A 57,671-nucleotide genomic window follows, 5' to 3' on the forward strand; every position below is an offset into this window, starting at 1 on the left:
TTTATCCCGAGTCATAATCTCTATGACTTTATCTTTAAAATCTTTTGAATATCCCATCACTCTATTGTTCTATATTTTTTCATATTTGGCTATATATCCCTTTTTTAGGGTAAACCATGAAAAAATTAATGGTATTAAAATAATCCCGATGATCAATAATGTAGATGGCTTTTTTGGTTCTTCTTTCATATTTCCCTTCATTTTAAAAGTCATTCTGGGTTTAGAAAAGAGTACTTATGCCCTGTTTTAATATTATCTAGGTTCAAATGACACAGAAAGTGCAGAGAGCTTAGGTAAAAAAGATGCTGAAATATTAAAATTACCATAAGACCCTGTTTTTGTATTTTCATATTTTATTGTTTTAGGATCATTTAACAGATTGTCATATACCTGTTGTACCGCATCATCTCTACTTTTATCAATCTTATTTGAATCCAGTACTCTTGCCATAATCAATGCAATGCCAGCCAATGTCTCAGCTTGAGATGCAAGTTTTCTACCTTTATTTTGGGGTAAAATAAGTAGTAATGCTGCAACATGAGTAAGCTTTTTATTTTTCATTTTCCCAACAAATGTAAAATCATCCCCTAAAAAAGCCATAAAAGTTCCATTACTTTCTTGGTATTTTATATCTTGTAGTTGTGGTGCGCCAATCTCTTTAGCATGTGCGTTAAAGTTGTCTCTAAATTTTTCTGCTGTAATGCTAAGTGTTTTTTCTGCTTGATTGGTTGATGATACCTGCTTTGCCTGCACATAGCTTGGAACTGCACTGACTAAAGTTGCTGCAAGTAAAAGTGTTTTTAATATAGATTTTTTCATTATATAACCAGTTTAATTAAAAAATGAGATATTAACATGAGATCAACCTACTTTTGCCACAGAGCCTTAATGAGTTAACTCTGCTTTTTTACCCGAATATAGCTTATAAATATCTTATAGTCTTAAGTAAGTGTCAGTTTACTTTTTTCAAAAAGTCAATTCTTTTTTACATCTATAATTGCATGAGTATTTGAGTATTTGAGTATTTGAGTATTTGAGTATTTGAGTATTTGAGTATTTGAGTATTTGAGTATTTGAGTATTTGAGTATTTGAGTATTAAAAAGGTAGCGTATAGCTACCCTAAAATATATGTGATTTTACTTAACTAACAACTCAATCTGCTCAACTAAAATTTGTTTAACACTTTTCTTATTTTTAAATGCATACATTTTCAGTTCAGCATGTAGGTCTTCGTCTAAGTCGAAATTTACACGCACTTTTTTAGTATGATCTTTAATATCTTGTAACTGTAGTTCTTTAGCACCTACAGATCTACTTGGACGACCAGCTTTTAAACTACTCATTTACTCAAACACTCCTATGAGTAAAAACTCATTTACTTAATTTACTAATTAATTCTAGAGCCAGGCTATTAATTTCTTTTGCTGCATCACTTGTTGGCTCTAGATCTAAAACCGTTGTTCCTGTTGCAGCACTTGTTGGATAAATTACACGTTGTGTAATACGAGTTTCTAATACTGGAAGCTCATAACCTAGAAGTACATCTGAAATTTCAGTACCAATTTTTGTACCTTTAATTGCTCTAGAAACAACGAAAGCTGCTTGCAACTTGCCATCTGTTACGTCTATACGTTGTTTGACTAAATCGACTAAATCAGATGTTGCCCAAATATCATAAGGAGAAGGTTGTACAGGAATAAGAATAAAGTCTGCTGCTTTAATTGCTGACAAAGCTAAATCTGAGGCTTGAGGTGCTCCATCAATTACAACAAAGTCTTTTTTTGCAACTGACTTTAGATCACGGTCTATCGTTGGTCTATCTATACCTATAACTGTTACAGGGTTTGATTCATCTACAGCAGACCAGTCTCTTGCAGAACCTTGTGGGTCTGAATCTACAAGCAATACACTGTAATCTAGCTTCTGTAATGCTCGTGCAAGGTGAGTTGCTATAGTCGTTTTCCCTGAGCCACCTTTCTGATTAAGTACAGCAATAACTTTCATGTTTTATTTATACCTTGAGTTAATACTTATTTACTCAATTAAGTATACACCCATTTAAGTAAATGAGTAAATGAGTAAATGAGTAAATGAGTAAATGAGTAAATGAGTAAATGAGTAAATTATAAGCTTAAACCTAATCGTTTCAAGTGGTGGGCATTGGTTTCTATAAAATCAAGATTCGTCAATCTAAGTAACAAACGTTTTTCTAGATCACTATAAGTTTCGCCAACTTCAGCATAGCTACTTGCAAATACATCATCATAAGCAAGTTTTTTAGCAAAAAAGCTGAGTTGCTTTTCTGTTAGCCCTGTAAACATATCTACAGTATTTTTATCTTTATTTACAGATAAACCTTGATGATTAAGTTTTTCCTTAAAAGTAAACTTTATACCAGAAATGATACGACCATCTTTAAATTGCTCATAATTTGCATCTATATCTGTATACGTATTAATTTGGGTAATCGCTGGCTCAAGCACCCTTTTTTTAAAATTATTCATAGCCGTATATTCTGTAGGCTCTAAACCTAGTTGCATTCTAAAGTCAGAAAGATTAATAACTGGTGTCTTTCCAACTTCACGCCAGGCAATTAATATTTCATAAAGGCGTATCGCATATTTACTTGTAAGTTGAGAAACTTGCTTTAATTGATATGACGTGAAATGTTTCTCAAGTCTAGTAATTAAGGGGACAACATCTGGAGAAAAAGTAACTTCTAATATTGCAAGTTCATCGATATATTTAATTCGACTTACCCAACGTGATTTTACAACACCGATTTTCCCTGTATTTTCGTGTTCTTCTTTAAATGAGAATTGTCTTTCGAATAAATTTAAAGCTGCTTCTTTTAATGCTTTGTATGCAGCATGTCGATCAACTTTATAATGATACATATAGTCACCAGCATGTATTTGTAACTTACTATCTGCTGTAATACCTTGCCCTGTATCCCTTGCTCGTACGATTGAAAGTAATATTAACCTTTGTTCTGTAAGCTCTAGGTTATATGATGCATTTATTAGTATATTGTCTTTTACTACCAGCTCGTTATTCATACTATTTTTATATTAAGATACATTAATGAAAAATGTATCATTAGATACATTAACAGTCAATGTACCTTTTTTGGTGACTAAACGTATCTTAATTGGTGACTAAACGTATCTTAATTGGTGACTAAACGTATCTTAATTGGTGACTAAACGTATCTTAATGTCAGCTGTAAGCCTTTAGTACCAATGCTTACAGCTCTCTTAAAAGAGTTAAAAGATTATTAAAAATATTAAAAGCCTATTTTTCTTTTTTTTAAATTTTATTTTTAAGAATATTTTTAGTATTTTTAGAACAAAGGTATTGGTGGTTAATACCATCTATCTTTTGAGTATACCTAAATCAAAATTTATCTAGGTTTCTATGATTTCTATCTTTTAGCTATATTTTTTATTAAATGATAGGTTATATGCTATATTTATCACTGATAACTAATTTTTAAGTCTAATTGATATGAATACAACACGAATCTATGTCAGAGCATCTACAAAAGACCAGGATGCAGAAAGAGCACTCTCTGATCTCATAGAGTTTAGTCAAAGTTATACATCAGATTATGTGTCATACATTGAAAACTTCTCAGGAACTAAACTGATTCGTCCAGAACTGAATAAACTTTTATCTGAAGCGCAAACTGGTGAACTGTTATTGGTTGAAAGCGTAGACCGTTTATCTCGTTTATCTCAAGATGACTTTGATATTTTAAAACAACAAATAAAAGCAAAAGGTCTAAGACTCATTGTTGCTGATTTACCAACGACACATCATTTAATTCAAGAAGGTATTACAGGTGATATTTTAGCTGTGATTAACGCGATGTTGATTGATTTGCTTGCAACGATGGCAAGACTGGACAATGAGAAGCGTAAAGAGCGTATTAGGCAGGGGTTAGAGCGTTCTGGATACAAACCTAAGGGTAAAGCACCAAACAGGCTAAAACATGCCCGTATTAAGCAATTATTGGCATTAGGTGGTATGACTAAGGAAGAGGTTGCGAAAGCAGTTGGGGTTGGGGTGGCTACAGTATACAGAGTTGCTAAAAGTTAATTCATTATATCTGTGAAAGTATCTAGTTTTACTTAATCATATAGATTATATGATTAAGTAAAAAAGTGGGTTAATAACTGAAAATAGTGGCCTAGACTCACATTTTTATGATTTAACATAAATAGTCAATATTCTGTTAATTTTAGAATTGCTTAACTAATGTTTAATGCGACAAAATTTTTTACTTATGCTTAAGCATAGAGCTATATATTTTTTTCTATAAGCATGTCGGTTAACTTTCTACTTTCCTCATAAGACATAAATCTACTATCACATATCCAATAAACTGCCCCATGATTAGGATAATAGTGACCATAACAAATAAATTCATTGCCGTCATAGCCTAACTTACAAAATTCTTTATACAAAAAATCAGTTTCATTCTCAAAAATAGTGGATCCTAGTGATGTACTTTCATCATTAATGTATCCATGGGTTTTAAAATCCTGATATGCTGTTCTGATAGCATCTAATAAATCATTTGTTATTTCTAGCTGAAACGCTTTAGACACTTTCTTTCTCACTCAATTAAATATAAGTTCTAATATTTATGGCTGTCGGGGCTGTCCCTTGATCAGGTGGTTTATCACTGCCTAAATTTATTTAGTGGTGGTACAAACCCTATCCTTTATCTAGTAAATCGACATCAAATAACCGTCAAAATATACTCCAGGAACCTAAGTTAATTATTCAGATTATAAATAATATGTAAATATTATTTGTTGATCAGTGAATATTTTTCATCGTTAACTAAACCTTTTAAAGTCTGAAATATTAAAAAGATTTATGCCTGACTTATAGTAGATGTTACACGAAATAGGAGCTAATAGCTCCCTTTTAGGCATTTCAGATAATCAGTATTATGTTAATTTTAGAGAGAATATATAGTGAAACCGTCTAACTGTTCATACAGCTAATAATACCAAATCCTTGTGTAGCCGTATTTGGTAATTTTTAGCATATAATATATAAAATCAATTTCTTAGCTTATCAAATAAGTCTAATAAATCCAAAGCATGAAAGTCATTATCTGTACGTGGAGAAACATCTTTTTGCACAGAGATACCAAATTCAAGAGGTCTTTCAATATAAGCTGTCATTAATCCGCATGAACGAGCACCTACTAAATCACTATGATGAGCAGCTACCATCAGAACTTGATTAGGATATACATTTAACAATTCAGCAACACCAAGATAGGTCTTGGGTGAGGGCTTATAGGCATGGAAATTTTCAGCAGAAAAAATATAATCCCATGGTAGGTTAGAGAATTTGGCCATATCCACTAATAATCTAATATTACCATTAGATAGTGTACAAATAATAAATTTGTCTTTTAGTTTATTTAACCCCTCAACAGTATCATTCCAAGGATTTAAACGATGCCAAACTAAATTTAAATGAATTTTTTGTTCTTCCGATAAATAAAAAATATTATATTTGATTAATAAATCATCCAAAATTAAACGATGGATATCATCAATAGAACTCCAATGTCCTTCGCCAGAAATAACTTTATCCATAACAGGTCGATAACCAGCTCTCCAATCTAAAGCAAACTGATTAGCATCAACTGACAATCTCATGTTATTTAATTCTTTAACAATAGATGAATGCCAATCCACTATAGTTCCAAAAACATCAAAAGCTAATACTTTAATATTATTAAAATTTTTCATAAAATTCCTTTTAATTATACCTATCATCACATAAATTTTTGTTTATCAATGATAAGGGGTTAGTATATTCAATACTTGTTTATTATTTTAAATAAGTAAATCTTTATTTTTCCAAGAATCCTAATCCTAATTCTAATTTTTTAGCCTATATTTATCAGGAATAAAATTATAATTATGATCACTTATACAAAAATCATTTTAATAAAATAAAATGATGACTTAATTGCCTATAATCTATTCATATTGATAAAAGTAAAGAGTAATAAATGGAACATCAAACTATCGAAAATTTAAGAGTGACAGATGATAAAAATGAAATAGATTTAGACACTGTTCATCATTTTCTAAAAACTACGTATTGGTCTAAAGATATTCCAAAAGAAGTCGTTCAGAAAGCTATTGAAAACTCCTTATCAATTGGTTTGTTGTTAGAAAATCAACTTATAGGCTTTGGCAGGTCCATTACAGATTATTCAACGTTCGCATATATTGCAGATATCTATGTTAAACCTGAATTTCGTGGTAAAGGCTATTCTAAAATAATTGTAAAAGCACTCTTAGATAGAAGTGGAGCAGAATATCTAAGACGAATTCTTTTAGCAACCTCTGATGCTCATGGTTTATACCGTAAATTTGATTTTGAAAACTTGGGTAAACCTGAAGATTTTTTAGAAATAAACAAACCTAAAATTTATCAGCAAATAATTAAGTAAATATTATATAAATTAAATATTTAACATAGTATACGTTAAATGAAACGGGAGCTGTTAGCTCTCATGTTCTACTTTTAGATTCAGTTATTTATGGAAGCATTATCTACATGAAAATTATTAATAGTAAGAAATTTACGGGAAATAAAGCATGGGATGCTCTTGATATTACAAAATTTAATACAACAACTATTCGTTTACATTGGACTGATCAACCTTATATTTGGCATGTTAACGATGGTGAAGAAGTATTTGCTGTCGTTGATGGAATAGTCAATATGTACTACAAAGAAGATGGTTTAACAAAAAACGTACTACTTAATGTAGGAGATATCTTTTTTGCAAGTATAGGTACTGAACATGTTGCTCATCCTCAAGGTGAGGCAAGAATACTTGTTATCGAACAAGAAGGGTCTATCTAGAAAACCTTAGAATAGTTATATAAACCCTCTATTTAACGTAATGGAAAGTTAAAAGAAGTGGGAGTGTTTGCTCCCATTTTCTAGTATTTCGGATAATCAGTATTATTTTAATTGTAGGAGGGCTTAGTGCTCATAGTGTTTAGTGGGTTACCTGGCACAGGAAAAACAACTTTATGTCAGGCTCTAATAAAAAAGAAAGGGTTCACTTATATAAGAATTGATGAAATAGAATTTGCGATTCAACAATATAATAACTCTTCTAAAAAAATTGGAGCTATCGGTTATGAAGTTGCATTTTCTATAGCGCTGTCTAATCTAAAACTTGGCAATACAGTTGTATCTGACAATGTTAATCCTGTTATAGAAAGCAGGCTTAAATGGAAAGAAATAGCTCAAAAATCTCATGTTAAGATTATTGAAATTGAAGTTGTTTGTAGTGATAAGGCAGAGCATAAGAGGCGTATTGAAACGAGGTCATCTGATATAGAAAATTTTAAACTACCAGATTGGCATTCTGTTCAAATACATGATTATCAATTGAGAACAGATAAAAGATTAATAATAGATACAGCTAAACTTACTCCAGAAAATGCTCTAACTGAAATAGAAAAATATATTAGCTCCCCTGATTTAACATAATGGCACTTATGCGAAATTTTGATGTTAAAGCTAAAAAATGGGAGATGCTAGCTCCCATTTTTTAATGTTTGAGATAAGCAGTGTTATGTTAATTTTAGATAGAAATTTAAATTAAAGAAAATCCTTACGAATTTGTTGAATTGATTTAATCTGTAAATTTTTTTCATCAAAATTCTTTTCATCTAACCATGATTCAAGAACCTTTTTATTAAAAAACCATTCATCATTAAGTAATGAAAACCATGATGTATCTCTACTTCTACCCTTATAGATTATTAATTTCCGTAATGTTCCTTCATAAGTAAAACCAAGTCTGAGCGCTGCCTTTTCAGATGGCTCATTTAAGCTATCACACTTCCACTCATACCTTCGATAACCTAAGTCATCGAATACATATTTCATTAGTAAGTATTGTGCTTCAGTAGCTATTCTAGTTCTTTTTAATAATGGAGAATACAAAACAAACCCCATTTCTAAACTACCATTCTGTGGGTCAATTCTAATCAGTGCTATAGAGCCAATAGCTTGACTTGTGACATTATCGATAATTGTATAATGGATTTGATCTTTAGATAATTCAAAACTTTCTGCAATTCTAAAATAATGATCAAAATCTTTAAATGGACCTACTGGTAGCCATGTCCAATCACTATCATCTTTTGCTTGCGAATAAGCATTGTATAATTCGTTTGCATGTTTATTTGCTTCTAGTGGTTCAAGTGTACAGTAACTACCATTAAAGCATTTCTTTTCAGGAGTTTTTCTTATAGTCCAGTGTGGTAATGGCTCACCGATAGGTTGATTATATTCGTTAAAATGCATTTTTTATTCCTTAAATTAACTCAGTTTACATGAGTAAAAATTACTGCTAAAACTAGCAAAAAATGGCCTATTTTAATAGGTATAGCTAAAACCTTAATAAAATAAACAAAGTGAGAAGAATCCTGATTTAACATAATGACCAATTATACGAAGTTCTTGAATTTATTAGATCATTAGGAAATAAATTACTTGCGTTTTGTATTCGATCGAATACAATTAATCGAGAGCAAGGGGAAGCTTAATGATTGAAATTAAACGTCTGCCTGAATTTGATGAATGGCTAGATGGAATTAAAGACAATATGACTCGGATTCGCTTAAACCGTAGATTGGATAAGGTTCAGCGTGGTAATTGGGGAGATACCAAATATCTTCAAGATGGTGTTTGGGAAATGAGAGAGTTCTTTGGTTCAGGTTGGAGAATGTACTATATTAAACACGGTGATGTTGTGATTGTTATGCTTGGTGGTGGAGATAAATCTACGCAACAACAAGATATTGATCGTGCAGTCAAATTATCAAAGATATTGGAGAATTAAAATGGTTAAAGTCGCTGATTTGCCAAGTTTTGATATGGCTGAGTCTCTCAAAACTGAAGAAGACATTGTAATGTATTTAAATATAGTTCTTGAAGAAAATGATCCAGCTGAATTGGCTCATGCTCTTGGCATAATTGCTAAAGCTCGTGGTATGACTCAAATCGCTAAAGAAGCAGGTATTGGGCGTGAAGCACTCTACAAAGCCCTACGTCAGGATTCAGCACCACGTTTTGATACGATTAATCGTGTCGTAAATGCTCTTGGCCTAAAACTAACAGTACAACATCTCTAAGAATTTCAAATATAAAAATGGGAGCTAAAGGCTCCCATTTTTATATTTCGTATAAGTCGTATTATGTTAATTTTAGAAATACTCACTAATTATTAAATTAAAATATAAGAGAGCCTTATGGACACATATCTTAGTTCAGGAACTGGTTTTCCAGCAGGAACCTTGGTACATACTGAACAAGGGTGGACACCTATTCAGGACATTGAAGTGGGTGATTTAGTATTGTCCAAACCTGAAAATGGTGTGGGTGAGTCAATATATAAACCTGTAATCAACACCTTTGTTTATGAAAATAAAGAGTTATGGTTAGTGGAAGTGAAAAAACATTGGAATGATGAAGATATCAACGGAAATATAATTGATAGTAGTACATATCGTTATACTCATAGTTTATCTGAATTTATAGCTACATCGAACCATCCTGTTTTTGTCATGGGAATGGGGATTTGGGATGGGCAACAGAGTTTAGAAAGTATTAATCCTTATATACAACCACAGTGGAAACGCGTAGATCAGTTACAACAATATGAAATTGTTATGAATAAAGATGGTGTTTTATTCTATATAAAACGGGCACAACCTTTATACCAATATCAAGATAAAAATTTAGAAAATTTAGATTCTACAATTGCTTGGTATCAAAAAAATTATTATGTTTCACAGGAGCCAATGGAAACTGAAGACATTGAGTTTTATAATTTTGAAGAAGGTACAGCAATAGATATTGATTATTGTAAGAATGAAAACATTATTAAAGGAAGTAGCCTCACTGATAAGCCAGGAGTAGGGATTAATAAAGATAATGTTTTAAAAGACCAAAACAAGCAATATATTCCATTTACTGATAACGTCTATAATCTTGAAGTGGCAGATGATCATACTTATTTTGTGACAATGTCTGGTGTATTTGTACATAACACCAGTAGCCCTGAACAGACGGTTCTGTCGCATTAAGACGAATTTGAGCTACTATTTAACATAATGGGGGATTATGCGAAGTGCTTGAGACTTAATTATTGTTTATCAGTGGGTTAAGCATTTTACATAAAGTGAAAAAGCACAGAAAAGCCGAGGTTGAAACATGTCGGCTTTTTTTTGTATGAAAATGGAACTTTTAGCCAGTAAAATTGGATAAAAAAACATATTTTTTAAAGTTTTTTTGGGTTTTTCAAACCCCTATTTTTAGAAATTATCCAAAATTTCTGAGGACAAATATTGGGATAAATTAAGGCCAAAAGAATGTACGAAATTGCTTAAATAGCTAGATATCATTGCGTTTGCTTCAGCATAATTACCTAACATTCCTATACAAAATGGTACATCACCTTTATTATTAATAATTTAGTCAATCAGACTAACTGTATTTTCATTAAACTCTGCATGCTGAATTACATGTGCTAAAGCTTTTTGATGGGCTTCATTATTTTTTAGATCCGACATAATTTTTTTCTCACTTATCTTTTGTTACTGGTTCAATACGAACTAACATTAACTTTTCCTTACTTTTATCCACATATGCTGCATCTTTAACTAATGTACCATTTTTTGGTACTGAAAACGGCTTTATATGCCCCGCTATTTTGGTTTAATTTAGCAAGAACAGCGCTATCCCATTCACTAGACATCTGCATGTTACTATCAGCAGCCCTTGGACTCTTTTTGGCCTAACTGTTTACTATCAAATCATCATAAGTCAGACACTAGAATAGTGAAGCAAGACAGGATTTATGCCGAAGCACTAAATACGAAAAACCCTGACAGGATGTCAGGGGTTTTTTAATTCATTATTCTTTTTTATCGTCAGGAAAGTATTCAAAAAGATCATGCATATTACAATTAAAATATGTACATAGCTTATCAGCAACAGGTAGCTCAATACGTACTGCTCGATCATAGTACATACTTGTCAGAGTATTGCGATTGACCCCAGTCTCTCGAACAACATCACTTAACTTTAAAATATGGCGCTCACCCATGAGTGTTGATAACCTGCATCTAATCATAATTGTACCTAAATTTAAAAAATAACCTATTGTGGGTTATTTTTGGGTTGGCAAGTGACTCTTAATATTTAAAAATAACCCACAGTAGGTTATTAATTCACTCTAAGATGAATTTTGTGCCGCTAGAATTATACCGATTTTATTTATAAGGAAAAGTAGCAATGAATCATTTTGTCACACCACAGCTTTTTATTTCTAAACAAGCAAAGCAATTAGGTCTTGAATTAATTCATGACTTTTGTATTCAACGAACTGCTCGCCTAGCATTCTTTTTAGATGTAAACCCAACATTTAATGGACACCAAGCAATCTTTATTTGGGTTGAGCACCATCTTCAAGCAAATCCACATGCCGAACTATGTGACCTTCATCGAGCATTTACCCGTTGTGTCCCAGAATATTAATCTACTGAATAAGCTATGTGTAATGAGCTTATGATGAATGTTATGTGCATCGATGACTCATTCAAACTTTCTTTGTTTATCATGCTGATAAACTTTTTGAGTCATCGATGTTGTCATCGTACGTGCAATTGAACGTTCTATGGACTGACGTAGGCCAGGCATTAATTGCACTTCATTCGATTGTTTTAGATAATCTAAAATATTTTCACTGAAACGATGTACGATTTCTTTGGCATGTCGGATCCTAAAACTATCGCTAGTAGCTAATTTTATTAACTCGGATAGATTTGGAAAAAATTTACTCTTTCGAAGCTTGAGTGCCATATTTTGATCGATGGTTGGATAAATTAAAGTATGCGTAATATCAAATGGTGGAGATACAAAAACTGTTTTCATATCTTGAAAATATTGCAAAGCAAAATTTTTCAAATGTGCATCACCATTGCCAATCAAGCAATTAAATACAATGTACTTATACATTTTTTCGACTTCAATTAAACTTCCTGTATAGAGGTGAGTTGCTTTTAGCAAGGTTTCATAGCTACCTGTATATTTTGCATCGGCGTCATTTGGTTTTTTCATTAATGTTGTAAAGTCTTCATAGCCTAGGCGAATACCGGTTGCCGTTTTATCAAAACGTTCCACTACATATGTTTCTAAATTATTAGATAAATACGTAGGCGGTGGTTGCAGACCACATGCTTTCGCAGCTTGCATACAGACAAACTCATTGACCGTGAGTAACGGAAACTCATGGTCAAATGACTTTACAATAAAATCCTTTTGTTGAATGGTTCGATCTGTCTGTAAAGTTTCTACATTTGCAATACTGACTTTGGGTTGCATGCCTGCAAGAGAGTTTCGTAGATAGTATTTTTCTAATAACTGTGGGAACAGTGGCTCTTTAGCATTATAAGATAAAATATCAGACAGGTTTAAAGCATCGGTGTCTGGTAGATTCAAATCACTTTGATAATCTAGTATACCAATGCCCTGGTTCCCTTGTAATGCCAATAAATACATGTCATTGACTTTGGCATAACGCGCTAGCTTCTGCGCGATAAAACGACGATTAAAACCTTCAGGAAGGTTTTGAGAGAAAATAGGATGTAAGGCACCACTAGAGTAACCATCAATCCCTTGCTGAGTCATCGTCAATGACACATGTTGCTGATCTTGTACCGGTTGATAATGGTGTGCAGCCCCTTGAGTTAATACGCCTAAATGACGACCCTCGACACAGACTTGAATCTGATTAATTTTTTTAGGTAAATCCTTCATAGCTACTCATCCTCTGTAAACAAGTGATCAACCTCTTGCCAATGAGGAAGTCTGGTTGTTTTCAAGGTAACTTCTAGTTGTAAACCAACGCCATCTAACACCCGCTCAAAAAGATCTAACGACCCTGTAAAACGACCATTTTCCATTTCAGAGATGGTCGTTTTATTCACTCCGGTCAGGTCAAAAAGTTTTTGCTGCGTATAACCTAGATTTTTTCGTTCTTGGCGTATTTTCTGTCCTATTTTTACTCTAGCCAGCATAAACTACCTGGAAATATATCTATATAGCTAATATTATATAGATATAAATAAAAGATAGCTATATAGATAATAAAATAACTCATAGATGATTAACCAACAACTAGAGGTTGTTTTTTCAAAATTCAATGCATAAATATGTAAAAAAAACCTCATATGTAGAATTTATAGACCAAAAAAGTAAACCGTTTTTTTGATTTTTTCATTAAAAATTTCCAATTCAAAACAATAGCTCATAGTCTTAACTTAAGAGATTAGGTCGCTGTAGTTGTGCATTTTTGTCATGTCACGATCAGCATCAAATCAAATAAGCAAGCCTACCTGTATTACATTTTCTTCGAAAATGATACAGGGCTTGTTAGGGGTTTCACCCCTAAGACCCCAAAAGCACAACGCGCAGAATGTGCTATACAGGAACTTGAAATGCTACGTAAAAAAACAAAGTCATTTCGCATGACTGAGCTTCAATTAGAGCAACTCAAAAATCATTTACAAACAGAGAAAACAGAATTTTCTGATTTTCTTCACTCTCTTATTCAAAGAGAGATTATGCAAAATGCAATTACGGTTGTGCAAAATAATGCAGAAGAAATAAAACCTAGAATTAAAGTTAAAACCGTTTTTGAAGTCATCAAACGCTATCAAAAAACAGATCCAGAATTATTACTGGAAATTGGAAAAATTGGCAACAATCTCAATCAAATCGCACGTGCACTCAACATCATTAAAAATGCAGATCCACAGCAACAAAAACAGCTCGATATTCTTAATGTAATGCATGTTTTGAAAGGTATTCAAACTGATTTACAACAGCTCGCACCGGCTTTACCAAAAATCAGCAGACAGAGTCCGGAAAGACTCCAAAAGCAGTTGTTATCTATACAACTGGCGGAGGAAGACGAAAGTGCATATTAAGTTCCTGGCCCATGGCAAAGGTAGTCCGGAAAAAGCATCGGCTTATTTGCTCAGTAAACATGATCACTTAGGTAATGTTAGAGCCGGTGTTGATGTTCTTATGGGAGATGCCACGACGTTTAATGCAATCTGTAACTCAAGCCCTCATCTTTGGAAATATACAAGCGGAGTAATTGCTTGGTCTGAAAAAGATGCGCCTACAGATGAGCAAATTCGCGAAGTGCTGAACGACTTTGAACAACATGCCTTTGCAGGACTAGATCCTTCTCAGTATCACCTATTTGCCGTTCAACATACAGATGATGATGGCTCAAAACACCTGCATGTTTTAACACCACGCATTGATATACATACAGGAAAATCTCTGAATATTGCACCGCCAGGGCACGAAAAGCATTTCGACTCACTACGAGATTACTTCAACACAAGATATCAATGGTCACGCCCGGATGATCTTCTCTTGCTACAAACAACACAAGAACCGAATCACATTGCAAAACTGAATAAAAACGCAGAAAAGATACTATCAAGTGAAGAGCTTGAAAGTTTACCAAAAAAACAATTTTGTAAGCTGATAGATAATCATGTGAAAACTTTGCTCAGGACTCAAACAGTAGAAGACAGAGCAGATATCGTCAACTGCATTATGCAGTTAAAAGATGTTTCTGAAGTCAAAAAAAGTAAAGAATTTATAACGGTCACACTCAACACCGGCAAAAAGCATCGACTTAAAGGCGATTTTCATCATGAAAACTTCGAAATTAGATCTTATTCAGAGCATCTCAGAGCAGCAGCAAAAAACAGAACAACTGCAGGTGAGTCTAGAGCAACTCTCGGAAACGCTGACAAACTTAGAAAAGATTACCAAAAAAAGCGAAAGGCCTATCATCGAAAGAACCACGCTTTTGAAAGAAATACACAAGACAACGATCGCACTACAATCAACCATGAAAGCAACTTTGATAGAAGTCGGCAACTTGTCACCACAAGCACTCCAACAGATGACATCAAACTACAAAGCACAAATAGAAGCACTGCAAACTCAATTGTCGAATATAGATATATTAAACATCGAGACAGTCACAACAAACATCAATTCGTTTTCAATATCAATTCAAACACTACAGCTCGAAATCAACAAGCAGTTGCAAAGTATTTCGATCGATCAACCGAGCCTACAAACACATATTCAAGCACAGGTTCAACAAGTCATAGCGAACCAAGCACCACAGATCGAAGCCGAGATACAGACATGGATCGCAGCAAAGTTGAATGCACAGAGAATGATACACATGTTTTGGGCAATGATGGCAACGTTGATACTTTTAATCGTTTTATATCTGGGCTTTCAAGCCAATACAAACAGAAAAACCATCGAAGTACAGCAAGAAATCATTCAATACAACGCTCAAACGATTACCAACCAAGTCAACGATTTGAAGAATTTACGGAGATAACTCATGCAAACAGAAATCGATCACTTTTTGACACAGCAAAACGCTTTATTGAGTCAACAAAACAGCTTGTTAGCCGAATAAAACAACGTATTGAATCAACAAGTCGATTCATTAAAGAGCATTTTAAGCGATTACATCGAAGTCGAGCAGAATTTAAAGATGAGAATCAAAGATCTGAAGAACGAAAACGAAATACAGCAAGCAGTGATTTTAATGATGAAAGCCGAACTTTCAAAACTCGAATCCAGCAGCTCTTCAGCGCAAGTGCAGCACGATTTTCAAGAGGCATTGAAGAGCCAGTTACATATGCAATTGATGAGAGCATTCAATCAACTGGATTTAAACAGCGTTGTCAGCAAACTAGTCGAAGCCGAACTAGAACCTATTCAAACCAAAATTCACTTACAACAGATAGACCTAGAGAAAGCACTCTCGACCATCTTGCAATTGAAAGTACCGAACGAATTTTACAACGATTTGGAGATGCAAAACAAGCAGATCAGTACACTCGAAGACACAGTGAAAAGATTAGCAGGCTTAATCGAGAACTTAAACAACTAGAACGTACTGTTTATAGAATTCGAATTGAGCCAAAGCCTACGACTCATTTTAGAGGCTTAAGAAATGATGGCTACTATCCAGACTATGTTCATTTTCACAAGAACATATCTAAGCAACAACAGCAGGCCTATGAAAACAAAGATCCAATTCAACTGATTGAGTGTCTTAATCAAAAGTTTGAGAACATACAGAAGTATATTGATCGAGCAAGTAAAAGAATCTACCTCTATGGGATTATGAAAACTTTGAGAAGATCATCAAAAATGATCGAAAAATGATGAAATATCTGCAATGTGAACAAGTTTTAGCATATCGAAATGATCATTTCGAAGTAGAAAAACGAGCATATCAACGGTGTTTAGTATCTTATGAGCACTTAAAAAAGATCTGCCAAGAGCCAAATCCTTCAACTAAAATGCAGAGCAATAAAGAGGCCTCATTAATTTCTGAACCTGAAAACAAAGTGAAATCAGATCCTGGGCTAGATATGTAATAGCCTAGGCTTTAAGGATATAATTATCATAATCTCTAAGTTATGTTCTAGATTAAGAAAAGGAACGTGTACAACTTTAGGCTAAAAAAAATATAAAGCACTGAAGTAGATCCTAAAGCCCACAAGCAGGCTAATATCTGATTTGGCGGCACTGTCCCACTTAAATGGCTATTTTTTCCTTTAACCATCTTGTAAGTTGTTTAAGATTGTATTGAAATTATACTAAGTCGCTGTAACCATTCTATTTTATCTATTATTGGGGCTATACAACCTATGAAAGACATATTTATTAATAAATTATTTTTAAGGTCTTAACTAGAGAAACCAGCTATAAAATGAGTCTGTAAAAGTTAATATTACACCTGTTATAAGCAGCTATTTCATTTACATAATACTAATTTATTAGAAAATTGATTCTAGTTATTTAAGGTGGTTTAGGTGCTAAATAATCAACTTTTCATAGAATGTAATTTCTTATTTTAAGAAGTTTAATGAAATCAAACAGCTTTTTGAGTACTATATTTTTTAATTGTAATATTAGGTTAAATTATATATTTGTATAATATATCTATCATTTAGCCATTAATAAAGGATTTTAACTGTTGACTTTAAATAAATATATCATTGACCAGCAAGTTGGCTACCTATTACGTAAAGCCTACCAAAGACATCTCGCGATATTTCAGCAAAATATAGGTTACTCACAACTAACATCTGTCCAGTTTACAGTATTATATACTGTAAACTTTCTAGAGGGATGTTCACAAAAAGAGCTAGTGGAAAAAACTGCAATTGACCAGGCAACCATTCGAGGTATTGTTGATAGACTTATTAAACGTGAGTTATTAATACAAAGCCAAGATGTTATAGACAAACGAAAAGTAAAAATTCACATTACTAGCCTAGGTGTTGAATTACTAGAAGGCGCGACAGATCAAGCAAGATTAATTTCTGAAAAGACTCTAGATATTTTAAACCCGGCAGAACAACTAGCGCTTATACATGTATTAAAAAAATTATCTGAATAATAGTTGTTATGATGTATTTTTTATCAACGATATAATAATAGTCAATCATAAACATATCTAAAACCTATCAATAAGGTTGTTTTTTACATTAAATTTGCTAATTTAAGGAAAAATGACAATGCATAATATCTAACCTAATAACTTAAGTAATTAGTAGTAGTACATAAATTTTATAAGATAGTATTAGAGATATTTATGTACTAGTATTTTTTACACATTGTCAAACCATTAAGTAATTTATTATTTGATGGTTTTTCCTTTATTAACCATAATTTTATCATCAAGTTTTATAGTACAATTACGCAGTGGGATATCCATATGGCATGGTGTTTTGCGACTACCACCGACTTCAGTGTTTGGCCCTGTTGAGAATAAGAAATTTCCATCAAAAGCGCGCGCATCCATACACATGCCATCGTTTTTATCATGTAACCCCATTGCAGTCCATTGTGCACGTGGTTGTAATCCCCATCCAATATGAGAAATACCGTAAACTTCTGGATCATTAAAGTAGCTCATATAATCACGTAAATATTCTGCTTCGAAGCCGCCATGAATATTGGTAATCATACCTTTGTTAATTTCTAGCGTAATTTTGTCACGAACATACATTTTAAATGGTAGTAAGATATCCCCGACATCAATGGTTAAAATCCCTTCTGCTTGATTTTCATTTGGCCATGTAAATAAAAATCCACTAGGCCAATGATCCCAGCGTCCAGGTTCATCAGCAAAGCCATATTCAGTTACGGCAGGATATTGTCCTAATGGTGCATAAAAATCTGTACCTGCATCAGAAGTAACATGCATTTGCTTAGCTGTTTTTAAAATACTTTCTGCATTTTTTACCCGAACTTTATCCTCTATAGTTGGTAGCATCCGTGCTAGAACCTCAGGTGGTTCAACTGCCAATAAAATACGTGTTCCTGTTTTTAAAATTTTTTCTTGCTCTGGAGAGTGCAATAACATCATTGTATCGATAATTAAATCAGCAGTTTCTAAAGCACGTTGTGCAGCAATATTACCGGTAAGTGAAGTATCTCCACAGTAAGCTGTCATATCATTACCCATTGCCATAGGGTGATTAAATGCTGGCAATTCCAATACAAAAACTTTTGCCCCTAAACTGAGCACGGCATTCATTGCCGCTTTAATCGTGCGTTCATTGGAGTAATGGCTACTTAAAATAGCAACTGTTTGATTTTTATCAACCTTAGATAACCTTAAAACCTCTTCAAAATTTTTACTCAATTCATAATCATTGATTGGCATAGAAATAACTCCATTGATAAGTCATATTTTGGTGCAAAAATAGTTACATATGGTATTTTATAGTGCATAGGCTTTAATATATTAAAATGCCATCATTTAAAATATAACAATAAACCCTTTTTTGTCTACAAAATACTTTAAAAACAATGTTATTTTTTTATTTTATATATTTTGATATTTTTTTAATAAAGCGTATAGACTTTATTTTTATTTTGGCGTATTACTAATAAGGAGATTTAAAAGATAGCTCTTTTGGAGATAATTATGAAAAAAGCAAAAAAAATTGCAGTCATTGGTGCAGGTCTTGGTGGTGCAGCTGTTGCACGCTTGTTGCAACGTTCAGGTTTTGATGTTGATGTTTATGAGCAAGCATCTACATTTTCTCGGATTGGCGCAGGGATTCATGTTGGCCCTAATATCATGAAAATTTTTCGTGAAATGGGTTTGGAAAAAGAATTAACAGAACTTGGCGCAGAGCCAGATCAATGGATTAGTCGTCATGGTCAAACAGCAGATGTGCTTGCTGATGCAAATCTACAAAACTATGGTGCAACCTACATTACGGTGCACCGTGGTGACATGCATGCATTACAAATTGAAAGCCTCGATCAACAAAAACTACATTATGGCAAGCGTCTAGAAAAAGTTGAGCAAAATAGTAATGATGTGACCTTAACCTTTATTGATGGCACAGCAGTCACTGTAGATTTGGTAATTGGTGCTGATGGTATTAATTCTAAAATTCGTGAAATTTTATTAGGTGAAGAAGCACCAACATATAGTGGTTGGGTTGCCCATCGTGCCCTAATTAAAGGTGAAAAACTAAAAAAACTAGAAGCTGAACACCAATTAGATGACTGCGTAAAATGGTGGTATCAAGATCGTCATATGATGGCGTATTACACGACTAAAGAAAAAGATGAGTATTACTACGTTACAGGTGTGCCACACCCACCTCTAGATACACAAGGCCGCTCTTTCCTTCCAAGTAATCATCAAGAGATGCTTACCGCATTTGAAGGTGCTCACCCACGTATTCAAGCCATGATTGAAGCAAGCGAAGACATCACTATTTGGCCACTAAATAGCCGTAACCCATTACCTATTTGGAGTACAGGTCGCTTAGTTATTATTGGTGATGCCTGTCATCCAATGAAACCACATATGGCTCAAGGTGCAGGAATGGCAATTGAAGATGGTGCAATGCTGACACGCTGCTTACTTAAAACAGGTCTGGATGATTATGAAACTGCTTTTAAATTATATGAGCATCACCGCAAAGCACGTGCAACACGTGTACAAACTGTTTCAAATGCCAATACCTTTTTAAAACAACCAGAAAATCCAGCATGGGTCTATGGCTACGATATTTATGCTGAAGAAATTCAATCATTACAAGACATTCGAAACTCTTAAGGAGTCAATCCATGCGCTCAAATTTTCAATATGGTGCCAATGTTTTAGTTAACGGTATTCGTTTGCACTACTTACGCTTTGGTGGTAAAGGGCAACCTTTAGTTTTAATTCCTGGTATTACTAGCCCAGCAGTGACATGGAATTTTGTTGCCGAGCGTTTGGGTCAACATTTTGACACCTACGTACTCGATGTTCGTGGTCGTGGATTATCTTCTTCAGGTTCAGAACATGACTATGGTACAGATGCATGTGCTAGCGATATTCACGGTTTTGTCACCGCATTAGGATTAGAATCATATCACCTTGTTGGTCACTCAATGGGCGCACGCTTTGCAATTCGTAGTGCTGCAATGAATGATCAAGGCTTGAAAAAAATGGTATTGGTTGACCCTCCTGTTTCTGGACCAAATCGTCGTGCGTATCCAAGTAAATTACCATGGTATGTCGACTCAATTAAACAATCGATAAATGGCATGACTGCTGAAGATATGCTGAAATTTTGCCCAACATGGACATACGAACAACGCCAATTACGTGCTGAATGGCTACATACCTGCTATTTACCTGCAATTATTGAAACATTTGAAGAGTTTCATACTTACGACATTCATCAGTTTGTACCCGAAATTCGTGTACCAACACTATTAATAGTGGCAGGTAAAGGCGGGGTGATCTTACCTGAAGATGAAGAAGAGCTAAAACAACTGAACTCAAATATTGAAGTCACACATGTACCAAATGGAGGTCATATGATTCCTTGGGATGATTTCGATGGTTTTTTTGCAGCATTTAATGATTTCTTAGACACTCGATTAGTATAGGGGCTGTAGAATGACTCAAAATACATACAAAATTGGCCAGATTGTTCCGAGCTCAAACACAACAATGGAAACCGAAATTCCAGCGATGTTGCATGCACGGCAATTGATTTTGCCTGAGCGCTTTACCTTTCATTCAAGCCGTATGCGCATGAAGCATGTCAAAAAAGAAGAATTGGCATTGATGGATGCACAATCAGATCGTTGTGCGCTCGAACTGTCAGATGCCCGAGTTGATGTACTGGGTTATGCCTGTTTAGTTGCTATTATGTCGATGGGCTTAGGCTACCATAGAGCATCAGAAAAACGTTTACACCAAGCCACAATAGACAACGATGCCGAGGCTACTGTTATTACGAGTGCCGGCGCTTTAGTTGATGCATTAAAAACAATAAATGCCAAAAAAATTACTGTTGTTACGCCATATATGAAACCATTAACCGAATTAGTTGTGGACTATATTCGTAACGAAGGTTTTGAAATTATTGATTATATTGCACTAGAAATTCCAGATAACATTCAGGTTGCTGCCCATGATCCAGAAAATCTACCTGCGATCGTCGAGCAATTAAATTACCAAGATGCCGATGTTATTGTTTTATCTGCCTGTGTACAAATGCGCTCATTGCCTGCAATTGCAAAAGTGGAGGCAATGACTGGAAAACCTGTAATTTCAGCCGCAGTCGCAACTACATATAGCATGTTAAAAGCACTTGGGCTCAAACCAATTGTACCTGGTGCAGGTGCATTATTATCAGGTGCGTATTAAGGATAGCGCAAAGCATCAGATACCCAAAAGGAGGATACAAGCATGACACAAGACCATTCAGCAGTAGAAAACTATAAAGGTGTCTGGGGTAATCGTATTGGTTATGGTAAAAAACCTGCGCTCATCTTGATTGATTTTATGCAAGGCTATACCACTCAAGGCGAGCCACTATATGCCGAAGCTGTTGTTAAAGCTGTAAAAAAAACACAAGCCGTACTTGAAATGGCTCGTCAAAAAAACCTTTTAGTCATTCATACCAATATTCGCTATCACCAAAAAGATCAAGTAGATGGTGGTATATGGGTAAAAAAATCACCTGTGATGCGAGCAATGGTTGAGGGAAACCCTGCAGCAGAATTTTGTGAAGAAGTACAACCACTTAAAACAGAATTAGTGCTCACAAAAAACTATGCAAGCTCTTTTTTTGGCACAAGTTTAGCATCGACTTTATATAGTGCACAAGTTGATACCGTTATTCTTGTGGGGTGTTCAACCAGTGGCTGTGTACGCGCTACAGCAGTAGATGCGGTGCAACATGGTTTTAGAACAATTGTACTACGAGAATGTGTTGGTGATCGTCATGAAGCACCACATGAAGCTAATTTATTTGATATTGATAGTAAATATGGTGATGTTGTAAGTATAGATAACTTTTATGAATACCTTAATAAAATTTAAATAGGACAAATAAACTAATGTATTAAGTGGTCTTAGCAAAGCCATCAAAATGTTGACAAGCACTTTAATACTTTAAATCAATGGGGAGTCGTTTATGAGTGCGGTAATCATAGATAAAGATGAAAGTACTGTTGTCTCGGAACAGTCTAAAGCCACATATACAAAAATTATGTGGCGGTTAATTCCCTTTTTAGGTTTTTGCTATTTGGCGGCATATTTAGACCGTATTAATGTCGGCATTGCCAAATTACAAATGCTCAGCGACCTACAACTTAGTGAAACCGCATTTGGCTTAGGTGCGGGTATCTTTTTTATTGGTTACATTATTTTTGAGGTTCCTAGTAACCTTGTTTTGCAAAAAGTTGGTGCCAAAATTTGGATCGCCCGAATTATGATCACATGGGGTCTCTTGTCTGGCTTAACCATGTTTGTCACCAATACCACACAGTTTTATATTATCCGATTTTTATTGGGTGCCGCCGAAGCAGGTTTTTTACCTGGTGTTCTCTACTATTTAACACTATGGTTTCCAACCTATTATCGAGGGAAAATTATTGCCTTATTTATGATGGGCTTACCATTAGCTGTCATTATTGGTAGTCCATTATCAGGTTGGATCATTACTTCATTTGATGAAATCCATGGCTTACGTGGTTGGCAGTGGCTATTTTTTCTGGAAGCGATTCCAAGCGTATTGCTAGGTATCCTTACCTTTTGGGCTTTACCGAATAATCCAGATAAAGCCAAATGGCTTACTACGACAGAAAAACAAGATGTACAAACCAATTTAGATAACGACCTTAAAGGTAATGAAAGCGCACGTGAAAAAACTAGCTTTAAAGATGGCTTCTTTAACTTCAAAATTTTTATGCTCGGTTTAATCGATTTTTCTATGCTGCTGTGTACCTATTCTATGGGGTTTTGGCTACCAACATTTCTCAAAAATGCAGGCGTTAAAAGTACAGTTGAAATTGGCTTTTTAACAGCGATTCCCAGCCTTGTTGGTCTGGTTGCAATGATTCTCATTGGCCATAGCTCAGATAAACATCGAGAGCGTCGTTGGCATATGATTATTCCTTTTATTTTTGGCTCAATTGCATTGTTTTTTATTCCATTTTTTAATAGCAGTGTAACTATGATTATCACCCTTTTTTCCATTGCAGCCATCGCTACGTTGGGTGTACTTCCTGTTTTCTTTAGTATTCCTGCAACCTTTTTATCTGGTACTGCTGCCGCAGTCGCTTTTGCACTTGCATGTTCAGTAGCAAATATTGCAGGTCTTGTCAGCAACACTTTAGTTGGCTGGGCTATTGATATTACTGGCAAGCCAGAAGGTGCTTTATGGGTATTCGCAATCTGCCTTTTTCTAAGTTGCTTTTTGGTACTTTCTTTCCCTAAAAAGCTAGTTAACAAATAGTAATTTATTACTTTCTTGAAGGCATAGACATGCCTAAAGAAAATACTCTAAACAAAACGATAGGATTTATAACAATGTCAAAACAAATAACCCAAGATGATTTTAGAACTGCAGTTGCACGCTTAAGTGCAGCAGTTAACGTAGTAACGACTGATGGTATTGGTGGTCTCGCTGGTTTTACAGCTTCAGCCGTGTGTAGTCTAACTGACGCGCCTGCAATGTTATTGGTCTGTTTACAAAAAAAATCTTCTGCTTATCAATCTGTTAAATCCAATGGTGTAGTTTGTATCAATACCTTGGGTGCAACTAATATGGAGATATGTAAAAAATTTAGTGGTAGACATCCTATGCTGAGCCGTTTTGAAAATGTCGAATGGAGTGTGTCATCAACAGGATCTCCAGTATTAAATGAGGCTATTGTCTCATTCGACTGTACTGTTGTTGAGTTTAAGAGTGTTGAAACACATGACATCCTCTTGTGTAAAGTTGAAGACATACTATATGGCAAGGTGACACAAGCTGCGTTAGTTTACTACAACCGTGAATTTTGTGAAGTCTAACAACATACCTCAAATATTAATTTCAATTTAAATAGTTTAATAAAAAGGATAGTCTAAATGTCTAAAAAACAAATGAACCTTGCCATGTTTCTTTTCCCTGGATTTCACTTTGGTGCATGGCGCTTACCAGATGCAATTCCTGAAATTGACTTAGGAATTGAGCACTATGTTAAGTCAGCTCAACTGGCTGAGGAAGGTAAAATGGATGCCATTTTCTTTGAAGACCAAGCCGCAGTGCCACGTAGCAATAATATTTTAAAAGGTGATACATATGGTGGTGCATCACCACGTGCATTACATTTTGACCCATCAATGCTATTGCCTGCATTAGCTCGGGAAACGACGCATTTAGGTCTCGTTGCAACAGCAACCACTTCATTTAATGAACCGTATAATATCGCTCGTCGATTTTCCTCATTAGATTTTATTAGTAATGGTCGTGCAGGCTGGAATCTTGTAACCTCATTTAATGAAAATGAAGCACAAAATTTTGGTTTAGATGTCCACATGGATCATGGCGATCGTTATGAACGTGCTGGAGAATTTTTTGATGTGGTCTCTGGTTTGTGGGAAGGTTGGGAAAAAGGCGCATTAACCCGTGATAAAGAAAAGGGGGTTTATTTCGATGTCACAAAAATGAACTTTTTAAACCATGAAGGAAAGTACTTCAAAGTCCGTGGTCCTCTCACTATGGATCGTAGCCCACAAGTGCGCCCTGCTATTTTTCAAGCAGGATCATCTATCATTGGTCGTACATTAGCTGCACGTACTGCCGATGCTATCTTTACACATCAACCCAACTACTCAGCATGTCGTGAATTCCGTGAAGATGTGCGTAAACGTACTGCTGAATTTGGTCGAGATCCAGATAAAATCAAAATCTTACCAGGGATTATGCCAATCGTAGCAGAAACAGATGAAGAGGCACATGCATTACATGAGCAAATGAAAGCGCTAATTCCTGAAGATTTAGCGATTGGTTGGATGATGCAAAATTCGGGTGGTTTAGATGTTCGAGACTATGATTTAAATGGCCCTTTGCCAGAAATGCCAAAAACTAATGCAGGAACAACCATGCAAAAATTAATGGTTGAATATGCAAGCAAAGGTAATAAGTCGATTTTAGAAACAGCCCGTCATTTTGCTGAGTCAACAGGACAGCCTGTAATTGTTGGTTCTCCAACAACTATTGCTGATGTCATGCAAGAATGGTTCGAAAACGAGGCATGTGATGGCTTTCTAGTCTCACCACCTTATTTCCCAGCAGGTGTTGAAAATTTTGTTAGGCTAGTTATTCCTGAATTACAACGTCGTGGTCTATTCCGTACAGAATACACAGGTACGCACTTACGTGAGCACTTAGGAGTTACTAGTTATACCTAGTATTAACTAAATATTATTCAATGATGCTCAAATCAATAACAATTAATTTGGGTATCATTAGAAGATACTCTTATATATTTCGAGGATTAAAATATGAATAAAGTTATACTGATACATGGTGCATGGCATGGTCCTTGGTGTTGGTTTAAAACCACCCCAATCCTTACAGAATTAGGGATAACACCTATACTTTTTGACCTCAATTATAATAATTCAATCGAAATGTCTTTTGAACAAAGTATTGAAAAACTATGTCAACTTATTAAAGATATAGACGAACCTGTTACTATTGTTGCACATTCCATGGGAGGCGTTCATGCGAGTGCGGTAGCTTCGTTAGTTCCAGAGAAAATAAAAAGTATTATTTACCTTTCTGCCTTTATCCCAGAAAATAATGAATCTTGTTTAAGTATGGCCTTAAAGGATCATGGAGTTGTTCCATACGGTCTAGAAATTAAAGAAGATTTAAATGTTGCATTAGTAAATAGTTCTTTTATCAAGCCATCATTTTATAATGATTTAAATGATGAAGATTTTAATTACTGTATTCAAAGAATTACTCCTCAATCACTTGAACATTACACAGCTAAAGTTCATTTAAGCAATGATTTTTTCATAATTCCTAAATACTATATTAAATGTATGCGTGATCATGCAATTACACCAGGATTTCAAAATATTATGGCATCTGCCAACTGCCAAAATGTTGCTAGTTTGGACAGTGGACATTCACCATTTATAAATATGCCGAGGGAACTCGCTACATTAATTTATAAATTCACCACATAAATAAATATATTGATCAGGCACATAAAGGAATTTATCTATGAGGTTATAAAAAATTTGAGATAATCATCAAAATGATTGGAGAATGATGAAATATCTGCAATGTGAGCAAATTTTAGCATATCGAAATGATTATTTAGAAGTAAAGAAACAATCGTATCAACAGTATTTAATATCTTATGAGCACCTAAAAAATATCTGCCAAAAGCCAAATCTTTCAGCTAAAATGCAGAATAATAAAGAGGCCTCATTGATTTTTAAATCTAAAAACAAAGTGGAATTAGGGCCTAGGCTTTGCGGATATAGTTATTCTAATCGCTAAGTTTTGCTATAGACTAAGAAAATATTGACATGTATGACTTAAAAATAAGCAGAATTTTAACTCAAATTTAAACTATGCAAAATAAAGTGGTAATATCTTGCATGGTGATTAGATTTTAGGATTCTGTTTGAATTTCCCCAAATTGTTCTAACCACCTTGTTCTTTTAATTATATTTTCACCCATGACCTAGGTTAAATAATAAAATTATATTTATTTTAGCACTGAAAAAATATTTGATATGAAAAAGTTTTATTTACTTTATAAGTCTCTAGTAGAAGTTTTTTGCGCATGTCCTAAATATAATATTGGGATGTTCTCTGTTTTATTATTAATGGGTTTGATGCCTGCTTTAAATATTTATTCTACAGGAAAACTAGTAAGTTTATTTGAGAATAATATAGCTACTGAATCTTCAATTATTCTTATAATTGGTATATGGGGATTAAGTATGCTATTACCAACATTGCTAAGCCCTCTAGTTAACTACCTTCAATCACATATTAATCAACTTGTTACAAATAAAATCATCAAAAAAATAATCTATAAAAATTCAACTTTTAATGGATTGCAATCATTTGATGACGTTGATCTTCAAAATTCTATTAATATTTTAAAAAACCAGTCAAGATTTCGGCCAACTAACTTTTTAGTTAATTCTGTCATAGTTATCAGAGAACTAGTTACGATTACATCATTAGCAATAATCTTATTCCATATAAAATGGTGGATACCTATTGCTCTTTTAGTTTCATCAATTCCTTTAGCTTATATAAACTTTTCCGTAGCGTCTTTTAGCTGGAAAGCATTGATGAAATCTAGTCATAATTCTAGGTTGATGGAATACTTTACATCTTTATCTTTTTCAAGAGAAGCACAAAAAGATATTCATTTATTTAATGCTCATAGTCTTATTTATCAAAAATATAGTGTTGCTTTTGATAAAGTTTATCGGGAATTAAAGAATACACAATTAAAAACTTTTGCTAAGCCAATTCCATTCCAAATTATAACAGCTATATCTATATCGTTCATACTATATGCAGTTTATAAACAAAGTACTTCGGCTTTGATAACAATATCATCAGTAGTTGTTTTATTGCAATCAATCGTACTTCTTAATAATAGGCTAGAAGGGTTTATTGAACATAGCTCACTTTTATATGAAGTATTAGATTATTTCGAAAAATATTTTGATTTCTTAAATACTTCAGATACTATTAATGATGGCACAGATGAAATATATGTAATTGAATCTATTGAGTTTAAAAACGTTTATTTTAAATATCCTAATAGTGAAAAATATATAATTAACAAAGTATCTTTCTTGGCCAAATCAGGGGAATCAATAGCTATTGTTGGGCATAATGGAGCAGGAAAATCGACATTAATGCATTTAATATGTAGATTTTGGGATGTTACTGAAGGAGAAATTCTTATAAATAATAAAAATATAAAAAATTATAAAATAGCAAACTTAAGAAGTTGTATAGGTGCTGTTTTACAAGACTTTTTTAAATTCAACTTAACTATTCATGAAAATATCACTTTTAATACTAATGATAACTTAGGTTTCAATTACAGCCATAAAATTGGTTTACCTAATGATGTAAATGCGAATACGATGATAGGTAAATCATATGGAGGAATTGAATTATCAGGTGGGCAGTGGCAAAAACTAGCTATATTACGTTGCTTTCATACAAAAGGTTCTTTGGTTATTTTAGATGAACCAACATCAGCAATTGACCCTAAAGCAGAAGTTGAATTGTATAGCGAGTTTAAAAATATTTCAGAGAACAAACTAACTTTTATGGTTACACATCGTTTAGGCTCTGTTAATAATACAGATCGAGTTTTAGTCTTTGATCAGGGGAAATTAGTACAAGATGATACTCCTAACAAATTAAAAACTGTCGATGGTCTCTTTAAAGACTTGTGGAACTTACAAGCCAATATGTATACAAAATAAAAACTGAATGCGATTTGTGTACTATATCAAGGCCAATTGCTTACAGTCAGCTTGTTTTGACTGAAAAATTAATTAGATGGTTTCACTATACATACATCATAAAATAGATTCGAATTCTTTTAGGCGTTTTCTAATGGATAAAAGCTCAATAATTGTTTTCCATGAGTTAATCAAATATTGAAAAGCCGTCGTTACTTTATCAAAAACATTTCTAATTTGATTAATTAGTCCAAGAGTCATTGTGCCAGCTGCAATTGCAGGAAAAAGGATAATTAAATTGAAAATAATATCTAATTGAATATACCAAGAACTAACCAAATTGAAATAAGCATAGTGAAAGTAAAGTTTAAAGTAGTTAAACCTTAATCGACTAAATAATTCAGCCAAAGTTAATGGTTTTGCATAGCTTTCACTATCCTCTCCATACACTAATTCTTTACGATAAGCCGCTTCAACTTTTTGATTTTTGAATTCAAGCCCAGGTAGTTTTATTCCTGTTAACATTAAAAGTACTGTTCCAAAGATAGACCAAGAAACCGTTGCCCATACCAAGGAGTGAGAAATTTCACCAATTAAAGGAAGCGATGGTACACTTTTAGAGAGCTCAATCAGTAGAGGAAGAAATGCTATCAATGTCATGAGTGATTTAACTAAAGTTACGCCTAAATCTTCCATAATTGTCGCAAAACGCATGGTATCTTCTTGTACTCGCTGAGATGCCCCCTCTACAGACCTCAAATGATTCCAGTTTTCTGTATAGTATTCAGTCATCGCTGTTCTCCAGCGAAATATATAATGACTAACAAAAAATGAATTAATTACATTTACAGTTACGGCAACCATTGCTATATATAAAAATATACTAATCCCTTGGTACAATTCATAAATTTCTCCACCTTTGTTTGAAAGCATTTTTTGTATTAAGTTCCAAAATGGTCCATACCATTCATTGATGCTTATACTCACCTGTACACTAAACCAAATATTAAAGAGAATAAAAGCAGATCCACAAATAGACCAAGACTGCCATTTATGATTTTCTTTTATCTTCCAAAAAATAAAAAATATACTAAAAAATATACTGAACCAAATATATACCCATATGTAGGACAAACTAATAAACTTGCTTACTCCAATAGGTAAAGTTTGTTCTGTATAACTTTTCGGGAAACCAATAAATACCCCCCAATCTTTACCTCCCAAATACCAAAGTGCAGTACCACATGAAATCCAAGCAAATATTGAGAAAAAGAATAATACAGGTGAAGGAAAAAACGACTTAAACATATCCTAACTTCCTAACAGCTTTATCTTTTTATAGGAGATAAAGCTGTTACTAGATGACTTTTTAAAATTTATAATTTACTTCTAGCCATGCCTGACGACCATAAGCTGAATAATTACTAACCGGATAATATGGCCAACCTGCTGTGTCATCTCTCTTAATTTCATTGAAAAGATTATTTACAATAATAGATGCCGAAAGGTTGTCAGATACTTTATATCCTGCGCTCAAATTCACTGTAAATGTCGGTTTTAAATATGAGCTCCCATCACCATTTGGTATTTTCCCAAATCGATTGACTAAGACTGTAGAAGTAAACTTATCTTTACTCCAAGTTAAACTGGTATTAAAACGATCTCTCCAGTCTGTGTTTGTCATATCTTTAAGGGAGTTAGTAAAGTCATCACTACTAGATTGTTTATATTTATTACTTAAGACATAGCTATAATTAACGGCCCAAATAAATTGGCCGAAATCAGCATTTCCAAATCGCCATTTTGTGGTTAAATCAATACCACTCACTTGTGTACTGGCCGCATTAATAGGCTGTACATTAATATTATTAATTGCTCCTGGGTTAACAAGAGCATTCGATGGGTTTCTTTGAATTCTTGAAATAGCATCCTGACATTGTGCAGAGGAAATATCACTACGCCCCGCTTGACAATCTGCTTCATTTTTTAAGAGTTTATCTGCACTTAGGTTAGTGACTAGATTAGTTATTTTCACATTCCAATAGTCTAAAGACAGATCAACTGTTTTTTTAGGTGACCATACAATACCTGCGCCATAAGATGAACCATTTTCTGGCTTAAGTGTCGGATTTCCTGTTAAGGTATAATTTGCACCTGGAGAGGCATTCGCATAATCACACTTACTCAATGGTTGTCCACTTTGCTCACATCTTAAATAATCTGTCGTTGATGAATAATAGCCTCTTTGCTTTTGCAAAAAAACATAGTTCATATCTGGAGCTCTAAAGCTTGTAGCATAATTTGTTCTAAGTAATAGCGTAGATACTGGTCTAAACTCTAATCCTGAACCAAATGTAAACTTACTGATTGAATTATCAGCAACAGTATATCTATCATAGCGACCAGAAACTGTACCACTTAAACTTTTTAATAGTGGCAAATATAGCTCTCCCCCCAAAGCTTGCCTATCTCTAATTCCACCGTATTGGGTTTGTGCACTGGTATTATAGAAAGTGTTTGAATTCAATGTTGCATCAGGTTTTATAGTAAAGCCCTGTCTACCTAACTCAGCAATTAATGCAAGTTTTGCATTTCCTGCAGGCAATTTAAATATATCTCCTGTGGCACTAAAACTTAATGTCTGTGACCAAGATTTATCTTTTTCAGTTGTCGATCCTGATATACTCTCAAAATCACTTACTGTCAGGGGTGTGTTTAATTTAGAAGTATCAGGTGCATAAATTGGAATATTATTCGAATCTCTCCCTAACTCTGGACCCAAAAAATAAGTATCAACATTCCTCAATAAACGACCTTTTCTTTTGATCTCACTTGTATAAATAGAACCTGTATATCCTGCTTCATACTTCCAGCTAGTATCTTCTATTGTTCCTCTTAGCCCCAAATTAATATTTGCTGAGATATCATTCCATTTACTATTAATTGCATTTCGTCCACCTATTTCTTCAGGTGCTATTCTTCTACTCCATGTTTCATATAATCCTGAATTTTTATTATAGAAATAACTTTTTTCACTTGCTAAAGAAGTCCAAGCTGGCCCACGTGTATTATTTTCTAACTGACTCAGCCCAACCAAACCATCTGCATAAAATTCTAAATTTTGATTAAAATCATAATTATTTGCTACATATAAATTTTGACTTCGGTTCTTTGTTTGGATTGTCCAATAAGAGGGTTGTGCTAAACCTGTTGCACAGTTATCTATACTTTTACCGTAACTTGTAACACTACCATTAAACAAACCTGACAACCCATTGCACCCCCCCATAGAAATATATTTTCCTGTTGTGGCATTTTTTCTGCCAGCAATGTTTCGCTTATTCTCTCCCAAAGCCGAGGCATCTGCCATAAATGGTCTGTCACTTGCCCAAATAGGTTCTCTGCCACTAATTTCTACAGCATATACTGTATTAAATTTTTCATTCCAATCTTTACTCCCAGTGAGCTGGAATCGACCATTTTCTCCAGCACGAATTGTACTTCCTGCCTTAAAGTTTACTTGCGTTCCATCTGTCGTCTTTTTTAGAATAATATTGACAACCCCAGCAATTGCATCAGACCCATAAATTGCAGATGCACCACTACTTAATATTTCTATACGATCAATAATTGCTGAAGGAATATTGGCTAAATTGACAAAATTTACAGCACCATCATACGCAGTTGGATAATCTGCGATCCGATGTCCATTTACTAAAACAAGGGTATGATTTGGGCCAAGGCCTTTTAAGCTAATCGTATTTGCAGTTGGAGTATATGTATTACCTGCATCTGAACCTGTTGTCACGCCAGTATTTTGAGATAAATTATTCAGTGCTTCATATGCATTACTGAAGCCTTGGTTCTCAATATCAGAGGCCTTAATCACTGTTACAGGACTTACCCCATCTTTTTCGGCTTTTGAAATTCTTGAACCAGTAACAGTGACATAAGTGACATTTGTGTCTTTATTTTTGCTTTCTTCTGCGTAAGTATTTTGAGGAACTAAAGCGAATAAAAGTAAAACAGACGCAGTGTAACCGTATATATCAGTTCTTTTTTTTAACAAAAATATTTTCATTTCTATACATTAAGCTTTATAAAAAACACAATGTAGCAATAAAAAATAGAGTTATTTAATAAATAAAATCAAGATAGTTATAATATATAAATATAAATAGTCGTTCTATTTCAAGCTCTATACTAAGAATATGATCCAATAAGAAAAAATTGGAACATGATTGATGAACTTCAACAAAAAATTACTGCGAAGGATATTGTAGTTGCTCGGTAATCCTCCGGTAAATAACTGTGTACTACAAAAAATATAATTTCTTAAAAAGAATATCACTCACTAGTTAATAAATTATTTAAATCAATAATTTCATCTACCCATTCAATACAATATTTCGCATGAGTGACTAAAATTATAGAGCTAACATGTGAATTTATAAAATCTAACATCTTTTTAGCAGTTTGCTCATCCAATGCCGAAGTCGGTTCATCTAAAATTAAAAGAGTTGGTTTTCTAAGTAATGCTCTAATCATGTTCAATCTTTGACATTCTCCTCCGGAAAACTTTTTATAGATTTCATCAATTTGAGTATTTAGATCTATATTGTAGTTATTCAAAGTACTTTCTAAAAAAAGCTCTTTTATGTAGAAAATAAGATCTTCATCCGTATACACATAGTTTGTGTTATAGATTAAATTATCCCTTAAAGTACCATTAAATAATGTATTTTTTTGCCCTACAAAAGCAATTTCCTTAAAAATATTTTTGGAAAATTTCTCAGTTATCTCTATATTTTTATAGAAAAGCTTTCCTTGTTCTACTTTTTCTAGTCCTAGTAGGTGATTAATTAAAGTAGTTTTTCCTATACCACTTTCACCAATAATTGCATATTTTCTATTTTTTTTGTGTCTTTATATTGTTGGTTATAACTAAACTGTCTATTGAATAAGTTATTAACTGCACTTTTAAGTGAGTAATAAGATGCTTCTTTAGTAACATTAAACCGCTTTGCATAATCACTCGCATGGATCTCCAATTTACTCTCTGCTGTAATACCTTCGCCTGTTTCTCTTGCTCGAATAATTGAGAGTAATATTAACCGTTGCTCCGTTGTCTCTAGATTATAACTCACATTAATTAGCGCATTGTCTTTGACAACCATTTCATTTTTCATTATTAAAACACCATAATATATTATGGTGTATAAAGCAAAGGTATTGGTGGGGAATGCTTTCTGAAACGTATGCTATGTGGTCGTTTCAGCTCTCTTAAAAGCATTAAAAGATTATTAAAAACATTAAAAGCCTATTTTTCTTTTTTTTAAATTTTATTTTTAAGAATATTTTTAGTATTTTTAGAACAAAGGTATTGGTGGTTAATACAATCTATCTTTTGGGTATAGGAGAAAATATAATGTTTATTGTGTCTTTAACTTATAAAGTAACACTGTCTGAAGTTGACAAGCATTTAAAAGATCATCGCAAATATTTAGATCATAATTACAAAAAAGGAATATTTATTGTATCAGGTGGGAAGATTCCTCGCACAGGTGGAATTATTCTAGCAAATATAGATAATCGCAGTAAGTTGGATGAAATCTTACGTGATGATCCTTTTAAAATTCAAAACGTGGCAGATTATGAAATAACAGAATTTCTTCCAACTAAATCATCTGAAGAACTAAAATTTTTATGTAAATAGGAAATTTATGCAAAATAACATCGATAGTACTTTGCCAGTTTTTATTATTGGAGCAGGGATTGCTGGAGTGGCATGTGCTAGAAAACTACAAGAAAATGGTAGGAAAGTTATTATATTAGAGGCTAAATCTAGTATAGGTGGGCGCATAAATTCTAGAAAAATTGATTCGGATATTTTTGATTTAGGCGCATCTTGGATTCATGGGATTGATAATAATCCCATATGGTCCATTACTCAGGAAAACAATATCGAAACTACTACTCTTAATTATGGTAATTCACATTATTTCCATAAAAATGGAAAGTTATTTTCAGAAAAAGAAGTACAAGAGTTTGAATCATATGTAGAGAAAATAGAAAAACTACTGTATCAAACAAAAAAAACATCGGCTCTTGATGCCATTAAAGAAATAATATTTTCTTTATCTTATATGGGAAATACATTTTCAGAAGACTATCTTAAAAAATTATTATTGAGTTTTTTTGAGAGGATAGCAAATGATCCATTTGCTACAGAGCTAGATTTACTTTCTTCAAAGTATCAAAACTATGAAGGATACTTTCAAGGTGATGAGGTTATATTTCCAAAAGGGTACTATCAAGTTATTGAATGTATTTCAAAAGATATAAATATAAAATTAAATATAGATGTTAAAAAAATCATTTACGATGATGATTATATTAAAGTTATAGATTGCAGTGAGAATATCTATATGGGTTCTCATGTAGTAGTTACTGTACCACTTGGTGTTTTAAAGAGAAATAATATTGAGTTTTACCCACCATTACCTAATGAATATATTCATTCCATTCAATCAATTGGATTTGGATCTTTTAATAAAGTTTTTTTTGAATTAGACCAGTCGATTCAATTGGGTTTAAAAACTTTAGAAAAGAATATAAGCAGTTTTTACTGGGAAGATACCGACTGTTTTAACATTTTAGATTTATCTAAAATGTATCAAAAGCCAACTTATTTAATGTTATTTGGTGGAGATAAATCAAACTTTATAGACAGCTCGACAGATAGAGAAGTATCTGATTTTATTTTTAATGGCTTACAAAAACAATTTGATGGGATTTCTGATAAGCCAAAAAAAATAATAGTTACACGTTGGGGAGCAGATCCTTATAGCTACGGTTCTTTTAGTTTTCCATCACTAAATCATAATGATGATTTGATTAAGATATTACATAAACCAATTAAAGAAATTCTTTTCTTCGCTGGCGAACATTGTAGCTTTAAATATGCTGGTACTGTTCATGGCGCATACCTAAGTGGTTGTGAAGCAGCTGAAAAAATTAAGTCCACTTAACATAATACTGATATGTGAAATAAAAAATGGAGCACGAAGCTCTATTGTCAAATTGCTAAACGCAAGTTTAAAGCTTTAACTACTTTAATTACTGTATCGAAGCTTGGGGTTACATCGCCTGAAAGGGCCTTATAAAGACTCTCTCTACCTAGTCCTGTATCCTTTGATAATTGAGACATACCTTTAGCTTTTGCAATATTACCTAATGCTTTTGCAATAAATGCAGCATCTCCATTAGACTCTTCAATACAAGCTTGTAAATAAGCTTGCATATCATCTTCTGTTTTAAGGTGTTCAGCACTATCCCATTTACGAATTTTAAGAGCCATTTAGAACTCCTCCTCTAATTCTTTTGCTAATTGAAGAGCAAGTTTTATGTCTTTACTTTGAGTGGATTTATCTCCACCAGCCAATAAAACAATGATTTTTTGCCCTTGTTTGCAGTAATAAACTCTATAACCAGGTTCAAAAAAGAAACTTAACTCGGAAACACCTTCAACAACAGGTTCAGTATCTCCGAAATTTCCATCTTCAACTCGGTCAATCCTGATTTGTATTCGTCTTTTTGCTTGTTGGTCTTTTAATTTATCAAATGTGTCCTAGAAGATACAGATAAACAAGAGATTTACTTTTATTTTAAAAATAACGTCAAATTTCGTATAACAAGTCATTATGTTAAATGGATAGATAAATATCATGATTTTGTATTAATTAACACGAATCCTAGTTAAAAGCTAATATTATTATATCTGTCTAGGTAGTCTCGTAAATATTCAATTAGCGTTAACATAAAAAAACTAACTACTCATAGTGTAAATATATTTTAAATATTAAATTAAGTAAATTACCTAAGTAAATTTGAATACCATGATTTTTAAGAAACCTATTTTATTAACATTAGCTTCTTGCTGTATTTTTTTTCAATGAATGTAAGTGCGAAAGAAAGTTATACTCATGAGAAAGATGTTCATAAAGAAGACTTAAAACATCTAAAAATACATAAATAACCACTAGATATAGCTAATAAAATTAATTTTTTTTGGAGCTACTATCAATTAGCCACATGTAGGTATCTTGCTAAAACTCTTCTAAAAAAAAGTTTTAGCAAGTGCTTGTATAGATTCTTTTTTAAACTAAGAAATCTTATTTAGTGTAGTGAAATAATGTATTGTCCTATAATTAATTGGTCAACAAAATATAATAAAAGAAAAGCAACTATTTCATTTATTTTTCTCGTTACTGCATGTGGTTCAAAAGCTTCACTATATGAAGATAATGTTATTATAATTAATTCATCTAGTAACAATGCAAAACAACAACTACAACAAGCATTGTGTTCAGGGATGTCTAATACATCTCAAACTTGTACCGACAACACACCAAAAACTATTAAAATTAATGGTGTTATTGACTTTACCAATGCAGATGGGAAATCCTTTAAAAAAGGTTGTGTATATTCAAATAATCAATGTGCAGATACTCAAGGCCAGGAACAAATCCTAGATGTGCAGTATTACTGTAAGGGTAAATCATTATTTAATATAAATACTAATATCGCAGGACAAAAGCCTCTTTTGATTGGATCCAATAAAACTATTATTGGGATAGGTAAATATTCTGGTATAAAAGGAACAGGACTCTTATTGCGAGGTGTCAAGAATATCACTATTAAAAATATAAATATTACAGATATTAATGAACAAGTGATTTGGGGGGGGGATGCAATTACTGTTGATAATTCATCAAATATACTCATAGACCATAATTATATCGCAAGAATTGGTCGTCAATTTGTGGTGACAGGGTGGGGATCTGCACGAAATGTTGTGATTAGTAATAATAATTTTGATGGAAAAACAGGTTATGGACATTATTGTGATAATCGACATTACTGGAATTTCTTATTTTTAGGAGCTAATCAAACTATTACTTTAAAACAAAACTGGATACATAATACATCAGGTCGAGCACCAGAGTTAGGGCAATCAAATTCAGTTTCAGGACTTGGTTTGGTACATATTTTAAATAATCTGTATCAATCAAATTATTACATGGGCGTTAGAACAAATAATAAAGTTTTAGCCTTTGTTGAAGCAAATGATTTCGATAATATAAATAGCTTAAAGGGGAATTTTAAGCCAATTTTTAAAGAATCAGATAATGATTTAATTTTTGCACCATATGCAGATAATATTGCTCAAGCAAATACTTATTGTAATAGTAAAATTGGTCGAAGCTGTGTGGCGAATATTTACTCCAATTATAGTCCAAGTGATGCTTTTGAATTAAATAGCAATGCATTATCAATGAAATACGATATAGAGATTAAACAGTTTATTGGTAAGGCTAAACCAATAAGTGTAGATTCAGTTAAAAGCTTTGTACTTAAAAATGCAGGCCCCCAATAAGCCAAATCCTGTTTAAAAAATTACAATAAGCTACCCATTTTGTATGCTTTTATCCAAGAAAATATTTTAGTGATTTGAGTTAAATAGTGTTCGAATGTCTACTAATTCAAACCGTCAATATTCATTTCCTTGTTTAAAATCTTTTAAAAATTATTAACATAATACTGATTATGTGAAATACAAAAATGGGAGCTAATGCTCCCACTTTTGCTAATTTTTTAAGGAATTATGCACCTAAACGTATTAGTTTTTCTTGAATCGCTTCACTTACGAAAGCATTAAGCGAGTTACTTGATGCTAAAACTGCCTTACGATGCATTTCAGGGCTGATGCGAACGTTAAATGTACCTTTGAAAGGTTGGTCAGGGGCTTTGCCTAATTCAGTACATGACTCTAAATAGCAGTCTACAGACGCCTGAAAAGCTTGCTCAAGGGCTTTTAATGTTTCTGCTTCATAGGTAATAAGATCACGCATAAAGGCAAGTTTCCCAGATAGTTTACCTGTTTCAAGATCAGGTTCAATTGTACCGAGATAGCCCTTATATTTTAAATAACTCATAAAAATCCCTCCTGCTTGAGTGCTTGTTTTACAGCTTTCAATGCCCCACCTTTGATTTCATTTTCAGGGTGTGGACGGTGCAGTAAAATCATATGTTTAGTTTTATCATTGAAAAAACGAACACGAGAGCCTGCCATTTCAAACTTTTCATAGCCTAGCTGATTCAGTAAAACAACTAAATCCTTATACGAAAATGTATTTTTTGAATTTGTGAGTTTTTCAAGTAACTTTTCCGTTTTACCCGTATTCTAGTTTCTAGTCTTGCTACTACAGCAACTCATAATAGTTACTTTTTGGTGATATTGAAACTATTATTAGTTGCAATATCGTATAGTCAGTATTATGTTAATCTTGTTAAAATACTGTATGTAATGGTCAAGTAAAATCAGACACAACTATAGAGAGTTTACTTACTTTTCGCTCAAAGCTATTTGGCGATAAATACCCTAAGGTTGAATGTAGCCGAATTTGATTGTAAAACACCGTGATGTAATGGCTAATGTCTTGAATTGCTTCTTGATGATTTGCATAACTTTGTTGCCATACTCGCTCCATTTTTAGATTCAAGAAGAAACGTTTCATCACTGTATTGTCATAACATAGCCCTTTATGACTCATACTACAGAGAATACCATGCCGATCTAGTAAATCCTGATACGGCTGTGAACAGTATTGGCTTCCTCTATCCGTATTCATAATCAAACCCTTCGAAGGTTTGCATGTATGAATGGCAATTTGTAATGCTGTACATACCAAATCTACTGTCATACGATTCGACAAGCTGTAACCCACTATTTTACGTGAATAAAGATCCATGACCGCTGCAAGATATAACCAACCGCTTGCCGTCCAAATATAAGGTATATCAGCCACCCAAGCCTGATTTTCAGTCGTGGAATTAAATTCTTGATTCAATACATTTTCAACAACTGTCATGTTGTGTTTAGAGTGGTTGATTTTGATAAATCTACGTCGCCAAGTGGTTACTAAGCCTTGTTGTCGCATAATCTGACGGACTTTATATTAACCGACACAAATCCCCTCAACAAGCAACGCATGTTGTATCCGACGACTACCATAATTCTTACCACTCAGTTTGAAAAGGCGACAGATACGCTCAACCAAAGTCTGATGAGCATCTGATGCTTTCACAGGCTTTATTATTTGTTTGTGATGATAAAGACTTGAGCGATTGAGCTTTAAAAGCCTGCATACGCGCTGAAGTGAGTGTTTGTCACACTGTTACATTAACTTGGCTTCATCTATGCTGTTGGCTTGATGAAGCAAGTCATAGCCTTTTTTAGAATATCGACGTCACCCCCAGACGTTTATTTTCTAATTCAAGTTCACGAATACGTTTTTAGTCAGGCGTAATAGGCAATCCAATACCAGCCTTGCCTTGGAGTTCAGCATCATATTGGTTAAGCCAAAGATGGACCGTGCTTTGTCCTAAGCTGTTATCGATACAAACTTGGGTTATTGTGGGTCCTTGCTTTCGAATTAGCTCACAAATATGTAGTTTATAATTTGCATTAAATTTACGTTTGGTTTTGGTCACATTGAAATCCTCATTTCAGTGAAATTATATCTCTATCTCACTGTCTGATTTCATTAGACCATTACAGAAATATCAGACCTAATTGTAAAATATGAACAGGTTAAATATGGTAGACGCATATCTGGCCTCAACTTCTTTTTTAAGGAGCAAAAGACCCAAAAAATAAAAAATGTTTCTACAAATAGAGGTCCAGATACATTAGATTTATTTACTAAAATAACAGATAAGCAAATTAGTTTTTTTGCGAAAAAACTCGCATATACCCAGCATTTTCAAGTAAAATTCAAAGATTGGAGAGGAATATTATGAAATTGAATAGAGATTAATAAAAGAACCAAAGGATTATAATTTATATAAAAAATAACATTAAATAATTGGGTAATTTTGTATATAAATTATATTAAATTAATAATTTAACCTATAGTAAATATTATATAAATAATATGTATTACCATATGTGAGTATGTATTTTTACTTGTGTATTTGTTTAATTATACGAACTTGTATAGAATAAGGTTGTTATTTACTAATAAAGTGAAAAATATGATTATATTAATAGCAAATGCAAAAGGTGGTGTTGGAAAAACATCTATAGCAACATCACTTCTAGCAGAGTTAGCAAAGCAACATGCTGTCATAGGTGTTGACTTAGATAGTGCTAATAAATCTGCATCTGAAGTATGGAGTGAGAATAGAACCGAGATTCAAGGTAGATTCTATTATTTATCTGGAGACATACAAGAAGAACTTGAAAAGTCAGGACGAGAATATGATCACATGGTTATAGATGCAGGGGGATATGATAATTCAGAGTTAAGGGCATCTATGGCTGTAGCAGACGTTATTCTAGTTCCGCTTAGAGTGGGTGCGAATAGCAACGTTTCAGGGTTTTGGAAAACTGTAGATTTAATTGGTCTAATTAATCAAACAAGAAAGAAAAAAGCGCGAGTTTTAGGTGTTATAACTTGTACACCTCATGTTGGATCTAAACCTGAAATTGAACGTGCAATCCAAAGCATAGTTGATGAACCAAATATAGAGTCTGTTGGTGTAACAATTGGCGATCGTGCATGGTATGGACGAGCATTTGATGCTGGGCTTGGTCTGACAGAGTTCGAGCCTGAAAACCATCGAGAGAAAAAATACATAGATATTGCTAAAAATGAATTTATGCAACTATTTAATGAGGTAGTCAAATGAGAGGAACTTTGCCTAGCAGAAATAAAATTGTGCAAAATAATACTGATTTAGCAGATGCTGAAGATATACAGAAAAAAATAATTAATGATGCCCCATTGCATACAGTAGCTGAAGAACAAACAAATCCTAAAGCTAATATTGTTCAAAAGCCATGGAGAGAGGGTATTAATCTCACTGGAGATGAGTTAAAAACTCTAACAGAAAAAGTTTCTATGAATATGCCTTTAGAGCTATTGTTGAGACTAGACTATATTTTACAGCACGACAAAAAGAATCGTATTTTAGGCAAAAAAATCAACAAAACCACCATGTATATAGAGGCAATTGATAAATATACAGAAACAAAATTAAAAAAAATGGGTTTAGATGTTAAAGACTGAGTACAAACCAAAATGTGGACTGCTCCCAGTATTCTAGACACGAGATAGCCTCATTTTGAAGCTGCTTCTAAGGATTCTGGAGTTATTCCATCGATATGCTAATGACGCCTGATTCGATTGTAAAATATTTCGATATAATCAAACACATCTGTAAGTACTATTTCTCGAGTTTTATAGATTCTCTTTTTAACTCTTTCTTTCTAGGGCATTGTCCCAGCAGTTTCGCGACGACTCATACTTGTAACCAAATTATGCTTCTGACAGAGTTTCTGCCAGTCTCCGCTTCTGTATTGTGAGCTTTGGTCTGAGTGTATGATCACAGGCTCAGAGAGTCTGCGTCGCCATACCTCCATCAAAATTGCATCCAAAAATACCCTTGGCAAGAGTTGGTTTTATTGACCAGCCGATGATTATTTTTCTCGAATATAAATAAAGAACTACAGCCAAATATAACCAGCCTTGCCAAGTGAGGATGTAGATAATATCAGTTACCCACAAGATATCAGGTGTGTTTACAACAAACTCTCGATTTAAATTGTTAGGTGGCACAATCTGAGGACGACCACGACCATATTCTTATGCTTTTTATATCCTCGAACATCGGTAATGCTATTGTTTTCCATGATCTTCAGCACACGATTAGGTCCACAGCTTTTAAATCCTGTCGGGTAGCATATTTACGAAGATCTATTAAACCACCAATTAGGTTACTAAAGTTTTTATCAAGATCGAGTAACCAATTCTCAAATTCCTTAATTAAGGGGTATTGATATTGCATTAAGAACATTCTTTACCCTGTGCTTTAAAGAATAATATTGATATCTAAACCATATTATTTTCATAAACTTTAATACTTTGCCAGTAATCAGTTAATATGAATTCTTCATAACAACTCGATCCCACACCTTCTAAAATATTCTTCATTTCATGCCAAGGAATCCGATTTTCAACATATTTACCACCATAATTTGTTAAATATGCAGCTAAGCTATGTTGTTGACGAGTCATTTCTCCATTATTCCAAGAATAGTAGATATACAGCATGGCACCTGCAGAAGCAGCTCGTACTTCTGGATGAAGTTTTATATTAGTTACATAGCCAAATAAGCGCTCTAATAATCGTTTATTCTTTGTTCCCCCTTCATATCCACGACAATAACTAGAAATAACAACTGCTCTTAACTCATACGGCTGTTTATAACGCATCATTTTATGAAGGATTGGTTTTGCCTTTAAACTTCCAAATGCAGCAAGTGTACGAACAACCTGTGGTAAAGTTAGTTCAACAGGTAAATTACTTGGATAGTTCAGTAATAGTTGTACAAGAATATCTTCACATGGTAAAAAATCTTCTAATGAGCCATACTTACGAAGATCTATTAAATCACCTTGAATTTTACGATTACGGATATGAGAGTCTTCTATTTCTAAGTAAGATTTAAAATCATTCACTGATGGAATATCATTTTTCATTTGCCTGAAAATCCCTTTAATGACCAATCTACAAAAAGTGCCTGTTTTTTATAATCAGTACTCACTTACAGGTCCTTTTAATCCAAATTTCCATCAGTGTTTAGACTTTTCCCTAAATCAATCGATAAGAATTTCTCATAGGCATCTGATTTCACGCCTTCTAAAATGGGCTTAAGCTTTGGAATAAGATCTTTAATATCATGATTAGTACGAAAACCGCTCATACCTAAATGCATCGCATCTAATTTATCATCTCGTGTTATCTGATCTCCATAATAAATATGCATCATTCCTGCGACAGATGAAACTCGCATATACTTTTCTAATTTCTCATTAATCACATAACTAAATAGCTGGTCTAATAACGCTTTGTCTTGACTACCATCGGCATAATTACTGCAATAATGATAAATTGTATATGCACGAACATACTCCTCATCATCATAAAGCCGAGCACCAGAAATTATTTCATAAAGCTTCTCTTTGGCTTTAACACTTTCATAAAACGATAAAGTAAATACAGCCTGTTGAATAATATCCTCATCATTGCAATCCAATAATGTGATAATCGCATCTTCATACTGTAAGAAATCCTCATCACCACCATACTTTCTTAAATCTCTCAGATGATTAATAATCTCTAAATATTGATCCTCCACACGGTATTTCCGAAATTCTTCTGCACTAACAAATTGATTACCCATTATTTTTCCTCTCGTTTATCCTATTTAAAACTTCAGGTGCATATTCAATATAAATCAGTACTCACTTGGCTCACTTACAGGTCCTTTTAATCCAAATTTCCATCAGCATTTAGACTTTTCCCTAAATCAGACAATAAGAATTTCTCATAGGCATCTGATTTCACACCTTCTAAAATAGGCTTAAGCTTTGGAATAAGATCTTTAATATCTTCATGACTACGATATCTATTCATTCCTAAATACATCGCATCTAATTTGTCATCTCGTGTCATCCGATCTCCATAATAAATATGAATCATTCCCGCAACAGATGAAACTCGTAAATACTTTTCTAATTTCTCATTAATCACATAACTAAATAGCTGCTCTAATAATGCTTTGTCTTGACTATCATTGGCATAACTACTGCAATAAAAATAAATTGTATATGCAATAAGATGATCATAGTCATAGTCATCATAAAGCTGCTCACCACGCATTATTTCATAAAGCTGCTCACCACAGATGACCCCATAAAGTTTCTCTTTGGCTTTAACACTTTTATACACCGATAAAGTAAATACAGCCTGTTCAATAATATCCTCATCATTGCAATCCAATAATGGGATGATCGCGTCTTCATACTGTAAAAAATCATGATCATCACCATGTTTTCTTAAACTTGTCAGATGATTAACAATCTCTAAATATTGATCCTCCACACGGTATTGCCGAAATACGTCTGCACTAACAAATTGATTACTCATTATTTTTCCTCTGGTTTATCCTATTTAAAACTTCAGGTGCATATTCAACATACTTGTTTATTAATCCAGTCAGTTCAGCTTCTTTACTTTGTAAAAGTTGATACTCTGCACTGTCAGTTTGGTTTCTTTTTTCAAGTTCTCCCAAGCGTTTTTTAATATTTGAGCCTAACCATGGTCTTTCGGGTTTTACTCCTAGCAGAGCTTTAGAAATTGCAAGGTATGCACCTTCTCCCTCATTAATATGGTCATATATTTTTCCATTCTCATTAGTTATTTTTACAGGAGGGGTGCGTGATTCTTTAAGAATCGCGGCTAAATCATCAGCCGTTATGCTGTTTCGAATACTGTTCTCTGCTTTTGTAATTGCTTGGCGCAGAATAGGATCCTGAATCACAGAATAATCTTCTTTTTCAACTTTCTTGATATACTTAAATCGAAGTGCTGCCCATTTTTCAACCGTCTCGCGTTCCGCAGGCGTGAGTCTTACAGGTTCATTCAGCCCTTTTTTACTTAAGCTGTCCTTTGGATCATCCGAGAGCTTTGGTATTTCTTCATTTTCACTCCTACATGCACACTTCTTCCCTGCATTATGCACCCACACCTTATTCTGTCCAACAAAGAACGTATGGTCATCTAAAACCGTCAGGTTGTACGTGGTCACAGGGGTGCGATCAACTGTGATTGAGCGTATGGTTTGTTCGTGGTGCTGTGCATCAACCAGCTTCATGCCTGGTTGAAGCTGTAAAGTGTTCAGCCATCCACGATTTTGAATAAAGAAGGGGTGGTTATCACTGGCTTGAATATCACCCGAAGTTTGACCGTATCCATAGTGAATGCGGTACGTCACTTTCGGTGGGGTGATAATGGTATCAACCACTGCTTTGAGCTCAGGTTGGCCATGTTCTTGGCTTTGGTCTGACAGGCTGTAAACTTGTTCACCACGTTGAATATTCTCAATGGGTTTCAGTCCCGCAGGTGTCCAAACCAATGTCCCTGCAATGAAACAGCAATCACAGAGTTTTCTTGCACCTGCCGCATCACCACCGACACGTTTTTGTACAAACTCACGAGCCATGTCGTCATAGCGTTTTAAGGTTTGGCTACCAAATTTCTGTTGGTATTCGCCAAGGGTGCTACGGATTTTGTTAAATATGGAGTTAATTTTTGGACCAACTTCTGCAACTTTACCCGCAACTCCTGCGGCAAGTGCAATTGCCAATGCTCTTGTTGCTTCCGCAAATTTGTCTGCAATGGGGTCTAAATCTTTCCAACAGGTTGCTGTCATTAAGCCGTAAATGGCTTTTCCGAGCTCAAAACCAAAGTCATAAGCAGCTTTTCCTGCCATAAAGTAAAGAACGGCAGAGACAATAGCATATGGTCGTGAAAAGGACTTTTTTGCAAGCTCAAAGGCTTGTCTGTAAGACATTATTGTACAATGTCTTGACCATGCTAGCGTTCTCATAGCTGATTAGCATGTACATTAAAGGCCCTCGGTCTCGCCAAAGAATTCGGGCTTTTTTTGTGCCTGCAAATCGCTGATTAACAAAAGAATATACGACTTACCTAAATTACACGTGTTTTTAACCACATGCAATAAATGAGATTTTTAATCCCAATATCTATCTTTAATTTCTCTTTTTACTCTCAGATTAGTATGTATCTCATTCATCAGGCCATTCTAAACCATCTTTAAATTTTTTGTACCAAAACTTTCTTGAGAGAAGATCATCTCTATCTAAAAAATATTCGAAATCCAGCCATTTATTACTAAATGGAAACTCATATTTATACTTTAATCGAGAGATATATCTTTGGATAGAGTAAAGATCATCAAAAAAAATTATAGATTCTTCAAATGAAGTATGACTAATATTCTTAATTAATAATTCACATTCTTTTTCCAACTTATACAATGCATTGTTAATTCTTGTATTAGCATCTCTATATGAATCTATACTAGAATCTATCTCAAATTTTATTAACTCATTCATATTTCTATTTTCTCCTTGTTGGTTGAATATGACCAATTTGACCAGTGTCAGGGTTATAAATTAGCTCTAAATCATTGGCTTCGTATCTTAAATATCCTATAGCTCCTCTTGGATCTGGAGTTATTTTAGGTTTGCTAGCTAATATTTCTTTTGCCTGTAAAAAAGGAGCTTTACGTCCATTACTCCAAAGATAGTTATAATACTTTTCACTAATTTTTAACCCATCTACTGAATAGAAACCATCTTTTAAAACTATTTCTTTACTTATATTACACGCACACTTCTTCCCTGCATTATGTACCCACACCTTATTCTGTCCAACAAAGAACGTATGGTCATCTAAAACCGTCAGGTTGTACGTGGTCACAGGGGTGCGATCAACTGTGATTGAGCGTATAGTTTGTTCGTGGTGCTGTGCATCAACCAACTTCATGCCTGGTTGAAGCTGTAAGGTGTTCAGCCAACCACGATTTTGAATAAAGAATGGGTGGTTATCGCTGGCTTGAATATCACCCGAAGTTTGACCGTATCCATAGTGAATGCGGTACGTCACTTTCGGTGGGGTGATAATGGTATCAACCACTGCTTTGAGCTCAGGTTGTCCATGTCCTTTGCTTTGGTCTGACAGGCTGTAAACTTGTTCACCACGTTGAATATTCTCAATGGGTTTCAGTCCCGCAGGTGTCCAAACCAATGTCCCTGCAATGAAACAGCAATCACAGAGTTTTCTTGCACCTGCCGCATCACCACCGACACGTTTTTGTACAAACTCACGAGCCATGTCGTCATAGCGTTTTAAGGTTTGGCTACCAAATTTCTGTTGGTATTCGCCAAGGGTGCTACGGATTTTGTTAAATATGGAGTTAATTTTTGGACCAACTTCTGCAACTTTACCCGCAACTCCTGCGGCAAGTGCAATTGCCAATGCTCTTGTTGCTTCCGCAAATTTGTCTGCAATGGGGTCTAAATCTTTCCAACAGGTTGCTGTCATTAAGCCGTAAATGGCTTTTCCGAGCTCAAAACCAAAGTCATAAGCAGCTTTTCCTACCATAAAGTAAAGTACGGCAGAGACAATTGCATCTGCTGCAAAACCAACCCCGACCACATGAAGGGTCGCCCAAACACCAAAGATCCCTCCAAAGACAGCAATGTTTTCTTTTGAAACTAAATTACGAATGGTATCGACAATATAAGTAACATTCTTGCTTGGGTCGGATAGGTTACCTGCTGTTTTACCCATTAAATAACTGAGTTTATCGTTAAAGTCTGCATCTTTGAATTCTTTATCTGGTGGCTTAACAGCTGTTGGTGTTGGTGCAAGCCCCAATTCATCTTTAAATAAATGCGGTTGATTCAGTGCAAAGCTGTATAGGTCAGGCCCTGCTGCCAATCCTAATGGATCAGGGGTGAGGTAGCGATGGTTTTGTGCATCAAAGTAACGATGAGTGTTGTAGTGAAGATGGCTTTCTTCATCAAAGTATTGGTTGGAACCACGTAGGTTGAATTGCAGGAGCCCCAATCGGCCTTGGTTGGTTTCCAATGGGGTGGCATACAGGTCATCACTAATTTGTGCTTGCCAAACCACTTGCCGTTGGCTGTTGGTTACAGCAAGGGGTGCTTGGCGGTGGTCTACATGAATAAAGTATAGTTCACCCTGTTGTAGTAAACCAACAGGGGTGTCATTCATCCAAATGTAGTTGGTTTGAATATTTCCTGTTGCATCACTTTCAGCCACCAACTGGCTGCCATCGTAAAAAGCATAGGTGGTTTTTTGTTGTTTACCCTGTTGTGTTTGATGATGGTTTTACTTAAACGTTGACCAAAGAGGTTGTATTGGTATTTAGCCACTAAAACGGTGGCTTGATCATGATGTCGATCAATTTGAATCAATCAGTTTAAGCTGTCGTAGTGAAATTGAAGAATATCTCCATCTTGTGCTAACCAACGTTGCTGTCCAAGGGCATCATACATATCACCATAACGGGTCAAGTCTTTGAGTTGTTGTACCTGTTTTTGTTGTACAAGCATTGGAGCAGAGAGATGCTGCAATGGACGCAATAGGTTAGATGCACGTTGTGAAAGTGCAACAGGGGTTTGTTCTGGTGCGATTTGACCTAGAAATTGGCGCTGTTGTTGTTTATTTTGAATGTCTAGATCATCTAAATACGACAGTGATGTTTCTCCCGTATATGGGTTCCCCGATTGAATGATGCGTCCTTGTTGGTCTTTTATTTCTTCATGAATGAGGCCATTGCCATAGTTGTAATGGCTTTTTTTGTAGTGGTCTGTTGCACTGTTTAAGTCTGAAATAACACTTTGGTCAAGGCTATGAAATAATCCATCTTTAATGGAAATACCTTCAAGAAGCCCGGCTCGTGGATGGCTTGCTCCCCGGTATTGGTATTGAATCACTTGTCCATTCGGCAGTATTTTTTCAATCAATTGACCAAGGGTGTTGTAACGGTAGCGAATACGATAGTGGACACCAGCAATGAAAGTATCATGCTCTGTCAGTTTACTCATGTCGTTATATTTGAAGCGTTCTTCACCCGCACGGTAGCGAATTTGACTCGGTTTATTGTTGTTTCCCCATATGACTTCGCCATGTTCATCTTCTTGCCCTGAAGCATTGTAGGAACGAATGTGAGTAATTCGTCCGCCCAAATCACGGGTGTAATCTACATGGCTTTGATCGGCATGTTTTTCTTGAATCACAGCACCCAAAGTATCGTATTGGTATTGGGTAATCCCTGTTACAGGGCTATTGATTTGTACTAAGTCGCCAAAGTCATTGTAGTCGTAGCGGGTCGTTCGTCCTTGTCGATCAACAGCATATTCTGTCTTTGCTGGTGGCTGGGTCCATCTGAGATCGTTCAGTGGCTGTAAGATATGTTGGATGCGTTGTAAGCTTTGTGCCGAAAGATTGGGCCTAACAGGATCAGTGTTGGCAAGCGCTGATGTTTGAGTGGCCTTGTTTTCATCAAAAGTTGTCTGGTCTTCGATTGTACCCGTCGGTGAAATCAGGGTTGCGCCTGTAATTCGTCCTTCGCTGTTTTTAATCAGTTGAATCTGGTTATGTTGTTGGTCGCTCACTTGTTGCAGTTGATTGGCAGCATCGTAATCAAATGCCATTGTTTGCCCTAAAGCATTGGCAATCTCTTTGATTTTCCCCGCTTGGTTATAGTGAAGTGTTGTCGTACCTTCTTGGCTTTCAAGCGAAGTTAAATGCCCCGCAGTATTGTATTTGAGACGGTAAGTAATGCCATCTAAGCCACGATAGCGTGTCAGGTAGCCATACGAATCATAATCAATCTCAATGCTGAGGTGGTTCGGATAGATGACTTTTATAAGATTGTTTGTATTGTCTTGATACTGATAGTTCGTTCGATGCGCTTGGTCTTGACCTTCCCAGATCAATCGACCCAATGAATCATAGCCATATTCCATTCGACGAATTTGTTTTTCACCCCATGGGGTGTAGCCAGTTTCTTCAATCGCTGTGAGCTGATCTTCTTCATTATATTGGTAGCTTTTTTCGTAATGCTGACCAGTAAAGACACTATCTCGTTGTTCACGAATTAAATGGCGACCGTGATTTGTTTGGCCCAATAGGTTTTTTTGCTGATTATTCGCATATTCATAGGTCGTTCGTTGTGGCGCAAGGTCTTTACCTGACAAGGTGCGTGCAATCACTTCATGGTTAGCATTGTACTCAAGCTGGATTTTATGGACTAAATGTTGCTGTTCATCAAATTGTTCGCTTTGAATAATAAAGCCTTGGTTATTGTATTGATAGTGCTGTTGACCTTTTGCTGAACTCACTTTCAGTAATTGGTATTGCGTGCCAACGATTTGGTATTGGTATTCTGTTTTTTCGCCAACTTGGTTCACCACCGTATTTTTATAGATGGGACTGAACAGTTGGGCGGTGTTTTTAACTGTTGGGTCATAGCTGATTTCTACACGTCCGATGCCATTGGCATGTTCGCTGACAATGGCGCGGTTCCACTGATCATAACTCCATCGGGTTTCGAGTTGCCATTGCTGGCGATTTGAATCGAGTCGCCATTTTGAAGTCAGTTGGTGGGGTTGTTTACCTTGATAAGCATATTTGAGTCTTTCACCATTCGGATAGACCACTTGAACCAAGTTATTGTTTCGATCCAGAAAGTACTCATATGCACCCACCGGTGTGGGTCTTTTGCAACCGCTTCAAAATGATAGGTCGTGTGCGATTTATGCCAAATCCAACCCGATCCATCAATGCGTCTTTCTACCCAACCCTCTTTGGGGTCTTGGGATAAGCCACGAATCACATAGCTTTGGTCTTGCATCGGGATTTTTGTTTTTATAAAGTTGATTCGTTTGCCAGTTTCTAAACGAACTTGAATGATATCGGGTTGTTCATAGAGCTTGATATCAAAAGCGCTGTACCATCCATTGGTGGTGGAACGACAGGTAATGTAAACTTCAAAAGAAATACAGATGAAGTTAAAAATAGAATGAGGGATGCTCAAAAGAAGGGTCTAATTACTAAAGAGCAATTAGAGTCTGTAATGTATCAGATAGACCATCACTTATATGAAACTGAGTTGTACATATCATCCAGAACGATTGTGCCCCCTTCGGTCCTGAATGTCTTTAAAGACAATACAGGCAAACCACTGACTGAATTGGTGGTGATACCAGAAACTTTACCCCCTGCACTGAGGAGCAAATAAAATGTTTGGTTTATTTAAAAAGAAACAACCTCAAAAAATAGAGCCACCACAAAATTGGCAACAGGCTTATGAACGTTGCGTTGAGCGTGATTTAGAGTATATGAAGACGTCATTGGTAGAAAAACAAAGCAACTACATAAAAGATATGATGAGTACGTTTAAGCCTGATTCTACCGTCGAAAACTACATAAATGATGCATTAACTTTTGCTTTTACGCGCCATCATTTTGATTTACAGCAGGCTTATTTAGAATGTGCGATTCAACGTGCCGACCTTGTTTTAGATCGTCAACATCCCAATTGGCATAATCAACATTGGCCTCAGGATCTACAACCCCGCTATTATTCATCCATTGCAATTTTACATGCTTATAGTGTGGCTTGGTATCACAATAAGGAGATTGATACTGCTGTACTCAATCAGCATAGCAAAATTTTATTCGAGTATTGTCTTAACCCCGATTACACAGAGTGGGATGATTATACTCAAAGTTGGTATCTGATTGCGGTGTGGGATTTAATGATTACAGGTGATTTAGATGCAGCAGCACGAGCCATACAAGTAAAAAAGCGTTTTAAATGGGTCAAGAGGTTTTATGAATGGACAAAAGCCTTGATTGAGCATCTACAGCAACAAGATTTAAGCCAAGATGAATTAAAAACGTTTTTTGATGAGCCATTTGATGTCATTAAAGGATATCGTTGGATGTTAGATGATAAATATGACTATAAAAAAGGTTATGACCGTGCTGATTTATGGTTTGTTTCAACAGATAAAGCTCTGATTCGGTTACGTTTGGCTGTTTTACGATGGAAGTATATCGAGCAAAAAACGATTGAAGATAATTGGACGCAGGTTTTACAGCAGATAGGTGATGACGAAATAGTTCCTTGATTTATTTCATTTGAACTGTGTAAATAAAGGAAAGTAAAAATGTCTTTAGCGCGATTAGAGATGATGATTGATGAACTTGGAGAAATTACTGACACTCGCCCAGTACCAACAGAAATCATTGTGCAATATGAAGCTGTGCTTAGTCCGACTTTGATCGAGATTTGGAAACAAAAGGGCTTTTGTCAGTTTGCACAAGGTGCCTATCAATTTGTCAATCCAACTGAATGGCAACCTGTGGTGGATGCTTGGTTAGCAGGCACAGATTATGAACAACAATTGGGCGGACATTTTTATGCCTTATCACGTACAGCATTTAATGAGTTATATATCTTTCATATAGAGACTAAGAGCCACCTTAAAATTAATCCTGTTCATGGCTGGATTTCTGGCAGTATTGAAGATGGAACGGATGAATATGATTCAAAAATTGCAGGGTTAACCATACTTATGGATAAGCAAAAAGTTGACTGGGAAGATATCAATGACAAACCATTGTTTGATCGTGCCGTTAAAAAATGTGGTCCATTAGGGTTAAATGACATGTACACTTTTGAACCTGCGTATGCTTTGATTGGCGATGCTGCACTTAATATCAAATATGTTAATAAAGTCAATGCACTGGTGCAAATGATGGTGTTAAGACAAATGATTGATGTACCAAAATCGATTATTTTTAATATGGACTGGGTAAAAGAGGCTGCACGTCAACCGATCAAAGACGAGTAAAGTTGAACTAGACAATCTTTTCACAAGTCATCGCTTCATTCATTCACATTCGCAGTATTTGCTTTCATTGAGGAATAAAGCAAATACTGCTGTTACGTCACGGCTAAAAAGCACATCTTAGGAAATAAAAACTAAAATAAAGGTACGCAATGGAAAAAGCATATTCAAGAAATGGATAAATATGCTCAAAAAGCAATAAATGAACATAAAGCCTGTGTGTTTTTAAATTTGAACTGTGTAAATTGAAGGCAAAATAATTAAATAAAAGATAAAATATTGGTTTCAAAATAGAGTTACAAAAGTTAACATAGGAGACATATTTAACACTTTTGATTACTAATGTTGTGAAAAACACTTTTATAAATATATTCATTTTTATTCTTTTTATATGTAGCCTACAAAATCAATTACAGGCAAGCACCGTTGACTTAAGCAACTGTAATACCCAATCATCCTTTGCCATTGTTACGCAAAGTGAAGGGCCGACTTATGCCTGTGGAGGTATTGATACTGGGGTGGGGAATCCGATCAATGTGCTTAATGGCAATAAGTTTGAGCAAGTAGATGACTTTAAAGCCCCGCCTGCTTATGAAGGCCTATCCTTTTCACGCTATTACAATAGCCATAGTCAAGCATTTACCCCAATGGGATATGGATGGTACAGCGCTTTTGATATCAAGCTCTATGAACAACCCGATATCATTCAAGTTCGTTTAGAAACTGGCAAACGAATCAACTTTATAAAAACAAAAGTCCCGATGCAAGACCAAAGCTATGTGATTCGTGGCTTATCCCAAGACCCCAAAGAGGGTTGGGTAGAAAGACGCATTGATGGATCGGGTTGGATTTGGCATAAATCGCACACGACCTATCATTTTGAAGCGGTTGCAAAAGACCCACAACTTGGCCATTTAGTTCAAGTTCGTAGTGAAAAAGAAGCCATTTACACTTTACGTTATGATCAACAAGACCGCTTAACCCGTGTAGAAAATGCACGAGGCAATGCTTTGAGCTGGCGTTATCAATACACCAAATACGGCCTACCTCAAATTACTGTCACCACACCGGTGGGTGCATATGAGTACTTTCTGGATCGAAACAATAACTTGGTTCAAGTGGTCTATCCCAATGGGACGCGTCTCAAATATGCTTATGACCCCAAAGACCAAGGCGGAGATATTCATAACTTAACAGGAAAATATATTTTTTATAATCAAAAATGGAAAGTAATTTCGAAATGGAAATACGACTCTCAAGATCGAGCAATATCTAGCGTACATGATAATAACCTAGAACAGATAGCAATAGATTATGATCCACGCCTTAGAAACTATAAAATAGCGCAAAATGGTGTATTCGTTAATACAGTCACAAATAGCTTAGGTGAAAAAACAAAATACAGCTACCAAATTTCTGGTACACAGTTCCAACTTGTGGAAGTACTTGGTTTGGGTTGTAGTTCATGTCACACCTTAAATAAAAAATATCATTACACAGACCAGGGTTTGATTGATTATGTTGGAGAGTTAGATCATCATGGCAGTGTTGTTCAGTCTATAAATTTAAAATACGATGAGCACGGAAATATAATTTCTAAAAGATTAGACAGCAACAGTGCAAGCCCTCAAACAACTAGCTATGACTATGAAGTCTATACAACATCCCCTCAAAAAGATTTTTTAAACACAGAAAATGGTATAAATAAAAGACTAATTAAAGAAACCAGACAAAGTGTTTTAGGCGGTAATAAAAAATATATTAAATATTATAGTTATAACACTAATAATCAGCTTATTAAGATTAAAGAGGACGGTTTTACACCGCTCGGAGAAGCTATTTCTAAAACAAAAAAACTATGGTTACAATCTTGCTGGTCAAATCATTTGGCAAACAATATCTGTTGGTCAGCTGAACTATGCAACTAATTATCTCTATAATGAAGATGGGCAACTCTCTCAAGTTAATCTTCCTCAAGGCCGTAGTATTAGAGTTTTAAAATATGACGTTTCTAAAAGACCAATAGATGTAGAAGTCAAAGATGGTGCACGGAAAATTGAAGTTTTATTAAGCTATCAACTAAATAGTCAGCTTGTGAAAGAATATAAATACATTATTGATGGAGAAATTAAACATACCCTAAAAAATCAATATGATGAGTTCGATCAATTAATTTCAACAATCAACGATCAACTCAAATCTGAATATGTTTTTGATGGCAGTGGTAACCTTATTATCGCTAAAAATCAAAATATAGAAATACGAAATACGTATAACCCTAATCGTGAATTATTAGAAAAGTTTATTACTTCACCACTAGAAGGACTCATCAATAAAGTACTTTTTCGTAAAGAAAACAACCATCAAACCATTTTCGATCAACTGGGATTAATAAGCGATCAACGTATAAAAGATCAGCAACCTACGACACTAACAGAGTATAAGTATGAAAAAGGGGCGGCTTTGCAACAAAGTTCAGGTCTTTTCCAACAAAAATATATGGATGACTTTGGGCGAACAGTCATTGATGATAGTTCAACACACGGCCTTAAAGTCATTAAACATAATGCATTAGACTTACCTGTTCAAGTCATTGATGAAAATGGTCTTATAGAAAATTACAACTATGATACTGACGGTAGACTAGTTCAGGTCAGTTTTAAACGACCCGATGAGGATAAAGAAAACATTATCCAGAAAACAGAATATGATGGAACAAAGAAAATAAAGCAAATTAGTTTGCATGAGATACAAACTTGGCAATACTTTAGTGATGGTAAGCTTAAACAGCATGACACTTATAGCAGTGAAAATATAGATTTTTTGAAAAATAGTAGTATATCTCAAAAACCTATAAATCACTTTAATGAAAGCTATGAATATAATGCACAAGGCTTATTGCAAAAAGAGCAACGTCATGATTTAAGCTTAGTGTATTCATACAATATGAATCAACAAGTGAATCAAATTAAAGCAACTAAAAATAGCCAGACGTTGACTATAGACAACATGACATGGAATGCTTTTCAGCAGATGACGCACTACCGCCTTTCTACTGGGCAACAGTTATGGCGAAAGTATGATGCTCGTGGCAGATTGGTACAACAAATCTGGTCAAATCCAGCTCAATCTGTACGTCCTAAAATTAGCAACTACGTATATGATTTAGTTAACCGTTTAATTTATAGCGACGAACAAGGTTCCAAATACTATCAATATGACGAACAAGACCAACTCACAGCTATTTGGCAACCTTTTGGGTCCATCACAGAAAAGAAATCATGGCAACCCGTTGTCGTCTATGCATATGACTCACAGGGTAACCGTAGGTTAAGTTGGAAAAAAGACCAACAAAAAGAAACTTTAAATCATTACAATTATCAAAACAACTATCTTATAGGCGTTACATCACATCCTGTACATGGTAAACGTATTGAAACAGGATATATAGAGCGTTTAGCAGCCTATAACAATATAGGGCAACCATTTATAACATGGAAAAACCCAACTGAAATTCATACTTTGGCACAGTATTTAATGTCTGCAAACACCGACGCACCTGTATGGTTTCTACAAGATGGACAATGGTATAGTCCTGAGCAAAATATTCAGAAGACATTTAACATAGATGGCTTAATTTCTGCACGTACAGTTAACTTTACCCAACAACGTCGTTTTTCACAACGTTTTCAATATACACAACACTTAAGAACACAAGAGCGTGATCAGTTTGATTTTGAGCAGACTCATTTTGCTACAAGTCGTGATTATATTATATTTGCTGGTATGCCATTGGCCCAGTACAGTGAGGCGACAACCAATGGTAAAACCCTAGAAAGCTCTTTTAATCCTATTCAATTTAATCATGTGGGTGCACCTATTGAGGTACTCGATGAGTTTGGAGCCACAAAATGGTCTACAGAATATTCTGCTTTTGGCGAGCGTGAAAATACACAAGATGGCCATTTACAAGAGGCTTTAATTTCGCGTGTGAAGCAGAACTTACCGATCACTCAGTCATTAAACGATTTAAGGTTTGCTCCCTATTTGCGACTACCAGGACAATATGAAGATCCAACTACAGGCTTATATGACAATGGTTATCGACAATATGACCCTCAAGTTGGACGTTACTTATCGGCCGACCCTCTTGGTACTATCGATGGTTTAAATCTTTATTTATATGTTAAAAATAATCCACTCAATAAAATTGACCCTTTAGGGTTATATCAAACCGATATGCATTACTATGTAACCTATTTTTTAGCCATTACAGCAGGAATTGATGTAGACAGAGCCAGACGTATTG

General features: G+C 34.6%; 60 protein-coding genes and 4 pseudogenes (1 of these 64 running past the window's edge). 34 read left to right on the forward strand and 30 right to left on the reverse strand.

Features of this window, described 5'->3' with window-relative positions; genetic code table 11:
* On the forward strand, positions 1-250 hold a 250-nt coding region (locus BLS38_RS13070), incomplete at its 5' end, for a hypothetical protein (RefSeq protein WP_213030517.1).
* 2 nt (positions 251-252) lie between these two features.
* On the opposite strand, the gene BLS38_RS11280 is transcribed toward BLS38_RS13070, so the two are convergent.
* From BLS38_RS11280 to repM, 4 genes are all read right to left on the reverse strand, one after another.
* Positions 253-819 carry a hypothetical protein gene (locus BLS38_RS11280; protein WP_092749672.1) on the reverse strand — a complete coding sequence of 189 codons (567 nt, stop codon included), beginning with the start codon at positions 817-819 and terminating at the stop codon, positions 253-255.
* Between the two features lie 318 nt (positions 820-1,137).
* Positions 1,138-1,344: a hypothetical protein gene (locus BLS38_RS11285; protein WP_092749674.1), complete on the reverse strand. Its 207-nt coding sequence runs from the start codon at positions 1,342-1,344 to the stop codon at positions 1,138-1,140.
* A 28-nt stretch (positions 1,345-1,372) separates the two neighbouring features.
* Entirely contained in the window at positions 1,373-2,005 is a 633-nt protein-coding gene (gene parA / locus BLS38_RS11290) for a ParA family partition ATPase (RefSeq protein WP_092749676.1), read from the reverse strand.
* A gap of 119 nt (positions 2,006-2,124) precedes the next feature.
* The gene (gene repM, locus BLS38_RS11295) at positions 2,125-3,060 is read right to left on the reverse strand and encodes a replication initiation protein RepM (protein ID WP_092749678.1); all 936 of its coding nucleotides are present in this window, start codon (positions 3,058-3,060) and stop codon (positions 2,125-2,127) included.
* 448 nt (positions 3,061-3,508) lie between these two features.
* Here repM and BLS38_RS11300 point away from each other — a divergent pair, with 448 nt between their 5' ends.
* Positions 3,509-4,102, forward strand: a complete 594-nt coding sequence (locus BLS38_RS11300) for a recombinase family protein (RefSeq protein WP_092749679.1) — start codon at positions 3,509-3,511, stop codon at positions 4,100-4,102.
* 203 nt (positions 4,103-4,305) lie between these two features.
* Here the strand turns inward: BLS38_RS11300 and BLS38_RS11305 are convergent, their stop codons facing one another.
* Positions 4,306-4,614 carry a hypothetical protein gene (locus BLS38_RS11305; protein WP_092749680.1) on the reverse strand — a complete coding sequence of 103 codons (309 nt, stop codon included), beginning with the start codon at positions 4,612-4,614 and terminating at the stop codon, positions 4,306-4,308.
* Positions 4,615-5,076: 462 nt separating this feature from the next.
* Positions 5,077-5,781, reverse strand: coding sequence for a haloacid dehalogenase type II (locus BLS38_RS11310; protein WP_092749681.1), 705 nt, complete (start codon positions 5,779-5,781; stop codon positions 5,077-5,079).
* A gap of 266 nt (positions 5,782-6,047) precedes the next feature.
* Between BLS38_RS11310 and BLS38_RS11315 the strand changes: the two genes are divergently transcribed.
* The 3 genes from BLS38_RS11315 to BLS38_RS11325 all read left to right on the forward strand — a co-directional run bounded on the left by BLS38_RS11315 (position 6,048) and on the right by BLS38_RS11325 (position 7,552).
* The gene (locus tag BLS38_RS11315; RefSeq protein ID WP_092749682.1) at positions 6,048-6,494 is read left to right on the forward strand and encodes a GNAT family N-acetyltransferase; all 447 of its coding nucleotides are present in this window, start codon (positions 6,048-6,050) and stop codon (positions 6,492-6,494) included.
* 107 nt (positions 6,495-6,601) lie between these two features.
* Positions 6,602-6,913 (forward strand): cupin domain-containing protein, encoded by a 312-nt coding sequence (locus BLS38_RS11320; RefSeq protein WP_092749683.1) that lies wholly within the window; start codon positions 6,602-6,604, stop codon positions 6,911-6,913.
* 126 nt (positions 6,914-7,039) lie between these two features.
* On the forward strand, positions 7,040-7,552 hold the full coding sequence (locus BLS38_RS11325; protein WP_092749684.1) for a P-loop nucleotide/nucleoside kinase family protein: 513 nt from the start codon (positions 7,040-7,042) through the stop codon (positions 7,550-7,552).
* A 111-nt stretch (positions 7,553-7,663) separates the two neighbouring features.
* Here BLS38_RS11325 and BLS38_RS11330 read toward each other — a convergent pair whose 3' ends face one another.
* Complete coding sequence (locus BLS38_RS11330) at positions 7,664-8,374, reverse strand: GNAT family N-acetyltransferase (RefSeq protein ID WP_092749685.1); 711 nt, start codon at positions 8,372-8,374, stop codon at positions 7,664-7,666.
* A 241-nt stretch (positions 8,375-8,615) separates the two neighbouring features.
* Between BLS38_RS11330 and BLS38_RS11335 the strand changes: the two genes are divergently transcribed.
* The 3 genes from BLS38_RS11335 (at position 8,616) to BLS38_RS11345 (ending at position 10,158) form a co-directional block, all read left to right on the forward strand.
* Positions 8,616-8,912 carry a type II toxin-antitoxin system RelE/ParE family toxin gene (locus tag BLS38_RS11335; protein ID WP_092749686.1) on the forward strand — a complete coding sequence of 99 codons (297 nt, stop codon included), beginning with the start codon at positions 8,616-8,618 and terminating at the stop codon, positions 8,910-8,912.
* A 1-nt stretch (position 8,913) separates the two neighbouring features.
* A complete protein-coding gene (locus BLS38_RS11340; RefSeq protein ID WP_088824424.1) occupies positions 8,914-9,204 on the forward strand; it encodes an addiction module antidote protein in 291 nt (96 codons plus the stop codon).
* Positions 9,205-9,321: 117 nt separating this feature from the next.
* Positions 9,322-10,158 (forward strand): hypothetical protein, encoded by an 837-nt coding sequence (locus BLS38_RS11345; protein WP_092749687.1) that lies wholly within the window; start codon positions 9,322-9,324, stop codon positions 10,156-10,158.
* An 830-nt stretch (positions 10,159-10,988) separates the two neighbouring features.
* Here the strand turns inward: BLS38_RS11345 and BLS38_RS11355 are convergent.
* Entirely contained in the window at positions 10,989-11,207 is a 219-nt protein-coding gene (locus BLS38_RS11355) for a helix-turn-helix domain-containing protein (RefSeq protein WP_092749688.1), read from the reverse strand.
* 161 nt (positions 11,208-11,368) lie between these two features.
* On the opposite strand from BLS38_RS11355, the gene BLS38_RS11360 reads away from it, so the two are divergent.
* Positions 11,369-11,611, forward strand: coding sequence for a hypothetical protein (locus BLS38_RS11360; RefSeq protein WP_092749689.1), 243 nt, complete (start codon positions 11,369-11,371; stop codon positions 11,609-11,611).
* A gap of 57 nt (positions 11,612-11,668) precedes the next feature.
* On the opposite strand, the gene BLS38_RS11365 is transcribed toward BLS38_RS11360, so the two are convergent.
* Together BLS38_RS11365 and BLS38_RS11370 are read right to left on the reverse strand one after the other, a co-directional pair.
* A complete protein-coding gene (locus BLS38_RS11365; protein ID WP_092749690.1) occupies positions 11,669-12,892 on the reverse strand; it encodes a type II toxin-antitoxin system HipA family toxin in 1,224 nt (407 codons plus the stop codon).
* A gap of 2 nt (positions 12,893-12,894) precedes the next feature.
* Positions 12,895-13,152, reverse strand: coding sequence for a helix-turn-helix transcriptional regulator (locus BLS38_RS11370; protein ID WP_092749691.1), 258 nt, complete (start codon positions 13,150-13,152; stop codon positions 12,895-12,897).
* 420 nt (positions 13,153-13,572) lie between these two features.
* On the opposite strand from BLS38_RS11370, the gene mobC reads away from it, so the two are divergent.
* The 4 genes from mobC (at position 13,573) to BLS38_RS11395 (ending at position 17,603) form a co-directional block, all read left to right on the forward strand.
* The gene (gene mobC, locus BLS38_RS11375; RefSeq protein ID WP_092749692.1) at positions 13,573-14,064 is read left to right on the forward strand and encodes a plasmid mobilization relaxosome protein MobC; all 492 of its coding nucleotides are present in this window, start codon (positions 13,573-13,575) and stop codon (positions 14,062-14,064) included.
* Entirely contained in the window at positions 14,054-16,360 is a 2,307-nt protein-coding gene (locus BLS38_RS13015) for a relaxase family protein (RefSeq protein ID WP_171258579.1), read from the forward strand. Before mobC ends, BLS38_RS13015 begins: the two co-directional genes overlap by 11 nt.
* Positions 16,357-16,575, forward strand: a complete 219-nt coding sequence (locus BLS38_RS11390) for a hypothetical protein (RefSeq protein WP_092749694.1) — start codon at positions 16,357-16,359, stop codon at positions 16,573-16,575. The genes BLS38_RS13015 and BLS38_RS11390 overlap by 4 nt, the downstream gene beginning before the upstream one ends.
* 602 nt (positions 16,576-17,177) lie before the next feature.
* The gene (locus BLS38_RS11395) at positions 17,178-17,603 is read left to right on the forward strand and encodes a MarR family winged helix-turn-helix transcriptional regulator (RefSeq protein ID WP_092749695.1); all 426 of its coding nucleotides are present in this window, start codon (positions 17,178-17,180) and stop codon (positions 17,601-17,603) included.
* Between the two features lie 240 nt (positions 17,604-17,843).
* Here the strand turns inward: BLS38_RS11395 and BLS38_RS11400 are convergent, their stop codons facing one another.
* Positions 17,844-18,875: a 2,5-dihydroxypyridine 5,6-dioxygenase NicX family protein gene (locus BLS38_RS11400; protein WP_092749696.1), complete on the reverse strand. Its 1,032-nt coding sequence runs from the start codon at positions 18,873-18,875 to the stop codon at positions 17,844-17,846.
* A 264-nt stretch (positions 18,876-19,139) separates the two neighbouring features.
* Between BLS38_RS11400 and BLS38_RS11405 the strand changes: the two genes are divergently transcribed.
* The 10 genes from BLS38_RS11405 (at position 19,140) to BLS38_RS11450 (ending at position 28,994) form a co-directional block, all read left to right on the forward strand.
* Positions 19,140-20,291, forward strand: a complete 1,152-nt coding sequence (locus BLS38_RS11405) for an FAD-dependent oxidoreductase (protein ID WP_092749697.1) — start codon at positions 19,140-19,142, stop codon at positions 20,289-20,291.
* Positions 20,292-20,302: 11 nt separating this feature from the next.
* Positions 20,303-21,112 (forward strand): alpha/beta fold hydrolase, encoded by an 810-nt coding sequence (locus BLS38_RS11410; RefSeq protein WP_092749699.1) that lies wholly within the window; start codon positions 20,303-20,305, stop codon positions 21,110-21,112.
* 10 nt (positions 21,113-21,122) lie between these two features.
* The gene (locus tag BLS38_RS11415; protein ID WP_092749701.1) at positions 21,123-21,878 is read left to right on the forward strand and encodes a maleate cis-trans isomerase family protein; all 756 of its coding nucleotides are present in this window, start codon (positions 21,123-21,125) and stop codon (positions 21,876-21,878) included.
* 42 nt (positions 21,879-21,920) lie between these two features.
* A complete protein-coding gene (locus BLS38_RS11420; protein ID WP_092749703.1) occupies positions 21,921-22,556 on the forward strand; it encodes an N-carbamoylsarcosine amidohydrolase in 636 nt (211 codons plus the stop codon).
* A gap of 94 nt (positions 22,557-22,650) precedes the next feature.
* Entirely contained in the window at positions 22,651-23,973 is a 1,323-nt protein-coding gene (locus tag BLS38_RS11425; protein ID WP_092749705.1) for an MFS transporter, read from the forward strand.
* A gap of 74 nt (positions 23,974-24,047) precedes the next feature.
* Complete coding sequence (locus tag BLS38_RS11430; RefSeq protein WP_171258580.1) at positions 24,048-24,533, forward strand: flavin reductase; 486 nt, start codon at positions 24,048-24,050, stop codon at positions 24,531-24,533.
* 57 nt (positions 24,534-24,590) lie between these two features.
* Positions 24,591-25,916, forward strand: coding sequence for an LLM class flavin-dependent oxidoreductase (locus BLS38_RS11435; protein ID WP_092749709.1), 1,326 nt, complete (start codon positions 24,591-24,593; stop codon positions 25,914-25,916).
* A gap of 93 nt (positions 25,917-26,009) precedes the next feature.
* On the forward strand, positions 26,010-26,705 hold the full coding sequence (locus BLS38_RS11440; protein WP_092749711.1) for an alpha/beta fold hydrolase: 696 nt from the start codon (positions 26,010-26,012) through the stop codon (positions 26,703-26,705).
* An 85-nt stretch (positions 26,706-26,790) separates the two neighbouring features.
* Entirely contained in the window at positions 26,791-27,024 is a 234-nt protein-coding gene (locus BLS38_RS13020; protein WP_092749713.1) for a hypothetical protein, read from the forward strand.
* Positions 27,025-27,365: 341 nt separating this feature from the next.
* Positions 27,366-28,994: an ABC transporter ATP-binding protein gene (locus BLS38_RS11450; protein ID WP_171258581.1), complete on the forward strand. Its 1,629-nt coding sequence runs from the start codon at positions 27,366-27,368 to the stop codon at positions 28,992-28,994.
* A 96-nt stretch (positions 28,995-29,090) separates the two neighbouring features.
* Here the strand turns inward: BLS38_RS11450 and sbmA are convergent, their stop codons facing one another.
* From sbmA to BLS38_RS11470, 4 genes and pseudogenes are all read right to left on the reverse strand, one after another.
* Positions 29,091-30,281, reverse strand: coding sequence for a peptide antibiotic transporter SbmA (gene sbmA, locus BLS38_RS11455; RefSeq protein ID WP_092749717.1), 1,191 nt, complete (start codon positions 30,279-30,281; stop codon positions 29,091-29,093).
* A 61-nt stretch (positions 30,282-30,342) separates the two neighbouring features.
* Entirely contained in the window at positions 30,343-33,054 is a 2,712-nt protein-coding gene (locus tag BLS38_RS11460) for a TonB-dependent receptor domain-containing protein (RefSeq protein WP_092749719.1), read from the reverse strand.
* A gap of 266 nt (positions 33,055-33,320) precedes the next feature.
* Complete coding sequence (locus BLS38_RS11465) at positions 33,321-33,872, reverse strand: ATP-binding cassette domain-containing protein (RefSeq protein WP_092749721.1); 552 nt, start codon at positions 33,870-33,872, stop codon at positions 33,321-33,323.
* Positions 33,873-33,886: 14 nt separating this feature from the next.
* Positions 33,887-34,162 (reverse strand): annotated as a pseudogene (locus BLS38_RS11470) (RepB family plasmid replication initiator protein); the annotation flags it as partial.
* A 239-nt stretch (positions 34,163-34,401) separates the two neighbouring features.
* Here BLS38_RS11470 and BLS38_RS11475 point away from each other — a divergent pair.
* Positions 34,402-34,689, forward strand: a complete 288-nt coding sequence (locus BLS38_RS11475; RefSeq protein WP_092749725.1) for a YciI family protein — start codon at positions 34,402-34,404, stop codon at positions 34,687-34,689.
* Positions 34,690-34,696: 7 nt separating this feature from the next.
* Positions 34,697-36,004, forward strand: coding sequence for an NAD(P)/FAD-dependent oxidoreductase (locus BLS38_RS11480; protein WP_092749727.1), 1,308 nt, complete (start codon positions 34,697-34,699; stop codon positions 36,002-36,004).
* 47 nt (positions 36,005-36,051) lie between these two features.
* On the opposite strand, the gene BLS38_RS11485 is transcribed toward BLS38_RS11480, so the two are convergent.
* Both BLS38_RS11485 and BLS38_RS11490 read right to left on the reverse strand, forming a co-directional pair.
* Complete coding sequence (locus BLS38_RS11485; protein ID WP_092749729.1) at positions 36,052-36,333, reverse strand: addiction module antidote protein; 282 nt, start codon at positions 36,331-36,333, stop codon at positions 36,052-36,054.
* Positions 36,334-36,603, reverse strand: a pseudogene (locus tag BLS38_RS11490) (type II toxin-antitoxin system RelE/ParE family toxin); the annotation flags it as partial.
* A gap of 564 nt (positions 36,604-37,167) precedes the next feature.
* On the opposite strand from BLS38_RS11490, the gene BLS38_RS11495 reads away from it, so the two are divergent.
* Positions 37,168-38,412, forward strand: a complete 1,245-nt coding sequence (locus BLS38_RS11495; RefSeq protein ID WP_092749731.1) for a pectate lyase family protein — start codon at positions 37,168-37,170, stop codon at positions 38,410-38,412.
* Positions 38,413-38,638: 226 nt separating this feature from the next.
* On the opposite strand, the gene BLS38_RS11500 is transcribed toward BLS38_RS11495, so the two are convergent.
* The 4 genes and pseudogenes from BLS38_RS11500 to BLS38_RS13080 all read right to left on the reverse strand — a co-directional run bounded on the left by BLS38_RS11500 (position 38,639) and on the right by BLS38_RS13080 (position 40,529).
* Positions 38,639-38,971 (reverse strand): type II toxin-antitoxin system HicB family antitoxin, encoded by a 333-nt coding sequence (locus BLS38_RS11500; protein WP_092749733.1) that lies wholly within the window; start codon positions 38,969-38,971, stop codon positions 38,639-38,641.
* Positions 38,968-39,144 (reverse strand): annotated as a pseudogene (locus BLS38_RS13225) (type II toxin-antitoxin system HicA family toxin); the annotation flags it as partial. The gene BLS38_RS11500 and the pseudogene BLS38_RS13225, both read right to left, overlap by 4 nt.
* 202 nt (positions 39,145-39,346) lie before the next feature.
* Positions 39,347-39,979, reverse strand: a complete 633-nt coding sequence (locus tag BLS38_RS13075; protein WP_280137758.1) for an IS3 family transposase — start codon at positions 39,977-39,979, stop codon at positions 39,347-39,349.
* 352 nt (positions 39,980-40,331) lie between these two features.
* A complete protein-coding gene (locus BLS38_RS13080; RefSeq protein WP_213030519.1) occupies positions 40,332-40,529 on the reverse strand; it encodes a transposase in 198 nt (65 codons plus the stop codon).
* 69 nt (positions 40,530-40,598) lie between these two features.
* On the opposite strand from BLS38_RS13080, the gene BLS38_RS13360 reads away from it, so the two are divergent.
* The 3 genes from BLS38_RS13360 to BLS38_RS11520 all read left to right on the forward strand — a co-directional run bounded on the left by BLS38_RS13360 (position 40,599) and on the right by BLS38_RS11520 (position 42,109).
* Complete coding sequence (locus tag BLS38_RS13360; protein ID WP_425283484.1) at positions 40,599-40,838, forward strand: hypothetical protein; 240 nt, start codon at positions 40,599-40,601, stop codon at positions 40,836-40,838.
* A 234-nt stretch (positions 40,839-41,072) separates the two neighbouring features.
* Positions 41,073-41,729 carry an AAA family ATPase gene (locus BLS38_RS11515; protein ID WP_092749735.1) on the forward strand — a complete coding sequence of 219 codons (657 nt, stop codon included), beginning with the start codon at positions 41,073-41,075 and terminating at the stop codon, positions 41,727-41,729.
* On the forward strand, positions 41,726-42,109 hold the full coding sequence (locus BLS38_RS11520; protein WP_092749737.1) for a hypothetical protein: 384 nt from the start codon (positions 41,726-41,728) through the stop codon (positions 42,107-42,109). The genes BLS38_RS11515 and BLS38_RS11520 overlap by 4 nt, the downstream gene beginning before the upstream one ends.
* A 98-nt stretch (positions 42,110-42,207) precedes the next feature.
* On the opposite strand, the pseudogene BLS38_RS13365 reads toward BLS38_RS11520, so the two are convergent.
* The 9 genes and pseudogenes from BLS38_RS13365 to BLS38_RS13025 all read right to left on the reverse strand — a co-directional run.
* Positions 42,208-42,765 (reverse strand): annotated as a pseudogene (locus tag BLS38_RS13365) (DDE-type integrase/transposase/recombinase); the annotation flags it as partial.
* Between the two features lie 166 nt (positions 42,766-42,931).
* Complete coding sequence (locus BLS38_RS11525) at positions 42,932-43,582, reverse strand: hypothetical protein (protein WP_092749739.1); 651 nt, start codon at positions 43,580-43,582, stop codon at positions 42,932-42,934.
* A 77-nt stretch (positions 43,583-43,659) separates the two neighbouring features.
* On the reverse strand, positions 43,660-44,286 hold the full coding sequence (locus BLS38_RS11530; RefSeq protein WP_092749741.1) for a hypothetical protein: 627 nt from the start codon (positions 44,284-44,286) through the stop codon (positions 43,660-43,662).
* A gap of 86 nt (positions 44,287-44,372) precedes the next feature.
* On the reverse strand, positions 44,373-45,032 hold the full coding sequence (locus BLS38_RS11535; protein WP_092749743.1) for a hypothetical protein: 660 nt from the start codon (positions 45,030-45,032) through the stop codon (positions 44,373-44,375).
* The gene (locus tag BLS38_RS11540; RefSeq protein WP_171258582.1) at positions 45,025-46,458 is read right to left on the reverse strand and encodes a polymorphic toxin-type HINT domain-containing protein; all 1,434 of its coding nucleotides are present in this window, start codon (positions 46,456-46,458) and stop codon (positions 45,025-45,027) included. Before BLS38_RS11540 ends, BLS38_RS11535 begins: the two co-directional genes overlap by 8 nt.
* Positions 46,459-46,693: 235 nt before the next feature.
* Complete coding sequence (locus BLS38_RS11545) at positions 46,694-47,023, reverse strand: hypothetical protein (protein ID WP_092749747.1); 330 nt, start codon at positions 47,021-47,023, stop codon at positions 46,694-46,696.
* Between the two features lie 4 nt (positions 47,024-47,027).
* Positions 47,028-48,758 (reverse strand): polymorphic toxin-type HINT domain-containing protein, encoded by a 1,731-nt coding sequence (locus tag BLS38_RS11550; RefSeq protein ID WP_092749749.1) that lies wholly within the window; start codon positions 48,756-48,758, stop codon positions 47,028-47,030.
* Between the two features lie 155 nt (positions 48,759-48,913).
* The gene (locus BLS38_RS11555; RefSeq protein WP_244518302.1) at positions 48,914-51,163 is read right to left on the reverse strand and encodes an RHS repeat domain-containing protein; all 2,250 of its coding nucleotides are present in this window, start codon (positions 51,161-51,163) and stop codon (positions 48,914-48,916) included.
* A complete protein-coding gene (locus BLS38_RS13025) occupies positions 51,100-51,357 on the reverse strand; it encodes a hypothetical protein (RefSeq protein WP_171258584.1) in 258 nt (85 codons plus the stop codon). Before BLS38_RS13025 ends, BLS38_RS11555 begins: the two co-directional genes overlap by 64 nt.
* Before the next feature lie 66 nt (positions 51,358-51,423).
* Here BLS38_RS13025 and BLS38_RS11560 point away from each other — a divergent pair, with 66 nt between their 5' ends.
* The 5 genes from BLS38_RS11560 to BLS38_RS13300 all read left to right on the forward strand — a co-directional run.
* A complete protein-coding gene (locus BLS38_RS11560) occupies positions 51,424-51,744 on the forward strand; it encodes a hypothetical protein (protein WP_092749753.1) in 321 nt (106 codons plus the stop codon).
* A gap of 1 nt (position 51,745) precedes the next feature.
* A complete protein-coding gene (locus tag BLS38_RS11565; protein WP_092749755.1) occupies positions 51,746-52,639 on the forward strand; it encodes a hypothetical protein in 894 nt (297 codons plus the stop codon).
* A gap of 39 nt (positions 52,640-52,678) precedes the next feature.
* Positions 52,679-53,365, forward strand: a complete 687-nt coding sequence (locus BLS38_RS11570) for a GAD-like domain-containing protein (protein WP_092749757.1) — start codon at positions 52,679-52,681, stop codon at positions 53,363-53,365.
* Between the two features lie 344 nt (positions 53,366-53,709).
* Positions 53,710-55,290 (forward strand): DUF6531 domain-containing protein, encoded by a 1,581-nt coding sequence (locus tag BLS38_RS11575; RefSeq protein ID WP_092749759.1) that lies wholly within the window; start codon positions 53,710-53,712, stop codon positions 55,288-55,290.
* Between the two features lie 166 nt (positions 55,291-55,456).
* Positions 55,457-57,671 carry the 5' portion of an RHS repeat-associated core domain-containing protein gene (locus BLS38_RS13300; protein ID WP_092749761.1) on the forward strand. 1,268 nt of this gene lie beyond the right edge of the window, so the window shows 2,215 of its 3,483 coding nt (coding positions 1-2,215); the start codon lies at positions 55,457-55,459; its stop codon lies off the right edge, out of view.

Origin of the sequence: Acinetobacter boissieri (genome assembly GCF_900096955.1) — a bacterium.
GTDB lineage: Bacteria > Pseudomonadota > Gammaproteobacteria > Pseudomonadales > Moraxellaceae > Acinetobacter > Acinetobacter boissieri.

Bases quoted from the DNA above. Each gene is read 5' to 3' on its own strand.
- BLS38_RS11280 (WP_092749672.1), bottom strand. From the start codon at position 819: ATGAAAAAATCTATATTAAAAACACTTTTACTTGCAGCAACTTTAGTC.
- BLS38_RS11285 (WP_092749674.1), bottom strand. From the start codon at position 1,344: ATGAGTAGTTTAAAAGCTGGTCGTCCAAGTAGATCTGTAGGTGCTAAA.
- parA (WP_092749676.1), bottom strand. From the start codon at position 2,005: ATGAAAGTTATTGCTGTACTTAATCAGAAAGGTGGCTCAGGGAAAACG.
- repM (WP_092749678.1), bottom strand. From the start codon at position 3,060: ATGAATAACGAGCTGGTAGTAAAAGACAATATACTAATAAATGCATCA.
- BLS38_RS11300 (WP_092749679.1), top strand. From the start codon at position 3,509: ATGAATACAACACGAATCTATGTCAGAGCATCTACAAAAGACCAGGAT.
- BLS38_RS11310 (WP_092749681.1), bottom strand. From the start codon at position 5,781: ATGAAAAATTTTAATAATATTAAAGTATTAGCTTTTGATGTTTTTGGA.
- BLS38_RS11315 (WP_092749682.1), top strand. From the start codon at position 6,048: ATGGAACATCAAACTATCGAAAATTTAAGAGTGACAGATGATAAAAAT.
- BLS38_RS11320 (WP_092749683.1), top strand. From the start codon at position 6,602: ATGAAAATTATTAATAGTAAGAAATTTACGGGAAATAAAGCATGGGAT.
- BLS38_RS11330 (WP_092749685.1), bottom strand. From the start codon at position 8,374: ATGCATTTTAACGAATATAATCAACCTATCGGTGAGCCATTACCACAC.
- BLS38_RS11335 (WP_092749686.1), top strand. From the start codon at position 8,616: ATGATTGAAATTAAACGTCTGCCTGAATTTGATGAATGGCTAGATGGA.
- BLS38_RS11340 (WP_088824424.1), top strand. From the start codon at position 8,914: ATGGTTAAAGTCGCTGATTTGCCAAGTTTTGATATGGCTGAGTCTCTC.
- BLS38_RS11345 (WP_092749687.1), top strand. From the start codon at position 9,322: ATGGACACATATCTTAGTTCAGGAACTGGTTTTCCAGCAGGAACCTTG.
- BLS38_RS11355 (WP_092749688.1), bottom strand. From the start codon at position 11,207: ATGATTAGATGCAGGTTATCAACACTCATGGGTGAGCGCCATATTTTA.
- BLS38_RS11360 (WP_092749689.1), top strand. From the start codon at position 11,369: ATGAATCATTTTGTCACACCACAGCTTTTTATTTCTAAACAAGCAAAG.
- BLS38_RS11365 (WP_092749690.1), bottom strand. From the start codon at position 12,892: ATGAAGGATTTACCTAAAAAAATTAATCAGATTCAAGTCTGTGTCGAG.
- BLS38_RS11370 (WP_092749691.1), bottom strand. From the start codon at position 13,152: ATGCTGGCTAGAGTAAAAATAGGACAGAAAATACGCCAAGAACGAAAA.
- mobC (WP_092749692.1), top strand. From the start codon at position 13,573: ATGCTACGTAAAAAAACAAAGTCATTTCGCATGACTGAGCTTCAATTA.
- BLS38_RS11390 (WP_092749694.1), top strand. From the start codon at position 16,357: ATGATGAAATATCTGCAATGTGAACAAGTTTTAGCATATCGAAATGAT.
- BLS38_RS11400 (WP_092749696.1), bottom strand. From the start codon at position 18,875: ATGCCAATCAATGATTATGAATTGAGTAAAAATTTTGAAGAGGTTTTA.
- BLS38_RS11405 (WP_092749697.1), top strand. From the start codon at position 19,140: ATGAAAAAAGCAAAAAAAATTGCAGTCATTGGTGCAGGTCTTGGTGGT.
- BLS38_RS11410 (WP_092749699.1), top strand. From the start codon at position 20,303: ATGCGCTCAAATTTTCAATATGGTGCCAATGTTTTAGTTAACGGTATT.
- BLS38_RS11415 (WP_092749701.1), top strand. From the start codon at position 21,123: ATGACTCAAAATACATACAAAATTGGCCAGATTGTTCCGAGCTCAAAC.
- BLS38_RS11420 (WP_092749703.1), top strand. From the start codon at position 21,921: ATGACACAAGACCATTCAGCAGTAGAAAACTATAAAGGTGTCTGGGGT.
- BLS38_RS11425 (WP_092749705.1), top strand. From the start codon at position 22,651: ATGAGTGCGGTAATCATAGATAAAGATGAAAGTACTGTTGTCTCGGAA.
- BLS38_RS11430 (WP_171258580.1), top strand. From the start codon at position 24,048: ATGTCAAAACAAATAACCCAAGATGATTTTAGAACTGCAGTTGCACGC.
- BLS38_RS11435 (WP_092749709.1), top strand. From the start codon at position 24,591: ATGTCTAAAAAACAAATGAACCTTGCCATGTTTCTTTTCCCTGGATTT.
- BLS38_RS11440 (WP_092749711.1), top strand. From the start codon at position 26,010: ATGAATAAAGTTATACTGATACATGGTGCATGGCATGGTCCTTGGTGT.
- BLS38_RS13020 (WP_092749713.1), top strand. From the start codon at position 26,791: ATGAAATATCTGCAATGTGAGCAAATTTTAGCATATCGAAATGATTAT.
- BLS38_RS11450 (WP_171258581.1), top strand. From the start codon at position 27,366: ATGCCTGCTTTAAATATTTATTCTACAGGAAAACTAGTAAGTTTATTT.
- sbmA (WP_092749717.1), bottom strand. From the start codon at position 30,281: ATGTTTAAGTCGTTTTTTCCTTCACCTGTATTATTCTTTTTCTCAATA.
- BLS38_RS11460 (WP_092749719.1), bottom strand. From the start codon at position 33,054: ATGAAAATATTTTTGTTAAAAAAAAGAACTGATATATACGGTTACACT.
- BLS38_RS11475 (WP_092749725.1), top strand. From the start codon at position 34,402: ATGTTTATTGTGTCTTTAACTTATAAAGTAACACTGTCTGAAGTTGAC.
- BLS38_RS11480 (WP_092749727.1), top strand. From the start codon at position 34,697: ATGCAAAATAACATCGATAGTACTTTGCCAGTTTTTATTATTGGAGCA.
- BLS38_RS11485 (WP_092749729.1), bottom strand. From the start codon at position 36,333: ATGGCTCTTAAAATTCGTAAATGGGATAGTGCTGAACACCTTAAAACA.
- BLS38_RS11495 (WP_092749731.1), top strand. From the start codon at position 37,168: ATGTATTGTCCTATAATTAATTGGTCAACAAAATATAATAAAAGAAAA.
- BLS38_RS11500 (WP_092749733.1), bottom strand. From the start codon at position 38,971: ATGAGTTATTTAAAATATAAGGGCTATCTCGGTACAATTGAACCTGAT.
- BLS38_RS11515 (WP_092749735.1), top strand. From the start codon at position 41,073: ATGATTATATTAATAGCAAATGCAAAAGGTGGTGTTGGAAAAACATCT.
- BLS38_RS11520 (WP_092749737.1), top strand. From the start codon at position 41,726: ATGAGAGGAACTTTGCCTAGCAGAAATAAAATTGTGCAAAATAATACT.
- BLS38_RS11525 (WP_092749739.1), bottom strand. From the start codon at position 43,582: ATGAAAAATGATATTCCATCAGTGAATGATTTTAAATCTTACTTAGAA.
- BLS38_RS11530 (WP_092749741.1), bottom strand. From the start codon at position 44,286: ATGGGTAATCAATTTGTTAGTGCAGAAGAATTTCGGAAATACCGTGTG.
- BLS38_RS11535 (WP_092749743.1), bottom strand. From the start codon at position 45,032: ATGAGTAATCAATTTGTTAGTGCAGACGTATTTCGGCAATACCGTGTG.
- BLS38_RS11540 (WP_171258582.1), bottom strand. From the start codon at position 46,458: ATGTCTTACAGACAAGCCTTTGAGCTTGCAAAAAAGTCCTTTTCACGA.
- BLS38_RS11545 (WP_092749747.1), bottom strand. From the start codon at position 47,023: ATGAATGAGTTAATAAAATTTGAGATAGATTCTAGTATAGATTCATAT.
- BLS38_RS13025 (WP_171258584.1), bottom strand. From the start codon at position 51,357: ATGCAAGACCAAAGCTATGTGATTCGTGGCTTATCCCAAGACCCCAAA.
- BLS38_RS11565 (WP_092749755.1), top strand. From the start codon at position 51,746: ATGTTTGGTTTATTTAAAAAGAAACAACCTCAAAAAATAGAGCCACCA.
- BLS38_RS11570 (WP_092749757.1), top strand. From the start codon at position 52,679: ATGTCTTTAGCGCGATTAGAGATGATGATTGATGAACTTGGAGAAATT.